Genomic DNA, 56,526 nt, shown 5'->3' on the forward strand with positions numbered 1-56,526 from the left:
CGCACGCGAACTGATGCGGGCGGATCCGGCCGCAGCCGAGGCAGCCGTGGAACGGCTGGCGGGCACATCGGCACATTTGATTCTCTCGGAAGAGGGGCAGTGGACAGCTGTCGAAGTCCGCAGTTCCTTGTCCCTTCCCGTGCTGAGTCTGCTGCCCCTGGAACTGTCCGCCGGGGCCGTAGCCTTTCCCGGGGACGGAGGCCGGCCGGATGGTGTCCAACCTGCCCGATAGGGCCCGTTGCAGGCCGGCGGAAGAACGCCGGACTGCAACGGGCCCGGGCGTCCGTACCGCGAATCTTCCGGCCCGGAACCGTCGGACCGTGAACGGTTGCGGCCGGGTCCCGAGCGTCTGGAGCATGAACAGCCGGGCGCGGAACAGCCGGCCGCGGAACAGCCCGGTCCGGAGCAGCCGGGCCCGGAGCAGCCGGGCCCGGAACCTGCGGAGTCCGAACCGCCGGGAGCCGAACGACAGAGGCGCAGGGACGGTCGCCGCGCTCGGGATTTGTCTGGTGTTGCTGGGTTCTTCCATGGTTGCCCTGGTGCTGGTCCAGGCGTCCGTCGCCGCGGTCCGGGCCGCAACCGCCGCGGACCTGGCCGCGCTCGCCGGTGCGGACGCTTTACGGGGCCTGCAGCACCCGGCGGCAGGCGGTCCTCCCGCGGGCGGGATCCCCGGCACCGGCTCGGGCGGGACTCCAGATGCCGCCCCACGTGCCGCCCCAGGAGCCGCCCCCGGTGTCAGCGCCGGAGACGACGCCTGCCGGGTGGCCACCGAAGTGGCAGCGCGCAACAACGCTTCACTGCGCGCCTGCACGGTGGACCCCGGGAGCGGCACCCTCACCGTGGAAACGGAGGTGGGGGTGCCGGCGCTGCCGATCCCGGCAGTGGCCCGGGCCCGCGCCGGACCACCGGGTTAGGACGTCAGGGCCAAAGCCTCGTCCGGGGCATGGTCCAGCAGCACATCCAGCAGCGTCACAGCTCCCTTCTTGTCCAGCGGATTATTCTTGTTTCCGCATTTCGGGGACTGCACGCAGGACGGGCAGCCGCCGTCGCACTCGCAGGCACGGATGGCGTCACGGGTGGCAGCAAGCCAGATCCGGGCAGCCTCGTACCCGCGCTCGGCGAAACCGGCACCGCCGGGATGCCCGTCATAGACGAAAATGGTCGGCTTTTCCGTATCCGCGTGCAGAGCCGTGGAAACGCCGCCGATGTCCCACCGGTCGCTGGTGGCCACCAGCGGCAGCATGCCGATGGACGCATGCTCCGCGGCGTGCAGGGAACCGGGGAAATCGGCCGGAGCCAACCCGGCCGAGATCAGGAACTTTTCATCGATGACAAACCAGACGGCCTTGGTGAACAGCTCCTTGGCCTCCAGCTCCAGCGGCTCCTCGCCGAGGATTTCGTTCGAGATCAGGGCCTTGCGCTGATAGGAGACCACCTGGGTGGTGACCTTCACCGTGCCGAAGCAGACCTGGATGCCGTTCCACTCCGAGGTCCGGTCCGTCTCCAGCACTTCCACTTGGGTGATGTCCCGGGCCTGGGTGTAGAACTCCGGGTTGGTGCGGGTGACCATGGCACGGTGGTCCGCCTCGTTGAGTTCATCCACCAGGAAGGTCTGCCCCTGATGAACGTAGATGGCCCCCGTATGGGCCTGATACTGGGCCTGCGGGGAGTCCATGGTGCCCAGCAGCGTGCCGGTTTCCGTCTCCACAATGTTGATCGGACCGCCGCCGGCGGCCCGCAGGTTGACCATGGAGGCGGCGCTTTCCGGATGCGTCCAGAACCATCCGGAAGGGCGCCGCCGCAGGTAGCCCTGCTCCACCAGCTGTCCCAGCAGTCCGCCGGCGGTGGGACCGAACAGTTCCCGCTCATCCGGGGTCAGCGGCAGCTCCGCTGCGGCGGCACAGAGATGCGGGCCCAGCACATAGGGGTTGGAGGGGTCAAAGACCGTCGCCTCCACGGACAGGTCGAAGATGGCTTCAGGATGGTGCACGAGGTAGGTGTCCAGCGGATCATCACTGGCCACAAAAGCAGCCAGGGCATCCTGCCCCGACCTTCCCGCCCGGCCGATCTGCTGGAACAGGGAGGCCCGGGTGCCCGGCCAGCCGGCCACCAGCACTGCGTCCAGTCCGGAGATGTCGATGCCCAGTTCCAGCGCCGACGTGCTGGCAATGCCCAGCAGCTCACCGCTGCGCAGCCGCCGCTCCAGCTCCCGCCGTTCCTCCGGCAGGTAGCCGGAGCGGTACGCGGCCACCCGGTCCGGCAGCGAGGGATGGACCTCGTCCAGCAGCCGCCGGGTGATGGTGGCGATGGTTTCGGCCCCGCGCCGGGACTTGATGAAGGCGATGGTGCGCACCTGCGCTGCCACGAGGTTGGCCAGCAGATCGGCGGTCTCGGCCACGACCGTGCGCCGCGACCGGGCACCGTTTTCGCCCTTCAGCTCGGTCAGCTGCGGCTCCCACAGGGCCACTGTGGTGGAGCCGTGCGGGGACCGGTCCTGGGTCACGGCGGTGACCGGAGCGCCGATCAGCCGGCTAAAGGAGTCAGCCGGCTCGGCGGAAGTGGCGGAGGCGCCGATGAACACGGGATTGGCCCCGTAATACCGGCAGATCCGCCGCAGCCGGCGCATCAGGTTGGCGACATTCGAGCCGAAAACTCCGCGGTAGCTGTGCGCTTCGTCGATGATGACGTATTTCAGTCGCCGGAAGAACCGCGCCCACCAGGCGTGGTTCGGCAGCACACCGAAGTGCAGCATGTCCGGGTTGGCGAGCACAAGATTGGCGTGGTCCCGGATCCAGCGCCGCGCGCCGGGGTCCGTGTCGCCGTCGTACGTCTCGGCGCGGACGGTCGGCAGCTGCAGTGATTTCACGGCGGCAAGCTGATCGGCGGCCAGCGCTTTGGTGGGCGCCAGATACAGGGCCACGGCGCCGGACGGCTCCAGCGTTGCCCGGTCATCGAGGGAGGTGCGGTGGATCGCGTCGAGGACGGGCAGCTGGTAGGCCAGCGATTTTCCCGAAGCCGTGCCGGTGGCAATGATCGTGTGCTGCCCGGCATGGGCGGTTTCGGCAGCTTCCATCTGGTGCGCCCACGGTTCGTGGATGCCGCGGCGCTGGTAGGCGGCAACGACGTCGGGATGCGCCCACTCGGGCCAGGGGGCGGTGACTGCACGGCGCGCAGGAATGTGATGCACATGCATCAGCTGCTCGGGCTCGGCACCGCCGCCCAGCAGCGGAATCAGGGAATCATGAAGAGCCACGTGCTCATTCTCCCACCCGGAAATCCGCGGCGGCCCATGTTCACTCCCGGGGAAACCCTCTGCCGGATGTCAGAACCGTGGTTCGAACATGACGACTGATGCCAGGGACTCCCAGCCCAGGTACCGGTAGAGTTCCTGCCCGGCCACCGAAGCGATGAGCAGCCCGCCGTCGGCGTCATCCTCCAGCGCGAGGGCGGTCAGCGCACGCATGACATAACTGCCCAGGCCGCGGCGGCGGTAGGCGGGCTCGGTCATGATCCGGTCAAACACGGCGTAGCCGTCAATTACGGCCACCCGCCCGGAGGCCACCAGCTGCCCCGCATCAAACACCGTGACTGCACCGACCTGGTTCTCATGCGTGCTTTCCACCTCGAAGGTGTCCCACGGCAGGACCGGGGCCTCGATGTCCTGGCCCGCCATATCCACCGCCATCAGGACCTCGTCGGTGGAGCGGATCTGCAGCCCGTACACCGAGGCCGCCCCGTGGATTGCGTCAGCCCGGGTCGTCACGATGGTGAACAGCCGGGTGGGGCTGTGCCGGGCGGAGGATGCCAGGGCGGCGAACTCGTCGGGGGAGGGCTCGAGGGCGAAATACTCCCAGTCGTTCGTGCGGTCATGCAGCAGGGCCGCCGGGAACCGTCCCTCATGGCGGGTCCGGTACCCTCTGGCCTGGGCCCACCCGGAGACCCACGTCTCAAGCAAATCGTCATCCAGCGCTCTCATAGATGCACACTAGCGGCCGCCCGTGGTGAACGGTACGCACGGAAGGGGAAAAGCGGCTCCCCGCCTCGGTCTACCCTTGTCTTGTGGCACTGAACCGAATTGCACTGTATTACGCTTTCACCCCCCTCTCCGATCCCGACGCCGTCAGGCTCTGGCAGCGCACCCTGTGCGAAAAGCTGGGCCTGCGCGGGCGGATCCTGATCTCCAAGGACGGTATTAACGGCACGGTGGGCGGTGAGCTCGACGCCGTCAAGGCCTACGTCAAGGCGACCCGGGAATATCCCGCGTTCAAGAAGATGGACGTCAAGTACTCCGAAGGCTCGGCGGAGGATTTCCCGCGCCTGAGCGTGAAGGTCCGCAACGAAATCGTGAGCTTCGGCGCACCGGGCGAGCTCAAGGTGGATGAAAACGGGGTGGTCGGCGGAGGCACGCATCTGCGCCCGGAGGAACTCCACCAGCTGGTTGAAGAAAAGGAAAAGGCCGGCGAGGAAGTGGTCTTTTTTGACGGACGCAACGCCTTCGAGGCCCAGATCGGTAAGTTCAAGGGCGCCGTGGTGCCGGACGTCTCCACCACCCATGACTTCATCGCCGAGCTGGAATCGGGCAAGTATGACGACCTCAAGGACAAGCCCGTAGTCACCTACTGCACCGGCGGCATCCGCTGCGAGGTGCTCTCCAGCCTGATGGTGAACCGCGGGTTCTCCGAGGTCTACCAGATGAAGGGCGGCATTGTCCGCTACGGGGAAACCTACGGGGACAAGGGCCTGTGGGAGGGATCGCTGTATGTCTTCGACAAGCGGATGCACACCGAGTTCACCGACGACGCCGTCACCATCGGCCAGTGCGTGCGCTGCCAGGCGCCCACGAGCAAGTTTGAGAACTGCTCCAACCCGTCCTGCCGGAAGCTGACCCTGTACTGCGCCGACTGCGCCTCGGACCCGGCCACGCTGCGCTGCCCGGACGGCTGCGACGCATAAGCGGGCAAAACCCGGCAGCCCAACTACTTAGATACTTCCCACCCTGCCGTTGTTAGCATCCCGGCACGGGCTGCAGGCCCGGACAAGCCCGACGACGATCCCGGCAGCCGCCGGGCCTACCGCGATCGGGCACGGCGCGAAGGCGGGGGAGCATGGAAACTGGCGAAACGGTGGCGGGAGCCGCAGCGGCAGGTGGGCCGGCCACTGAGTGGGACCGGATTGTCGATGTCCTGGTGGTGGGAACCGGCGCAGCGGCGCTGACCGCCGCCATTACGGCGGCGGACGAGGGGCTCGACGTCCTGGTGGTGGAGAGCACCGGACTCTGGGGCGGAACCACCTCCATTTCCGGCGGAGGGCTCTGGATGCCCAACAACCCGCTGAAGAAAAAGGACGGGGTGCCGGACAGCCGCGAGAAGGCGCTCACCTACATGGAAGAGGTGATTGCCGACGTCGGGCCCGTTTCCTCCCGTGAACGGAAGCTGGCGTTCCTGGAGACGGTGCCGGAGGTGGTGACGTTCCTCGGTGACCTGGGCGTGCAGTGGATGCGGTCCAAGGATTATCCGGATTACTACCCGGACCGGCCCGGCGGCATGGTGGGACGTTCCCTGGAAGTGAAGGCCTTCGACACCAAACTGCTGGGCCCCTGGTTTAAGCAGTCCCGGCCCGCAGCATCGGGCATTCCGGCACCGCTCGCCACCGACGACGTCTGGGAGCTTTCCCGGGCCTGGTCCACACCCAGCGGTTTCATCCGCGGCGCCCGCTTTGTCTTCCGCACGCTCGGCGGACTGGCCCGCGGCAAACGCCTGTACGGGCTCGGCGGGGCGCTCGCCTCCTCGCTGATGTACATCGTGCGCAACCAGCAGACCCCTGTCTGGCTGTCCGCGCCGCTTACGGACCTGATCCAGGACGACGACGGCGCGGTGCTGGGCGCGGTGGTCAGCCGGGACGGCAGGGACGTCCGTATCCGTGCCCGCAGGGGCGTGGTGCTGGGCGCGGGCGGCTTCGCCCGGAACGCCGAATGGCGGGAACAGTACCAGGGGCTGGAGAAGGAGTATTCCTCGGCCCCCGAGGGGGATCTGGGCCAGGCCATCGACATTGTGGCTTCCCGGGGTGGAGCGCTGGCACTGATGGATGACGCGTGGTGGGGACCATCGGCCGTCGGCCCTAAAGGCAACGTCACGTTTACCCTCGCGGAGCGGTCCATGCCCTTTTCCCTGGTGGTGGATGCCGCCGGCAACCGGTTCCTCAACGAGTCCGAGTCCTATGTGGACTTCGGCCACCACATGCTGGAAAACAACAAGCTGGTTCCCGGCACGCCCGCCTGGCTGGTCTTCGACGCCCGGCATGCGCGCCGGTACCTCTTTAATGCCCTGCTGCAGGGGCGTGCGGAATGGAAGAAGCAGGGCCTGCTGCTCCAGGACGAGTCGATCACCGGGCTCGCCGAAAAGATGGGCGTCCCGCCGGCGGCGCTGCAGGCCACCGTGGAACGGTTCAACGGCTTCGCCAAAACCGGCGTCGATGAGGACTTCCACCGCGGCGACACCGTCTATGACACCTATTACAGCGATCCCCGGGTGAAGCCGAACCCGAACCTGGGACCGCTGGAGAAGGGTCCGTTCTCCGCCGTCCGCCTGTATCCGGGGGACCTGGGCACCAAGGGCGGGCTGGTTACGGACGCTGATGCCCGGGTGCTCCGGGAGGACGGCAGCGTGATTCCCGGCCTCTATGCCGCGGGAAACACCACCGCGTCCGTCATGGGGCGTACCTATCCCGGAGCCGGAGCCACCATCGCTCCGGCGGTCGTGTTCGGATACCGGGCGGCCCGGCATGCGGCGGCTTACGGACCGGAGGCCGGCTCCGTGCCGGCAGCGGGATCCGCAGCGGCACCGGCGGTTGAACCGGCCGCTGCTCCTGCAGCCCCCGCTGCACCCCCTGCCGTGCCCGCGGCGGGCTGACGCTCCCGCACAGCAACTCCTCCGGAGGAACCCGGCCCGGCAGCCGGGCGACGGAACGGGAGGCGAAGCGGGCGGGTACCCGGACGGGTGCCCGCCCGGGTACCGGTGGCGCGGCCATAGACTGGGAAAGTGAGTGATTTTTCTTTCGTCCCCGACGCACCCCGAAGCCGCGATATCCGGCTCCTCCAAGCGCTTGCCGCCGATCTGGAGGACGCCGGATACACCGTGGACGGTGTGGCCGCGTTCCTCGGTGAGGATGCGTCCGCAGCCCTCCAGCGGGACCAGCTCGTCCCTGCCCTGCTGGTGTGCCGGGCGGAGGCGGAAGCGGCCGCGCCGCGCCGGGTAGCCGTTCCCGTCCAGCTCTGGCTGCTGGGTGAAACCATGGAGCGGTCCCACCTGGACGAAGCACTTCCCCGCACCGGCACCGACGGCCTTCTGGAACTGGGACTGATTGAACGCGGACCTGTTTTCGGCACCTTCCAGGCTGCGGTGGACCTGCGTCCCTACGGCACTGACGACGGCGGCACCGGTTCCGAGAAGAACCCCGCCGGGGACCTCTGGGTGGCCAGCGACCTGGGCAGCCATCAGCGTCCCGGCGTGCTGCGCCGCGACCATGTCCTGGGCATCGGCCAGGCGTCCCTGAGCCTCGCCCAGCTCACCGTCCGCACCCCGGTGGGCCGGGCCCTGGACCTGGGCACCGGCTGCGGCATCCAGACCTTCCATCTGCTCCGGCACACGGACCACGTCACGGCAACGGACATCTCCGCGCGTGCCCTCGGGTTCGCCCGGTTCAACCTGATGCTCAACGCACCCCAGCTGGACATCGACCCGGAACAGCCCCAGGAACGGTTCACGCTCCGGCTGGGAAGCCTGCTGGAGCCGGTGGCAGGGGAGGAATTTGACCTGGTGGTTTCCAACCCGCCGTTTGTCATCACCCCCCGCACCGGAACCGACGCGGAAGCCGAGCGGTTCACCTACCGCGACGGCGGGCTGGCCGGAGACGGTATCGTTGCCGCACTCGCCGCCGGACTGGAAGGGGTCCTGCGGCCGGGCGGCACCGCCCAGATGCTGGGCAACTGGGAGATCCCCGCCGGCCGGGAGGAGGACTGGTCCGAGCGTCTGGAGCAGTGGCTTCCGGACGGCACCGACGCCTGGGTCATCCAGCGGGAAACCCTCACGCCGCCCGAGTACGCCGAAATGTGGCTCCGCGATGCGGCCCAGGGCCGTGAACGGACCGAGTACGCGGAAGCCTATGCCGGTTATCTGGCGGATTTCGCGTCCCGGAACGTCGGATCGGTGGGCTTCGGGTCCATGTGGCTGCGCCGGCGCCCGACGCCCGCTGCGCGCCCGCTGCGCAGGTTCGAGGAGATCACCCACCCCGTCGAACAGCCCCTCGGCCCGCATCTGGAGGCCGCCGTCCGCCGGTTCGACTGGGTCAGCTCCCGCACCCACCTGGCGGATGAGCACCTGCGCGTCGCCGACGACGTCACGGAGGAACGCCATCAGCGTCCCGGAGCCGAGCATCCGGGGGTGATCCTGCTCCGCCAGGGCGCCGGGCTGCGGCGGACCAACCTGATGAGCACCGAACTCACCGGTTTTGTCTCGGCATGTGACGGGGAGCTCTCCGTGGGCCAGATTGTGTCCGCCCTGGCCGCACTGCTGGACCGGCCGGATTCAGGGTTTGGCGAAAACCTGATCTCGGAAGTGCGTAATCTGGTGTTGGACGGGTTCCTCATTCCGGACCGCTGGTAAGGCACCGGGCCTAACCCGGCGCGGGTCGGGGGCTGCGGTGCTTTCCAGTTACCCTAGTGCTGGGGCATCGCGCATACTGTCTGTGGATGTACCGGACCGCGGATGCTCCGCAAGCGCCCGGAACGAAGCGCCCTAATTCATTTGAACCACCCGTTACGTAGGAGAACAGTGCCAGTTAAGGCAACGGACAAGAAGACCGGCAAGAAGCTTGTAATTGTCGAGTCTCCGGCCAAGGGCAAGACCATTGCCGGGTACTTGGGCGAGGGCTTCGAGGTGACGGCGTCGATGGGTCACATCCGCGACCTTCCGCAGCCCTCCGATCTGCCCGCCGAGCTGAAGAAGACCGGCGTCGGCAAGTTCGCCGTGGACCTCGACAACGACTTTGAGCCGTATTACGTGGTCTCCGCCGACAAGAAGAAGAAGGTGGCCGAGCTCAAGGCCGCGCTGAAGGACGCCGACGAGCTCTACCTCGCAACTGACGGTGACCGCGAAGGCGAGGCCATCGCGTGGCACCTGCTGCAGGTACTCAAGCCCAAGGTTCCCGTGCACCGGCTGACCTTCCCCGAAATCACCCGCGAGGCCATCCAGCGTGCCCTGCTGGAAATGCGCGACGTCGACGTGGCCATGGTGGATGCCCAGGAAACCCGCCGCATCCTTGACCGGCTGTACGGCTACGAGATTTCCCCGGTGCTTTGGCGCAAGGTGGCCCGCGGCCTGTCCGCCGGGCGCGTGCAGTCCGTCGCCACCCGCCTGGTGGTGGAACGCGAGCGTGAGCGCATGGCGTTCCGTCCGGCGTCGTACTGGGACCTCGCCGGCACCTTCGCCACTGAGGCAGCCGAAAAGTTCAAGGCCCGCCTGGTCTCCGTCGACGGCGCGCGCGTTGCCACCGGTAAGGACTTCACCGACCGTGGCGAACTGAAGTCCAAGACTGCCGTGCATCTGGACGAAGCGTCCGCCGTATCGCTGGCGGCCGGCCTGGAATCGGCTGCGTTCACCGTCCGCTCCGTGGACACCAAGCCGTACACCCGCCGTCCGGCCGCACCGTTCACCACCTCCACCCTGCAGCAGGAAGCCGGCCGCAAGCTGCGCTTCTCCTCCCGGGTGACCATGCAGGTGGCCCAGCGGCTGTATGAGAACGGTTACATCACCTATATGCGTACGGATTCCCCGGCGCTGTCGGACCAGGCCATCAACGCGGCCCGCCGGCAGGCTTCGGAGTTGTACGGTCCCGAATACGTGCCCGAAGCCCGGCGCGTCTACAAGGGCAAGTCCAAGAACGCCCAGGAAGCGCACGAAGCCATCCGCCCCGCGGGTGACTCCTTCCGCACCCCGGCCCAGGTCGCGTCCTCGCTGCGCGGTGACGAATTCAAGCTCTACGAGCTGATCTGGAAGCGCACGGTCGCGTCCCAGATGGCCGATGCCAAGGGTTCCACCGCGTCCGTGCGCCTCGGTGCGGTCTCCGCCGACGGGCGCGACGCTGAGTTCTCGGCCTCCGGTACGGTCATCACCTTCCGCGGGTTCATGGCCGCCTACGAGGAAGGCCGCGACGCCGTCCGCGAGGACGACGACGCCGAGGGCACCGATGGTGCGCGTCTGCCCGTGCTGAAGGCCGAGGACCGGCTCAGTGCCGCCGACATCGCTGCCAACGGCCACGAGACCTCCCCGCCGCCGCGGTTCACTGAAGCGTCGCTGGTGAAGATGCTCGAAGAGCTCGGCATCGGCCGTCCCTCCACCTACGCCGCCACCATCTCCACCATCATGGACCGCGGCTACGTCACCAACCGCGGCCAGGCGCTGGTGCCGAGCTGGATCGCGTTCTCCGTGGTCCGCCTGCTGGAGGAGCACTTCACGGATTACGTGGACTATGACTTCACGGCGGAACTCGAAGAGGACCTGGACCGCATTTCCCGCGGCGAGGCCGGACGCGTGGAATGGCTGAACCAGTTCTATTACGGGGACCGGGTGGAAACCGGCCTCCACACCATCGTCAACGACCTCGGTGAAATCGACGCCAAGGCCATCAACTCCATCGAGATTGCCGACGGCATTGTGCTGCGCGTAGGCAAGTTCGGCCCCTACCTGGAACGTCCGCTGCCCGCCGACGCCCCCGAAGGGACCGAACCCGAGCGGGCAAACGTTCCCGAGGATCTGGCTCCGGATGAACTCACGGCCGAGAAGGCCGTGGAACTCATGGAGACCGCAGCCCCCGAGGAACGCGTCCTCGGCACCGATCCGGAGACGGGCCGGACCATCGTGGCCCGCAACGGCCGCTACGGCCCGTACGTGATCGAGCTGATCCCGGAACCCACCGAAGAGGACCTCGCCAACCAGCCGGTTGAGTATTACAAGAACGGCAAGCCCAAGCCCCCGAAGAAGCCGGTGAAGGTCAAGCCGCGCACCGGTTCGCTGTTCAAGTCCATGAGCGTGGAAACGGTCACCCTTGAGGAAGCGCTGAAGCTGATGAAGCTGCCGCGCGTCCTGGGCACCGACGCCGAGGGCAACGAGATCACCGTGCAGAACGGCCGGTTCGGCCCGTACCTGAAGAAGGGATCGGACTCGCGCTCCATCGGCACCGAGGAGGAAATCTTCACGATCACGCTGGAACAGGCCCTGGAGATCTACTCCCAGCCGAAGCAGCGCGGCGGCCGGCAGGCTGCGGCCCCGCTGGCGGAGTTCGGCACGGATCCTGTGTCCGAGAAGCCGATTGTGGTCAAGGACGGCCGGTTCGGCCCGTACATCACCGACGGCATCACGAACATCACGGTGCCCCGTTCCACGGCCATCGAGGAGCTGACCCGCGAGCAGGCCATCGAACTCCTCGCGGAGAAGCGCGAAAAGGGTCCCGCGAAGAAGCCCGTGAAGAAGCGTGCCGCTCCGCGGAAAGCTCCAGCGAAGAAGTAGGGGCGGTAGAGCGATAATGGAATCATGCGCCTAGGCGTCCTCGACATCGGGTCCAATACCGTCCACCTGCTGCTGGTGGACGCGCATCCCGGTGCCCGTCCCGTCCCCTTCGCCTCGCACAAGCGGCCGCTGCAGCTGGTGTCCTATTTGGACGCCGACGGCGCGATCAGCGGTGCCGGGCAGGACGAGCTCATTGGGTTCGTCAACGAGGCCTGGGACTTTGCCCGCCGGCACGGTGCCCAGGACCTGCTGGCCTTTTCCACCTCGGCTATCCGGGAGGCGGCCAACGGCACCGAGGTCCTGGCCCGGGTGCAGCGCGAAACCCCGGTGCGGCTGGAGGAACTCTCCGGCGGAGACGAAGCAGCCATGACTTTCCTGGCCGTGCGCCGCTGGTACGGCTGGGGTGCCGGTTCCATCCTGGACCTGGACATCGGCGGAGGATCCTTCGAGATGGCCCTGGGCCAGGACGAACTGCCGGAGATTGCCCGTTCGCTGCCGCTCGGCGCCGGACGGCTGACCCGGGACTGGCTTCCCGAGGATCCGCCCACGCCCAAGAGCATCAAGAAGCTCCGCAAGTACATCCGCGGCTTGGTAGGCGAGGCGGCTGAGGAGTTCGCTGCCTTCGGCCGCCCGGACCTGGTGGCAGGCACGTCCAAGACGTTCCGGTCGCTGGCCCGCATTGCCGGGGCCGCGCCGTCGGCCGCCGGACCGTTTGCGCCCCGGGTGCTCACCCTGGAGGACCTGTCCCTCTGGACCAAACGGCTGGGCGCACTGAGCGCCCGGGAACGTTCCGGACTGGACGGTGTCTCGGCGCTGCGCGCGCCGCAGATGCTGGCCGGTGCCCTCGTGGCGCAGGCCGCTATGGAAGCCTTTGACGTGCCCGTGCTGAAGATCTGCCCGTGGGCGCTGCGCGAGGGCCTGATCCTGCGCCGGTTCGACACCCTGCGTTTTGAAACCACCGGTGACCTGCCGCGCGGGCCTGTTGAGGGCGAGGAATTCCTCGTGGCCGCCGGAGCAGGACCGTCCGCCAATGGAGAGCCGAGCTGACATGCAGACACCCCTGCCGTCATCCGGACGGGCCGCCATCCCGGTGGCACTGTCCAGCGCATCCGTGTACCCGCTGTCCGTGCATGACACTTTTGCCATGGCCCACGACCTGGGCTATGACGGCGTCGAAATCATGGTCACCAACAGCCAGGTCAGCCAGGACCCGGATTCGCTGAAGGACCTGAGCGAACGGTATCAGCAGCCGATCCTTGCCATCCATGCCCCCACCCTGCTCCTGACGCAGCAGGTATGGGGTGCTGCCTGGACCAAGATCGAGTTGTCCGCCGCGATGGCTGCGGAAGTGGGGGCCTCGACAGTGGTTACGCACCCGCCGTTCCGCTGGCAGACGGGATATGCCGAAAACTTCGCCGAGGGCGTGCGGGACATCGCCGAACAGTACGGGGTCACCATTGCGGTGGAGAACATGTATCCCTGGCGGGTCCGCGGCCGGGAGGCGAAGGCCTACCTGCCGCACTGGAATCCTGTTCCGGAGCCGTACGACAACGTGACCTGGGACTTTTCACATGCGGCCATCGCCGGCATGGACTCGTTCGAGCAGATCCGCCGGCTCGGCAAGCGGCTCCGGCACGTGCACCTGACCGACGGCACGCCCAACGGCAGGGATGAGCACCTGCTTCCCGGTGAAGGCACGCAGCGGTGCGCCGAGGCGCTGTCCTACCTGGCGGATGCCGGGTTCACCGGCGTCGTGGCCGTGGAAGTCAGCACCCGGAAGGCGCGGGGTGCGGGGGAACGCGAGGACCAGTTGAAGCAGACCCTGGACTTCGCCCGCGAGCACCTGCATCAGAAGGCACTTCTGGCCCGCGGCGACGCCCAGTAGGACCGAAGCATGTGCCGGCCCGCCCGTCGGCACGCCTGCCCGGCGGTAGCCCGGCCTTCGTCCGGAGCTGCCCGTGATGCGGAGCATGAAAGAATCGACGTCATGGAAAGCGCATTGAATCCCCGACTGACATTCCTGGGCTGCGGCTCGATGAACGAGGCAATCCTGGGCGGCATCCTCGCCGGCGGCCTGGCCGCCGGGCAGGTCACCGCCACCGTCCGCAGTGCAGGGCGGGCCGAGGAGCTTCGCACCACCCACGGCATCACGGTCCTCGCCGGCAGCGAGGACCCGGACGCGAACCGGAAAGCCGTGGCCGGCGCGGACCTGGTCATCGTGGGCGTCAAGCCCGTGCAGGTCGCGGACGTCCTGCGCGAAGTTGCGGCCGACCTTCCCCGCGGCGCCGTGGTGCTCAGCGTGGCGGCTGCCGTGCCCCTGGCCCTGATGGAGTCGCTGCTGCCCCAGGACCAGCCCGTGATCCGCGCGATGCCCAACACCCCGTCCCGCCTCGGCCGCGGTGTCACCTCCATTTCCGCCGGCCGTTCCGCCGGACCGGAGGCCATGGACCTGGCCCGCCGCGTACTGTCCGCCACGGGCACGGTGGTGGAGGTTCCCGAGGAGCAGGTGGACGCAGTGTCCGCCGTCAGCGGTTCCGGCCCTGCCTACGCGTTCTACCTGGCCGAGGCCATGGCCCGTGCCGGCGCGGAGCTGGGTCTGGATCCGGACCTGTCCGCACTGCTTGCCCGTGAAACGGTGGCCGGGGCCGGTTACATGCTGGCCGAGCCCGACGCCGATGCCTCCAGCCTGCGCCGGGGCGTCACCAGCCCGAACGGCACCACCGAGGCAGCCATCCGGACCTTCGACGAGCTGAACCTTCCCGGCATCATCGAGACCGGGGCCCGTGCCGCAGCGGCCCGCGCCCAGGAAATCACCAACCAGCTCACGGCCTAGCCGGCCGACCGGCAGGACCGTGGCCGGACCGTGAAACCTTACGGCCGGGCGGCGAACCGTTCCAGCAGATCCACGTGGCCGGACACAATCAGGGTGTCCCGGCTGGAGACCTTGGTGTCAGGCTGCGCGTAGGTGAAATCCTCGCCGGGGGATTTCACGCCCACCACGGTGACGCCGTACTTGGCCCGCACATTGGACTCGCCGAGGGTGAAACCCTGCGTCTCCTTCGGCGGGTACATCTTCACGATCGCAAAACCGTCGTCGAACTCGATGAAGTCCAGCATCCGCCCGCCCACCAGGTGCGCGGCCCGGCGGCCGGCGTCGGCCTCCGGATAGATCACGTGGTTCGCGCCGATGCGGGTGAGGATCTTGCCGTGCGCAGGCGTGATGGCTTTGACCCACAGGTGCTCGATGCCCAGGTCCACCAGGTTCACGGTGATCAGCACGCTGGACTCGATCGAGGTGCCCACGCCGACGACGGCGGCGGAGAAGTCCTCCGCGCCCAGCTGCTTGAGTGCCTCGATGTTCGTCGCGTCGGCCTGGACGACGTGCGTCAGCAGGCCGGAGGCCTTCTGCACGAGTTCCGGATCGCGTTCCACGGCCAGGACTTCGCGGCCCTGCCGGACCAGCTGCTCGGCAGTGGCGGCTCCGAAGCGGCCAAGACCGATAACCAGGACCGGTGCGTTGTGGGGAGGTCTGTCAGCCAATGATCGGCCTTTCTTCGGGGTAGTGGTAAAGGGTGTTGCGGTGGCGCACGGCAAGGGCCGCGGCAAGGGTAATGGTTCCGACGCGTCCGGCGAACATCAGCATCGACAGGACGTACTTGCCCGCGGGCGGCAGCGCCTCGCTGATGCCCGTACTCAGCCCCACCGTGGCGAACGCGGAAATGACTTCGAAGACCACCGGCTCCAGGGATTCATCGGTGATGACCAGGAGTGCCGAGGTGGCCACCGCCACCAGTGTGGCACCCAGGATGGTCACCGAGATGGCCACCCGCATGGCGCCCTGGGGGATGGTGCGGCCGAAGGCTCGGACATCGGCGTCGCCGCGGGCTTCGGCCACCACGGCGAGGAACAGTACGGCGATGGTGGTGACCTTGATACCGCCGGCAGTGGAGGCCGAGCCGCCGCCCGCGAACATCAGCATGTCGGTGACGAGCAGGGTGCTGGAATCCAGATCCGTCATGGAAACCAGGTTGAAGCCGCCCGAACGGGTCATCACCGAGGCGAAGATCGAGTGGATGATTTTGTCACCCAGGGACAGATCCCCGATGGTGCGGGTGTTGAACCACTCGAACGCACCCCAGAGCACGGCACCGGAAACCAGGAGGATGGAGGACACCAGCATGGTCAGCTTGGTGTGCAGGTTCCACTTGCTGATGTGGCTGCGGGTCTGCAGCAGGACCATGATCACGGGAAAGCCGAGCGAGCCGATAAAGACGCCGACCATCAGCGGCACCAGGATCCACAGGTCCTCTTCATAGGGCACCAGGCCGTCGGAGTGGGGCGTGAAGCCGGCGTTGTTGAAGGCGGAAATGGAATAGAACACCGCGTGCCAGATGGCCTGGCCGGGGGATTCGCCCAGGATCATGAAGCGCGGTGCCATCACTACGGCAAGCGCCAGTTCAATAACGACGGCGGTGCTGAAGACAATGCGCAGCAGGTGGCCCACCTCGCCGAGCCGGCCCGTGTTCATGCCTTCCTGTGCCATCAGTTTGCCGCGGACCCCGAGCCGTTTGTTTACGGCCAGGGCCAGCAGCGAGGCCAGGGTGAGGATGCCCAGTCCGCCCACCTGGATGGCGATCAGGATCAGCACCTGCCCGAACGTGGACCAGTAGGTGGCGGTGGAGACCACTGTCAGACCGGTGACGCAGACCGCCGAAACGGCAGTGAAGAAGGCATCATGCAGCGGTGCTGCTTCTCCGCTGCTGGCGGCCGCCGGCAGGCTCAGCAGGGCGGTGAACAACAGGATGACCAGGCTGAAGACGATAAGCGCCAGCCGGGCAGGACGGCCGGTGACCATCCCGCCCACGAACCGCCGGATCCCGGCGACGATGGCAGGACCGTTGTGCTGCCCCTTTTCCAGCAGGGATTGCCGTGGGAATGCCATGGTCGTCAGTTCTTTTCCGCGGTGGTTCCGCACAGTAGTGGTACTTGTCCGGCAGATGGGTGCGGACGCCAATATCAGAGTAGCGCCCGTATCACGTAGCCTGTCTGCATGATCAGTTCCGGGCTAAGCCTTCCCATTATGCCGACGTGCATTGTCTGGGATGAATCCATGCTGGCTTACAACTTCGGTGCAGGCCACCCCATGAGTCCGGTGCGTCTGGACCTCACCGCACGGCTGGCCCGCGAACTGGGGCTTTTCGACCTCGAAGGCGTCCGGACGGCCGAACCCTATGTCGCCTCCGCTGCCGACCTGCTGACGGTCCACGGGTATGACTACATCAGCGCCGTGCAGGCGGCCGGAGCCGACCCGGCGAACAGCAATACGCTGCTGGGACTGGGGACCGAGGACACCCCGGCTTTTGCCGGCATGCACGAGGCCAGCGCCCGGCTGGTCGGCGGTTCCCTGGTCGCAGCCGACGCGATTCTGTCCGGCGAGGCGACGCACGCCGTGAACTTCGCCGGCGGCATGCATCATGCCGGCTATGCAAAAGCGTCCGGTTTCTGCGTCTACAACGACGCCGCCGCCGCCGTCGCGCGCCTTCTCGCCAACGGCGTGAACCGGGTGGTGTACATCGACGTCGACGCCCACCACGGCGACGGAACCCAGAACATTTTCTGGGACGATCCGCGCGTCATGACCATCTCGCTGCATGAAAGCGGCCTGACGCTGTTTCCGGGGACGGGATTCGCGAATGAAACCGGCGGCAAGGCAGCCGAGGGAACCGCGGTCAACATTGCCGTACCGGCGCGCACCACCGACGCCGGCTGGCTGCGTGCGTTCCACGCCGTGGTTCCCCAGCTGACGGAAGCGTTCGCTCCGGAAGTGATCGTCAGCCAGCACGGCTGCGACAGCCACAAGGATGATCCCATGACGGGCCTGCGGATCAGCGTGGAAGCCCAGCGGCAGGTCGCCCTGACCATCAGCGATCTGGCGGGCCGGTTGTGCGAGGGCCGTTGGATCGCCACCGGCGGGGGCGGCTACAACGTGGCCTCCGTGGTTCCGCGGTCCTGGGCGCTGCTGATGTCCGTGGCTACAAACGGCCGGGTCCGTCCCTCCACTCCGCTGCCCGCGGCCTGGCGCGACTATGTGCTGGAAAAGCACGGCGTCCAGTGCGGGGAAACGCTAGGCGACGGAGCCGATCTCTGGTGGCGGTCCTGGGAAGTAGGGTATGACCCCAATGACGAGATCGACCGGACCGTCATGGCCACCCGCAAGGAACTGTTTCCGATGCACGGGCTTGACCCGTGGTTCGACTAGCCGTAATGCGGGATGCTCCGGGTTCCATATCCCGCTAGGGTAAATGGCATGGTGTTTGACGATGTGTTTGCAGTAATCGCCGAAGGTACGCGGCGCGAAATCCTGGGTGCCCTGCGTACCGGCGATAAATCCGTGGGAACACTGGTGGATGAGCTCGAGGTCAGCCAGCCGACGGCCTCCAAACACCTCAAGGTGCTGCGCGAAGCGGGCCTGGTCTCCATGCGTGCCGAAGGCCAGCGCCGGTACTACTCCCTGGAGACGGCTCCGCTGGAGGAACTGGTCCTGTGGCTGCGGGCTTTTGACCTGCCGTCCCTGGCGGAAACGACGCCGCTCCTTACCTCCGTTGCAGCCGCCCCTCCGCGCGCCACGGCTGCCGCCGCTGCCGCCGGCGCACTGGTGCCCGGGGCCGCGGAGACCCGGACGCCGCTGCCCGCGGACGCCGGCGTGCCGAACCTCGGCCGTACCGTCGGCCGCGCCGCGGAACGGGCGGCAGACCTGTTCGGCCAGTTCCCCAGATTCCGCCGCCGCCGGTCCTAGGGACACGGCTTGCCGGGCCGTTGGGCCTGCCTGATATCGCTTCGCCACTGCCCGCGGGGCTAGCGTAGTCCTAAGCGGGAAGCCCTACCTCTAAGGAGCAGCTCATGGAACGTGTACTGACACGCGTGCGCGACGACGTTTTCCGCCGCAATCCCGGAGAAACGGAATTCCACCAGGCGGTGGTGGAAGTGTTCGACTCCCTCGCACCGGTGCTGCGCAAGCATCCCGAGTTCGCCGAAGCCGCGATCCTGCAGAGGATCTGTGAACCTGAGCGGCAGATCATCTTCCGGGTGCCCTGGGTGGATGACCGGGGCCAGGTGCAGATCAACCGGGGCTTCCGGGTGGAGTTCAACTCGGCCCTGGGCCCGTATAAGGGCGGACTGCGGTTCCACCCCTCGGTGTACCTCGGGATCATTAAATTCCTGGGTTTCGAGCAGATTTTCAAGAACGCGCTCACCGGCATGCCCATCGGCGGCGGCAAGGGCGGCTCCGACTTTGATCCCCGGGGCAGGTCCGATGCCGAGGTGATGCGCTTCTGCCAGTCCTTCATGACCGAGCTGTACCGGCACATCGGTGAGTACACGGACGTTCCGGCCGGCGACATCGGCGTCGGCGGCCGTGAAATCGGTTATCTTTTCGGGCAGTACAAACGCATCACGAACCGCTATGAATCCGGTGTGCTGACCGGCAAGGGCGTGAGCTGGGGCGGATCCCTGGTCCGCCCCGAGGCCACCGGCTACGGCGTGGTGATGTTTGTCGAGGAAATGCTCAAGGCCAAGGGCATGAGCCTGGACGGGCAGCGCGTCATTGTCTCCGGCTCGGGAAACGTAGCCATCAACGCCATAGATAAGGCCCAGATGCTCGGCGCCACCGTGGTGGCATGTTCGGATTCCTCGGGCTACGTCGTTGATGAGAAGGGCATCGATGTTCCGCTGCTGCGGCAGATCAAGGAAGTGGAACGGGGCAGGATCGCGGAGTATGCCGAGCGTCGCGGACCTTCCGTGAACTTCGTGCCGGACGGATCCATCTGGGACGCAGGGGCCGGCGTTGCCCTGCCCTGCGCCACCCAGAATGAACTGGACGAATCGGATGCCGCGGCACTGATCAAGTCCGGGGTCCGGGCAGTGGCCGAGGGCGCGAACATGCCGTGCACCCCGGCAGCCATTGCCGCTTTCCAAAGCGCCGGGGTGCTGTTCGGCCCCGGCAAGGCAGCCAACGCCGGCGGTGTCGCCACCTCGGCCTTGGAGATGCAGCAGAATGCGAGCCGGGACGCATGGTCCTTTGAGCATACGGAGCGCCGGCTCAGCGAAATCATGGTCAATATCCACGAGCGGTGTGCCCGGACGGCCGAGGACTACGGTGCGCCCGGCGATTACGTGGTGGGCGCCAACATCAGCGGCTTCGTGAAAGTTGCCGATGCAATGCTGGCCCAGGGCGTGATCTAGGCTTCGCTTGCGGCGGCCGGGCCCGCCGCAGCCGAAGGAACTTCCACTATGGTTACTCCTGCCACTACAGTAGGGACATACGGGGCCATCTGTGACGCACGTCGCAACCGGCCGGTGGCGCGATGTCCCTCATCCCCAGGAGCTCCCATCGGGTTGCTGCGGGAGCGGCAGCAATGAGCAAAGGAACGGGACTAAATGGCAGACGAGGGAAATTTCTCGGATGTGCGGTTTCTGACGGTATCGGAAGTTGCCGAGGTCATGCGCGTCTCCAAAATGACGGTGTACCGCCTGGTGCATTCCGGCGAACTGCCGGCGGTTCGTTTCGGCCGGTCGTACCGGGTGCCGGAATCGGCTGTCCAGCAGGTGCTTCGGGACGCCGTCGTTGACCGTCGTTCCGACTCGGCGTAGCGCTGCTGCCGGTAAATGCGCGCCGGGGAACAGCGGATGAAAGACTGTTCCCGGCGGCGGCTGCAGGCTGGCAAATTCCACAGCGTTGAAGCTGTACCCTGTTAAGGAACGTTTTAATCGTCGCCAGTAACTACCGGCAAACAGCCTCTGCAGCCACGGCAGCAGGGGATGGAGGCCGGTGACTCCTAATAAGTTTGTGAGGACTCTGTGGGTTCAGTAATCAAGAAGCGCCGCAAGCGTATGGCCAAGAAGAAGCACCGCAAGCTGCTTCGCAAGACCCGTCACCAGCGTCGCAATAAGAAGTAGATAGACCCTTCGCCGCGACGGCTGTCAGTGGTTCCGCTGCTGCTTAGGCAGCCTCGGATCCGCTGCGGCAGAGCCCGCCAGTCCTCACGGACAGGCGGGCTCCGGTTTTTAAGGAATGGCGCTGACGGTCAGCTGTTCCGGAGGATCAGCGGTCCCGGACCCAGGAGAAGCCCCGCCAGAGACCGTAACCGGCCCCTGCCACGGTGGCTGATTTCAGCCCCAGCGTCGCGGCCCTCCGGCCGGACCGGAAATCATAGACGGGCCAGTTGCGCTCACGGGCATGACGGCGAAGGCGTGTGTCGGGATTGATCGCCACCGGGTGCCCTACCAGGGTCAGCAGCGGTACGTCGTTGTAGGAATCGCTGTACGCCCAGCAGTTCTGCAGGTCCAGTCCTTCCTTTTCCGCCAGGGCCTGGACGCCCGCGGCCTTGGCCGGTCCGTGGAGGAATTCGCCGACCAGGCGTCCGGTGTACCTGCCGTCGGCGACTTCGCTGACGGTGCCGAGGGCTCCGGTGAGCCCGAGCCGGCTGGCAATGACGGACGCAACTTCAATCGGTGTTCCGGTCACCAGCCAGACGGGCCGGCCGGACTCCATATGCTGCCGGGTCAGTGCCCGGGTGCCGGGCCAGATCTTGGACTCGATCATCTCGTCGTAGACTTCTTCGCCGAGTGTGCGTACATCTTCCGAGGAGAGCCCCGTGGCGAAGGCCAGCGCAGCGTCCCGGACAGCATGCACGTCTTTGAGGTTTTCCCCCTGAAACGTGAATCGCAGCTGCTTGGCCGCGAACCCGGCTACTTCACGAATGGTGAAGACTTTCCGCTGGTACATTTTCCGGCCCACGTGAAACAGGCTCGCGCCGCGCATCAGCGTATTGTCGACGTCGAAAAAGGCGGCTTCGCCGGGTTTGCCCGCAGCATGCGTAGTTCCGGAGGCTCGGACTGCAGTGGCTCGGGGCATAGTCCGAGTCTACGCAAAACCCGGCCCGGGCGCGGAAATGGGACGTGATGGGGCTACTTTGGACATATGAGCGAATCCACGGTCCCCCATGTAGTCCTCCTGACCAGACCGGGCTGCCACCTGTGCGAAGATGCCCGGCTCGTGCTTCAGCGCGTGGGGAAGGATCTTGGTGTGCAGTGGCAGGAGCGCAATGCCGATGAAGACCCGGAACTGGCCGCACGCTTCGGGGAAGAGATCCCGGTGCTGTTCATCGACGGAGTCCAGCGGGACTTCTGGAAAATCGACGAAGTACGGCTGCGGCGTCTGCTGGGGGCGTAATGGCATCCGAGGATGCCCGGTCGAGGCGCACGGCGCTGGAACGGGATACAGGGAACGGCAGCAAGTCCGCCGGAGCACCTCCGGCAGGTGCGGCTGCCCAGCGGCACATACCCCCGGCCTCGCTGGACCGCCTGCCGGTGTACCTGCGGGTGCTGACTGCCATGCTGGGCGACGGGATTGAGCGCGTGTCCTCGGATGAGCTGGCCGAAGCCGCCGGGGTGAATTCTCCCAAGCTGCGCAAGGACCTGTCCTACCTCGGGTCATACGGGACCAGGGGCGTGGGATATGACGTCGCGTACCTCAGTGGACAGATTTCCGCTGCGCTGGGGCTCACGCTGACTTGGCGGGTGGCCATAGTCGGCGCGGGCAACCTGGGCCGGGCGCTGGCCGGCTACCCCGGTTTCGGATCCCGGGGCTTCGAAGTAGTGGCACTCCTGGATGCCGACCCGATGGTGATCGGCCAGGAGGTGGGCTGGCTGAGGATCAGTCCGGTGGACTCACTCGAGGCTGTTCTGGCGAAGACCCGGGCAAACATGGCGGTGCTCGCGGTGCCTGCCGAGGTGGCCCAGGATCTCTGCGACCGCCTCGTGGAATCGGGGATAACCAGTATCCTCAATTTCGCTCCCGTGGTGCTTCAGGCACCGGATGACGTCCAGATCCGCAAGGTGGACATGGCAACTGAACTGCAGATCCTGGCCTACCATGCACAGCGGTCCCAGGCCTTGCGGATAGCCGAGCGTGCCCGGCTGGCGCGCTAAGGCCGATCCATCCGGAGCAACTCCGCCTGGATCTGTTCCGCGGGGATCCGCTCTGTGTCCAGTGACTCGTCCGGGACCGGCTCGGGCTCCAGGGTCCGCCGCCGGAACCAGGGAGCTGCCCCCTTTGTGAACGTGAGGCCAGATCCGACAGCGGCAAGGCCAGCTGCCGCCGCCTGGACACCCAGCCCGGCATTGACCGCGAAGAAGAGCGCCGTGACCGCCAGCATCGCCGAGACAATCCGCGCCCAGCGGCGCTTGTCCCGGAGTGCCACCGCCATGAGGCACGCAATCCCGAAGATGACCAGGGCGTAGGCGATATCCACGGCGGCAAGGGTCCTGGTGTAGAGAGTGCCGGTGATCCCGAAGCGTTCGAAGAAGGTCAGCACAGGCGGCAGCGATTCGGGAACGGCCATGCGGGAAACGGTTGAGATGGTGTTCCCCAGATTGAGCAGGCCGGCTCCTGCAACAAGGGAACACGCGGCAGCGATGATGGGGGCGGGATTGCCGGTATGCGAGGGCAGCCGGGATTGCACCGCCCGGGCACCCGACGCGGTGATGCGAAGCCCAGCGCGGGTTGTCATGGCAACGATGTGCGCAATTTTGCGCACCGCGGCCCCCACGAAGTGCGCCGTGCTGCGGGCCGCTTTGGAGAGCGCACGCGAGACCGTGCGCGCCGCCGTGGACACCGCGCCTGCTACGGCGCGGGTGCCGACGGCGGTGGCATGCGTGGTGGCTACTGCCGAAACCGAAACGGCGTGGGCCGTGCTTCGGGCGCCCACGGCGGTGGCGTGCGTGGTGACTCGGGCCGAGGTCTTTGCCGCATGGGTTACGGCGCGGGCGGCTACGGTGGCGGCGTGTGCGACGGCGTGGGCCGTTACGGTGGCGGCGTGTGCGACGGCGCGGGCCGTGCTTCGGGCACCCACGGCGGTGGCGTGTGCGACGGCGCGGGCAGCAACGGAGACTGTGTGCGCGACAGCCAGGACAAAGACCGAAACAGCACGTGCCCCGGCCCTGATCCAGTTCCCGACCGTGCGGGACACGGCGTGTGCCCCGTTGCGTACCTGTGTGGCTCCGGTGCGGGCTGCGGTTGAGGTGGTGCGGGCTCCGGCCTGGACTCCGAGGGAGACGGCGTGTGCCCCGTTGCGTACTTGTGTGGCTCCGGTGCGGGCGGCGGTTGAGGTGGTGCGGGCTCCGGCCTGGACTCCTAGGGAGACGGCGTGTGCCCCGTTGCGTACTTGTGTGGCTCCGGTGCGGGCGGCGGTCGAGGTGGTGCGGGCTCCGGCTTGGACTCCCAGGGAGACGGCGTGTGCCCCGGACCGGGCATGTTGGGACGTGCGGTGTGCAAGAGCCTTTATCCAGGCGGCGGTTCCCAGCACCCCGGCACGGACCCAGCCGAAGGTGCCGCGTGCCCCGGCGCCGAGCCAGCCGAAGGCACCGCGCACTCCGGCACTCAGCCAGCCGATGGCACCAAGCAACCCTGCCCTAAGCCAGAGGTAAGCGGCATGGCGGCCGTCGGATCCGGCACCGGATGGGGGTGCGAGGGGTCCGGCACCGGCCTCGGGCGCGCCGTCTCCTGCAATGCTCCCGGATATTGCCGGGGGATAGTCGGGCGGTTCCGGAATCACCATGCCGCCGGGCACGGCATGCCCCGAATAATGCTGCTGGTAACGCAGCGGAAGATGTGGTTTTTGGTGTGGCGGGTTTGGAAGCAGTGCGGCCATGGTCCTCCCCTTCACGGCGGAACGGCATCCTACGGCGCGGGCTGCGGAAGCAATCCATCGCCGGAAGAAAACACAACGCTACGCGGGGGCAACCAGCCTGTGACCCCTTCCCTGCAGAACCCGCCCCGAGAGGGCCGAACTCCCGGCCGAAACCTGCCGGAGGCCCTGGAAAGGGAGTCAGTACGGGTACAGCGGAGCCCTGCGGAAGTACGGGGCCGACGGCTTCAGGTACAGCATCACGATGCCCGCAATTCCCAACAGACTGGACACCAGTGAGATTAGGGTTACCGGGGAAGTGAAGTAGGAGCCGAGCATGGTGAAGATGCCAACCAGTGCGAAGGCCGCAAACACGGTGCCAAGGATGCGTGCCCAGTTCTTTCCACGCCGGACGAAGAGGGCGATCAGGAGGTAGATTCCAAAGCCGATCAGGGCTATGACAATGCCGAAGGAAACGAGGAAGGTGGTCACGTTTCCGTCATCCAGCCCGGCATCGCTGAACGCCTGTTTTTCCTGGGGAGTCAGCACGGAGGGAAGGGCGAACGAGGTGATGATGTTGTAGATAAAGCTCAAGACGCCTGCTGCGATGATCAACCAGGAACCGGTGATGACCTCGCGCGGTGGAGATGCTTTGGCAGGGACTGCCGGGGGCGCCGGATACCCGTAGCCGGAGGGCTGGCCGGCTCCCGGAGGCTGGTCGGAGGCCTGTCCATAGCCGTAGGGGCGTGGAGCGTATTGGCCGTACTGCGGCTCCGGCCTGGTATCCGGACCAACACCTCCGCCCGGAGCGCCGGCGCCGCCTGGTGCCGGGGGACCGCCGGGGTACGGGGGATTATTCGGGTAGTTGGGGTCGCGGCCCGGCTCGGGAGTGTTCTCTGGAGTGCTCATGTCCGCCTGCCTGCTGGAGGGTGTCTTGAAGCAGCTGGACGGGTGTGCCGGCGGCGGGAAAGAGCCGGGGCGCCCCCGCAGCCAAGTACCCAGCGTAGCCCTGCGGGCCCTGCATGGTCAGGGGCTCCGGAAAAGCCGGGCGCAAAAAAACGGCCCCGGACCGATGGGTCCGGGGCCGCCCTGTGGGGGGGAATGGGGAAGTTGCTAGGCCGCTACGAAGGCAGCATCAACGGAGATGGTGACCTTGTCGCCCACCAGGACGCCGCCGGTCTCCAGTGCAGCGTTCCACGTCAGCCCGAAGTCCTTGCGGCTGATCACGGTGCTGGCGGAGAAACCGGAGCGGGTGGCGCCGAACGGGTCCACGGCCACGCCGTTGAACTCGGTGTCCATGACTACCGGGCGGGTGATGCCCTTGATGGTCAGGTCGCCCGTGACCGTGTACGTGGAGCCCGAGGCTTCAATACCGGTGGCCGTGAAGGTCAGCTCCGGGAACTGCTCGGCGTCGAAGAAATCCGGACCCTTGACGTGGGCGTCACGGTTGGCATCGTTGGAGTTGAAGGAATCGGCGGCGATGACGACGGCGACGGCGGTTTCCTCCAGCGTCTCGCCGACAGTCAGCGTCGCTTCGACCTTGTCGAAGTTGCCGCGCACCTTGCTGATGCCGGCGTGACGGACGGTGAAGCCAACTTCGCTGTGTGAGGCATCGAAATTCCAGGTTCCGGTGGTGAGGCCGCTGGGGATCATGGAGAGCTCCTTCTGGTAACTGTGCCGGCAGGAGGTCCCCTGCGGCATTTTCATGCATTTGCATTTAGTGTTGCACGGTTTGGTTAAAGGTTCAAGTGAAATTCACGGGGAATGCCCGAAAATTTAGCAGCTGGCTCCAACTCTGCGAAACTGGGACACATGTCCCGCTCATCCATACACCTCGTGCGCCACGGTGAAGTCTTTAATCCTGACAAGGTTCTGTACGGCCGCCTCCCGGAGTTCCACCTCTCGGATCTGGGACGCCAAATGGCGGACCGGGTTGCGGAATATTTCACCGAGCAGCGCAGCCAGGGCGCCAATCTGGTCCACCTGGTCGCGTCCCCGCTGACCCGTGCCCAGGAAACGGCGGCTCCGCTGGCAGCCGCTCTCAACCTCGACATCGTCACGGATGAGCGGATCCTTGAAGCGGAGAACCGATTCGAAGGTATGTCCCGCATCCAGAGCAAGCTGCGCAATCCGCGTTACTGGCCGCTCCTGCGCAATCCCATGCGCCCGTCCTGGGGGGAGCCGTACGCCAAGCAGGTGGCCCGCATGATGTCCGCCGTCGATGACGCACGGCTGCGCGCCGTGGAACTTGGCGGAGACAACGCGGAAGCCGTTCTGGTCAGCCATCAGCTGCCCATCTGGGTCACCCGGCTGGCAGCGGAGGGCAGGAAGCTTTGGCATGACCCCCGCCAGCGCGAGTGTACGCTGACCTCGGTCACCACCCTGCAGTTCGACGGCGCCGTGCTGACCGGCGTTCGCTACGCCGAGCCGAGCGCGGACCTTCTTCCCGGTGCAGCGAATGTCCCGGGAGCATAATAGAATTACTACGCGTTGTAGAAGTGGCTTCTCCGTGCCGCGATGAAAGCTGGAAATCCTTGAAGAACCGCCCACGCCCTGCTGAACCGGATGCCTTAGGCCGCCGCTCCTTCCTTCGGCTCGGTGCCGGACTGGCCCTGGCCGTCCCCTTTGCCGCAACCGCTGCCGGATGCTCCACCGATGATCCCCTGGCCGAACAGGCGAACGCGGGGGACAACAAGAACTACATCGCCGGAGACGGCTCGGTGACGGAATACGATCCCGCAGAGCGCGGCGAGGCCGTCCAGTTCACGGCAACCCTGTTCGACGGTACCGAGGTGAGCTCGGCCGACTGGGCCGGCGACGTCGTCGTGCTGAACTTCTGGTACGCGGCGTGTGCGCCGTGCCGGAAGGAAGCACCGGACCTGGTGGAGCTGCATGACAACTTTGCCGGTGAGGGCGCACGCTTCTACGGCGTCAACATCCGCGACGAGAAGGCGACCGCCGAAGCGTTTGAGCGGAACTTCAACATTCCGTACCCCAGCTTCCAGGACAAGGACGGCGGTGTGCTGCTGGCCATGACCAGTTTCGTGCCGCCGCAGGCAGTGCCCACCACCCTGGTGCTGGACCGGAACGGCCGCGTGGCCGCCCGGATCCTCGGACTGGCTGACAAGGGCACCCTGAAGGCGCTCATCACCGACGCGCTGGCAGCGTAGGAACGGTGTCCTTCCTCCCCGCCCTGGCACCGGTGGCCGAGTCCACTGCCAATAGCTTTGCCGACACGGTATTGAACGGATCCGTGCTGCTGGCCATCCCGGTGGCGGCCCTCGCCGGACTGGTCTCCTTCCTTTCCCCCTGTGTGCTGCCCCTGGTTCCGGGATACCTCGGCTATGTCACCGGACTGACCGGTGTTGACCTGCAGAAACAACGGCGCGGCAGGATGTTCGCGGGTATCGGTCTGTTCGTCCTCGGATTCTCCGTGGTCTTTGTTGCCCTGGGTGCCGGCATCGGACAGCTCGGCGCCTGGCTGAAAGGCTCCGAACAGGCGTGGATTTCGCAGGCACTGGGTCTGGTGGTCATCCTGCTCGGCATTGTGTTCATGGGCGGAATGAGCTGGTTCCAGCGTGACCGCAAGATTGAAGCCAAACCACCGGCCGGTCTCTGGGGCGCCCCGGTGCTGGGCATCACCTTCGGCCTTGGCTGGGCGCCGTGCATCGGCCCGACGCTGTCCGCTGTGCAGTTGCTCTCCTTTTCCGGCAGCGACGCAAGCGCAGCAAAAGGCGCCCTCCTGACCTTCGTGTACTGCCTCGGGCTGGGGCTGCCGTTCCTGCTTATCGCCATCGGCTTCCGCCGGGGAATGGGCGCACTGGGCATTTTCCGCCGCCACCGGCTGGCGCTGCAGCGCTTCGGAGGCGGCATGCTGATCGCCCTCGGCCTGCTGATGGTCAGCGGCGTGTGGAACCTGTGGATCAACCAGCTCCAAGGTTGGTTGGGTAACGTGTCCCTGCCGATCTGATGAAAAACCCAACGAACCAGGAACAGACGAACCATGAGAACACCGTGACCCCGGGACAGGATGACGTGACAGACAAGGCAACAACGCCACGCCCCTCGAAGCCCCGCCCCTCCAAGGGACGCCGGGACGACGCTGCGCTGCCCGCTCTGGGGCTGCTGGGTACGCTGCGCTGGGCCTGGACCCAGCTGACCAGCATGAAGACGGCACTGTTCCTGCTCCTGCTGCTGGCCGTTGCCGCGGTGCCGGGTTCACTGTTCCCGCAGCGGCCGGCCGATCCCTCGGTGGTGACGCAGTACCTCAAGGACAATCCCGAAACCGGGCCCTGGCTGGACCGCTTCCAGCTCTTCGACGTGTATTCCTCCGTCTGGTTCTCGGCCATCTACCTGCTGCTGTTTATTTCCCTGATCGGCTGCGTCATCCCGCGGGCCAAGGCACACTTCAAAGCCATGCGCTCCAAGCCTCCGCGCACACCGAGCCGGCTTTCCCGGATGCCCGAATACGGCACACTGGCGGTTCCTGCGGAGGCATCGCTGAGCCCGGCGGACGCCGTGCGGGATGCCGCGAAGATCCTGCGCCGCCGCGGTTACCGCGTGGATGTCAGGGACGTGGACGGCGACCGGCCGTCCGTCGGCGCCGAACGGGGGTTTGCCAAGGAACTCGGCAACCTGGTCTTCCACACCAGCCTTATCGGCGTCCTGGCCTGCGTGGCACTGGGCGGGTTGTTCGGTTACAGCGGGCAGAAGATCGTGGTGGAGGGCGAGTCCTTCGTCAACACCCTGGTCAGCTACGACACCTTCACCCCCGGCTCCAACTTCAGCGAAAGCCAGCTCTCCCCGTACTCCCTCACGCTGGACGAGTTCGAGATCGAATTCGACCGCGAATCCGAGACCCACTACGGCCAGCCCCTGGACTTCACCGCCAATATGACGGTGAAGGAAGGTCCGGACGCCGAGGCCGAGAAACAGGTCCTGAAGGTCAACTCGCCCCTGACCCTGGGCGGCACCCGCGTCTATCTGGTCGGCAACGGCTACGCCCCGGTAGTGACCGTGCGCGACGGCGACGGCAACGTGGCCCTGGAAGGGCCGGTCGTGGCGGTGCCCACCGACGCCATGTACACCTCCCTCGCCGTGATCAAGGCGCCGGATGCCAAGCCCGATCAGTTGGGCTTTGTTGGATTCTTCCTGCCGACCGCCATGATCGACGACGCCGGGGTCAGCTACTCCGGTGATCCCGATCCCTTCAACCCCCAGTTGAACCTCAACTCCTTCTACGGCGACCTGGGGCTGGACGAAGGCGTGCCCTCCAACGTTTACGTGCTGGAGACCGAGGACCTGACGCCGCTGAACAGCCGCGACCTCGACGCCGGGGGCATTGTCCTGGGCGCCAACCAGACCTATGAACTGCCCGACGGCAAGGGATCCATCACCTTTGACGGCCTGAAGCGGTATGCCGCCCTGGACATCCACTACGACCCGGCGAAAACCGGTGTCCTCGTGTTCGCGGTGCTCGCCCTCTCCGGCCTCGCGGCGTCGCTGTTCCTGGCACGCCGGAGGGTCTGGGTCCGGGCGGGCCAGCACCCGGACGGCCGGGTCATGATTGAATATGGGCTCCTGGCCCGGGGCGAAGACCCCCGGCTCACTACTGAAGCCGCAGCACTGCGCGGGCTGTTTGCCGCGAAGTGGTTGGCACCCCAGGACCCGCAGCGACACAATGTTGGGCGGGTCACCGTACCTGCAAACGCATCGGCGGACAGCAGCGCCGCAGTAGAACCACCTAAGGACCGGTAATGCCTTCCATCGATTACACCCTCGCCAGTTACAGCGAGCTCTTTATGCTGCTGGCGGCATTTGCCTACACGATTGCCTTCCTGGCCTTTGCGTGGGACCTCGCCAAGAGCAGCAAGACCATCCAAGCGGTGGAAAACCGGCTGGAGCAAAAGACCGCCGTGCGTGAAACCGTCCCGGCCGGGGCCGCCAACGGCTCGGCCCGGGACTGGGACGCCGACGGGAGCCGGGAAGCGCAGACCGCGGACGGAGCCATGGGTTACACCGGTCCCCGCCGCAACGCCGCCCGGGTGGGCGTGGCGCTGACGGTGCTGGCCGCTGCCATCCACGCCGCCGGCGTCATCACCCGCGGCATGGCCGCGCACCGGGTGCCGTGGGGCAACATGTATGAGTTCTGCACCACCGGAGCCCTCGTGGTTGCCGTGGTGTTCCTGCTGGTGCTGACCCGCAGGGACCTGCGCTTCCTCGGCACCGTGGTGCTGGGCCTGGTGCTGGTGATGATGATGGCAGCGACCATCGGATTCCCGACGCCGGTGGCCCACCTCGTTCCCGCCCTCCAGAGCTACTGGCTGATCATCCACGTCTCCGTCGCAGTGATTGCCTCGGCGCTGTTCACACTGACGTTCGCCATGTCGGTCCTGCAGCTGCTCCAGGCGGACCGGGAAAGCCGGATCCGCTCGGGCCGCGGGGAACGGCTGCCGTTCATGCGCATTGTTCCTTCTGCGCAGAGCCTGGAAAACCTGTCCTACCGCATCAATGCGGTGGCCTTCGTGCTGTGGACCTTCACCCTCATGGCAGGTTCCATTTGGGCCGAACAGGCATGGGGCCGGTACTGGGGCTGGGACACCAAGGAAGTCTGGACCTTCGTCATCTGGGTGGTCTACGCCGGTTACCTGCACGCCCGCGCCACCCGCGGCTGGACCGGAACGCGTTCCGCCTGGCTTTCGATCGTCGGCTTCCTCTGCGTGGTCTTCAACTTCACGATCGTGAACATGTTCTTCTCCGGCCTGCACAGCTACGCGGGCGTCTAGCCGGCTGGGAGCCCGCCCGCCCGCGGTCAGCGGAAACCGAAAAGACCCGTTCCGGAATCTCCGGAACGGGTCTTTTCATGTGCTGGCCAGGTCATGCGCTGGTGGGGCTGCGGAACGCGGGTTCGGCGGGAGCGGAGACGCCGCCGGGGATCAGGTTCCCGGCCCGGCAGTGCTAAGCGCCGGGCTTGTCGTCGTCGTTCTGGGTGCCGCGGCTTTCCTTCGCCCGCAGCTCGGCCTCACGTGCCCGCAGTTCGGCTTCCTTCTGTTCCTGGCGGCGCCGGATCTCCAGGTTGCGCAGGAACTCGGGATCGTCGTCCGGTGCGGAGGGCCGCCGCGGCTCACGCGGGCCGGAACCTCCGGAGGACCCACCGGAAGGCCTGCCGAACAGGAACCAGAGGAGCGCGCCCAGGACCGGAATCAGGATGATGGTGAACAGCCAGGACACCTTGGAGATGCTGCGCACCTCGTTGGCTCGGGACATGATGCAGTCAATGACGGCGTAAATGATCACGGCAGCGACGATGATGACGCCGAACAAGACAAGACGGGGCATACGGACATTGTAGTGGAGGCCGTCGTCGGCGGCGCCCAGGGAAGCGAAGGAACGGTCAGGGCGCCGAGCGCCTAGAATGAAGGCGTGGCTTTCTGGAAATTTACTGCACTCCGCCTGGGTTTGGTGGCCGTCTTCTTCGTGCTCTGCATGCTGCTGCAGCTGGGAGTCCTGCTCTCGGCGCTGGCCGCCGCAGTTCTGGCGTGGTGCGTGACCTATCTCTTTGCCCGGGATATGCGGGACGAAGCCGCCCGCACCGTCCAGCGCCGCTTCACCGAGGAACGCGCGCCGAAGCGCGGCCGCGGCGAACTGGATGACTCCAGGGCCGAGGACACCCTGGTGGCCGAAAACCCGGACGTCCGGATCGACAATGACCGCCGCCGCGAGGCTTAGCCTGCCCGTGGAACCTAGGCCAGCAGGCGCGTCAGCACCAATCCGGCGGCGTACAGCACGCTGAAACCGAGGTTGATCAGGCCGGTGTGTTTCAGGACCGGGATCAGTGCGGGGCCGTTCTTGCCGGTGAGCATCAGGCCGCAGGGCAGGATGCACGCCGGAATCAGCAGCAGCACCAGCAGGATCCACGGGTAGCTGCCCGCAATGAAGAGCGGCAGCAGCACCGCCAGCGCCAGCATCATCACGTAGCTGATCCGCGCGGGGCCATCGCCCAGGCGTACCGCCAGCGTGCGCTTGCCGGACTCGCGGTCCGTGGGGATGTCCCGGACATTGTTGGCCATGAGCAGGGCCATGGCGATCAGCCCGGTACCCACCGCGCCCAGCACAGATGCCGTGTTGATTTCCAGCGCCTGCGTGTAGGTGGTGCCCAGGGTGGCGACCAGGCCGAAGAAGATGAACACGAACACCTCGCCGAGGCCGCGGTAACCGTAGGGGTTCTTGCCGCCGGTGTACCCCCACGCGGCTGCAACGCAGCCCACGCCCACCAGGATCAGGAACGGTGTGCCGGCCAGGACAACGAGGGCCACGCCGGCGAGCATGGCCGCACCGAAGCAGCCGAATGCCGCGTACTTGACCTGTTTCGGGGAGGCCAGGCGGGCACCGGTGAGCCGCAGCGGACCCACCCGGTTGTCGTCCGTGCCGCGGATACCGTCCGAGTAGTCATTGGCGTAGTTCACGCCTATCTGCAGCAGCACGGCAATCAGGGCGGCAAGGACGGCCCGGACGGGGCGGAAGTCCCCGAGGTCGTAGGCGGCGGCGGATCCGATGATCACCGGCGCGATTGCCGCGGGCAGCGTCCTGGGGCGGGCGCCTTGTAACCATTGGGCGGCTGTAGCCACGGTGTTGTTCCTTAGTTTTTGAGGTGAGGCGGGTGGGGTGAGGCGGGTCAGTGCCGCGCGGCGGCAAGCAGCCGCAGCAGGGTCATCCGGTCCGCCTTGCCGTTGGGCAGCAGGGGCAGGGCTTCAAGCAGCAGGACCACTTTCGGAACCGCGGCGGCTCCAAGGCGGGAGCGGACGGCGTCGCGGACCAGTTCCGGATCCACGCTGCCCACGACGGCGGCGCCCACGCGGGAGCCCCACTCGGCGTCGTCCAGGCCCAGGACAAACGCCTGCTCTACGCCGCCGACCGTCTCCACGGCCTCGGCGACGGCCTGCGCGGAGATCTTGATCCCGCCGCTGACAATGACGTCGTCCAGCCGGCCCGATACGGTGACCCGGCCGGCGTCGTCCACTGTGCCGGTGTCATCCGTGCGGAACCAGCGGCGTCCGGAGTTGAACCGGAAACGGTCCTCGGTCAGGTCCGGCCGGCCCATGTACCCGTCCGATAGGACGTCACCGGCAATCCAGAGGCGCCCCTCCCACCGGATGACGTCGACGCCGGGCAGCGGTACGCCGTCGTAAACGCACCCTCCGCATGTTTCGCTCATTCCGTAGGTGGTCACAATGTTCAGCCCGTAGCCTCGGGCCTTTTCCAGCAGGGGAGCACCGGCCGGTGCTCCGCCGAGCAGGATGGCGTTGAACCGGCGCAGCACGCGCAGGGTTTCCGGCGCCGGATCCTGCAGCAGGCGGTGGAGCTGCGTGGGTACCAGCGAAGTGAAGCGGTTGCGGTCCGTCATATCCTCCGCGGCGCGGGTGAATCCCTCGGCGCTGAACGGCACGGACAGGTCCATGAAGACCGGCTGCGTCCCGGCATACAGGGAGCGGACCAGGACCTGGATGCCGGCAATGTAATTGACCGGCAGGGCGGCCAGCCACTGGCCGTCCGCCTTCAGGGCCATGGCGGTGGCCATCGAGGATGCGGCCAGCGCGTCCGTGCTGAGCATGGTCTGCTTCGGGGTGCCGGTTGAACCGGAGGTGCTGACGACCAGGGCAATGTCGTCATTGGGCAGTTCACCGGTGAAGGTCTGGGCCGGATCAGTGTGCGGTGCCACCGCGGGGCCTTCCCCGGCCAGCGCGTCGGCCAGCGGGGAGAGCAGCATGCCGGCGTCGAAGCCGGGGGTAATCAGGACTGGGAGCAGTTCCACAGCGGGTCCTAGAAGTAGTAGGGGAACGAGGACCAGTCCGGATCGCGTTTGGCAAGGAACGCTTCCTTGCCCTCCACCGCCTCGTCCGTCATATAGGCCAGCCGCGTCGCTTCGCCGGCGAAGACCTGCTGCCCGGCCAGGCCGTCGTCGGGCAGGTTGAAGGCGAACTTGAGCATCCGGATGGCCTGCGGCGACTGCCGGGCAATGTCCGCTGCGTATTCCAGGGCGACCTTTTCCAGGTCTTCATGGTCCACGGCTTCGTTGACCGCGCCCATGGCAACCATGTCCTCGGCGGAGTACTCCCGGGCCAGGAAGAAGATTTCGCGGGCCTTTTTCTGGCCGATCTGCCGGGCCAGCAGCGCCGAACCGTAGCCGGCGTCGAAGCTGCCCACGGTGGCGTCGGTCTGCTTGAATTTACCGTGCTGGCGCGAGGCGATGGTCAGGTCGGAAACCACGTGCAGGCTGTGCCCGCCGCCGGCGGCCCAGCCGTTGACGACGGCGATGACCACCTTGGGCATGGTGCGCATCAGCCGCTGGACTTCCAGGATGTGCAGCCGGCCGGCGCGTGCCGGATCAATGGTTTCCTTCGTTTCTCCCTCGGCGTACCGGTAGCCGTCGCGTCCGCGGATCCGCTGGTCGCCGCCGGAGCAGAAGGAATGGCCGCCGTCCTTGGGGGAGGGGCCGTTGCCGGTGAGCAGAACGGTGGCGACGTCGGGAGACATCCGGGCATGGTCCATGGCGCGGTAGAGCTCGTCCACGGTGCCCGGCCGGAAGGCATTGCGCACCTCGGGCCGGTTGAAGGCGATCCGCACCGTGGGCAGATCGCGCAGGACGGCACCGCCGGCGTCGCGCTCCACCTGCCGGTGGTAGGTCATGTCCTGCAGGTCCTCGAACCCGGAGACAAGACGCCACTGCTGCGGGTCGAAGATATCGGACACCTGTGCTGGAAGTTCTGTGCTCACAAACCGAGTTTATCGCCCGGCGCGGTTCCTGCCGGACAGCAGCTCCCCCCGGACGCCAATCCGAACGGACCGGAACCTTTCGGCGCGGAAAACGGGCCGCCCCCTGTCTCTGCTCGATGCTGCGTCGCACGCTTGTATCTATGGCAGACTCCGTCGCAGGGATTGACGGTCCCGCATCAGTTGCAATGCTCAAGCTTGGCCGGTTCTTCACCCGATGGGATGAGACCGATGACGGCCGGGCGGTTTTCCGCGAAGGGGGACGGGAAGGCGATGCCTTCTACCGGAACCGCTGGAGCCACGACAAGGTGGTGCGGTCCACCCACGGGGTGAACTGCACCGGCTCCTGCTCGTGGAAGGTGTACGTCAAGGACGGCATCATCACGTGGGAAGCGCAGGAGACCGACTATCCCAGCGTGGGCCCGGACCGGCCCGAATACGAGCCCCGCGGCTGTCCGCGCGGCGCGGCCTTCTCCTGGTACACCTATTCGCCCACCCGGGTCCGGTTCCCGTACATCCGCGGAGTGCTGCTGGAAATGTACCGGGAGGCGAGGCTCCGCACCGGGGATCCGGTGCTGGCCTGGGAAGAGATAGTGAATGACCCGCAGCGGCGCCGCACCTACCAGCAGGCCCGCGGCAAGGGCGGGCTGGTGCGGTCCAGCTGGTCCGAGGCCCTGGAGATGACCGCCGCTGCGCACATCGCCACCGTCAAGAACTACGGCCCCGACCGCTGCACCGGGTTCTCACCCATCCCCGCGATGTCCATGGTGTCCCACGCTGCCGGTGCCCGGTTCATCAACCTCATCGGCGGGGTAATGAACAGTTTCTACGACTGGTACGCGGACCTCCCGGTGGCCAGCCCCCAGGTCTTCGGCGACCAGACCGATGTTCCCGAATCCGGCGACTGGTGGGACGCGACCTATCTGATGATGTGGGGATCGAATATCCCGGTCACCCGCACCCCGGATGCGCACTGGATGGTGGAGGGACGCTACCGCGGCACCAAGGTGGTTTCCGTCAGCCCCGATTATGCGGACAACACCAAGTTCGCCGATGAGTGGCTGCCCGCCGCCGCGGGGTCCGACGCCGCGCTGGCCATGGCCATGGGGCACGTGATCCTGAAGGAGAACTTCGTGGACCGGCGGGTGCCGTTCTTCGAAAACTACGTGCTGCAGTACACGGATCTGCCGTTTCTGGTCACGTTGGAACAACGCGGCGACGGAGCGGTGGTGCCGGGCAAGTTCCTCACTGCCGCGGATCTGGGCCGCCGCGAAGCCCGCGCCTCCGACGCGAACTTCAAGACGGTGCTGCTGGACCGCGACGCCGGCACCCCGGTGGTGCCCAACGGTTCCGTGGGCTTCCGCTACAACGAGGAAGACGCCGGCAAATGGAACCTGGATCTCCAGGGCGTGGTGCCGGCACTGTCCATCGCCGACGCAGCCTCCGTAACGCAGGGCACCAGCCGGGTGGACCTGCCCGCGTTTACGGATGCCTCCGGCGTCGGATCGGTGGTGACCCGGGGGGTTCCGGTGACCACGGTTGCCGGCCGGATGGTCACTACGGTGTTCGACCTGATGCTCGCCCAGTACGGGGTGGGCCGTGCCGGACTCCCGGGGGAGTGGGCGGCCGGGTTTGACGACGCCGAGACTCCGTACACTCCGGCCTGGCAGGCGTCCATCACCAACGTGGGTGCGGAAGCCGTGATCCGCACCGCCCGGGATTTTGCCGCCAACGCGGAGAAGTCCAACGGCCGGTCCATGATCATCCTGGGCGCCGGCATCTGCCAGTGGTACCACGGCGATGTGACGTACCGGGCGATCCTGGCGATGCTGATGCTCTGCGGCTGCCAGGGCCGCAACGGCGGCGGCTGGGCGCACTATGTGGGGCAGGAGAAGTGCCGGCCCATCACCGGGTGGGCCGCCATGGCTTCCGCGGGGGACTGGAACCGGCCGCCCCGGTTCATGATCGGCACGGCGTTCTGGTACATGCATACGGACCAGTTCCGTTCGGACGGCTATTCCTCGGATGCCATGCAGTCCCCGCTGGCCACCGGGCACCTGCGCGGCATGCACACCGCCGACGTCATTGCCAAGTCCACCCGGATGGGCTGGATGCCGTTCTTTCCGCAGTTCGACGCCCGCAACTCGCTGGACGTAGCCGACGACGCCGCTGCCGCCGTCGCGCGCGGCGAAGCGGACACCGAGGCGGCCTGGGTCGCGAGTCAGCTGAAGGAGGAGAAACTGCGCTTTGCCGTGGAGGATGTGGACGCCCCGGAAAACTGGCCGCGGACCCTGATCCTGTGGCGCTCGAACCTCCTGGGCTCCTCGGCCAAGGGGGAGGAGTACTTCCAGAAGCACCTGCTCGGCACCCTGAACAACGTGATGGGCAAGGACCATGCCGAAGCCCGGCCCAAGGACGTGGTGTGGCGCCAGGACGCACCGCAGGGAAAGCTGGACCTGCTGGTCTCCGCGGACTTCCGGATGACCAGTTCCACACTGCTGTCCGACGTCGTGTTCCCTGCGGCCACCTGGTATGAGAAGTACGACCTGTCCTCCACCGATATGCACCCGTATGTCCACGCCTTTACACCGGCCATCGCCCCGCCGTGGGAAGCGAAAACGGACTATGACCTGTTCCGGCTGCTGTCCGAGGAGTTTTCCCGGCAGGCGGTGAAGCATCTGGGCGTGCGGAAGGACATGGTGGCCACCGCGCTGACACACGACACTCCCGGTGAGATCGCCCAGCCGGGCGGACATGCACCGGATTGGAAGGGCACGGATATCCCTGCAGTGCCGGGCAAGAACCTGCCCTCACTCGCGGTGGTGGAACGGGACTACACCGCCATCGGGGAGAAATTCACCGCCGTCGGGCCGCTCGCGGACAAACTCGGCTTCACCACCAAGAACGTCAAATACGATGTTTCCCGGCCGCTGGCCCAACTGGCCCGCAAGCACGGAGTCTTCGACAGCGGAGCGGCGGCGGGCCGTCCCGCGGTGGACACGGACGCCCGGATGGCCGAAGCCATCCTGCTGCTCTCCGGCACCACTAACGGGGAACTGGCCGTCCAGGGCTTCAAGACCCTGGAGAAACGGACGGGGATCCCGCTGGCCGACCTGGCGGAAGGGGCGGAGGACCGGCAGATCACCTTCCGCGACACCCAGGACCGGCCAACGCCGGTCATCACATCGCCGGAATGGTCCGGGTCTGAAACCGGCGGCCGGCGGTATGCGCCGTTCACCATCAATATTGAACGGCTCAAACCCTTCCACACCCTCACCGGACGGATGCACTTCTTCCTGGACCACGACTGGATCCTGGACATGGGCGAGGCCCTGCCCATCTACCGGCCGCCGCTGGACATGCGCCGCCTGTTCGGCGAACCGCAGCTGGGTACCCGCGGCGAGCTCTCCGTCGCCGTGCGGTACCTGACCCCGCACAACAAGTGGTCCATCCACTCCGAGTACCAGGACAACCTGCTGATGCTCTCGCTTTCCCGCGGCGGCACCTCGGTGTGGATGAGCGAGCAGGACGCTTCCCTCATCGAGGTCTCCGACAATGACTGGGTGGAATGCGTGAACACCAACGGTGTCCTGGTGGGCCGGGCCATCGTGAGCAGCCGGATGCCGGCCGGTGTCCTGTACGTCTACCACGCACAGGAACGCATCATCGACGTCCCCAAGTCTGAGGCCACCGGCCGGCGCGGCGGCATCCACAACTCGGTGACCCGGATCCTGGTCAAACCCACCCACATGATCGGCGGCTACGCGCAGCTGTCCTGGGCCTTCAACTATCTGGGCCCCACGGGCAACCAGCGCGACATTGTTTCCACAGTCCGAAAGCGTTCCCAGGAGGTGGCGTACTGATGCGAATCATGGCGCAGACGGCAATGGTGATGGCACTGGATAAGTGCATCGGCTGCCATACCTGTTCAGTGACCTGCAAACAGGCCTGGACCAACCGGGCCGGCACGGAATACGTGTGGTTCAACAACGTGGAAACCCGGCCCGGCCAGGGCTATCCGCGCCGGTACGAGGACCAGGAGAAGTGGAAGGGCGGCTGGGAGCTGAACGGCCGCGGGAAGCTGAAGCTCAAAGCCGGCGGCAGGCTTGCCAAACTGTTCGGCATTTTCGCCAGCCCGGTGCAGCCGGAACTGAACGACTACTACGAACCGTGGACCTATGACTACGAGAACCTGATCAACGCCCCGGCCGGCAAGGATTTTCCCGTGGCCCGGCCCAAATCCCTGATCACCGGGGAAAACATGAACATCACCTGGTCAGCCAACTGGGATGACGACCTGGGCGGCTCCAGGCGCACCGACCAGCAGGACCCGGTGCTTCAGAAGCTGCGCAGCGAAGCGGAGGTGAAGGTCAAGGCGGACTTCGACAACACCTTTATGTTCTACCTCCCGCGGATCTGCGAGCACTGCCTCAACCCCTCCTGCATGGCCTCCTGCCCAAGCGGTGCCATCTACAAGCGCGAAGAGGACGGCATTGTGCTCGTGGACCAGGACCGCTGCCGCGGCTGGCGGCAGTGCGTCACCGGCTGCCCGTACAAAAAGATGTACTTCAACCACCGCTCCGGCAAGGCCGAAAAGTGCACCTTCTGCTATCCGCGCATCGAGGTCGGCATCCCCACCGTCTGCGCGGAAACCTGTGTGGGCCGGCTGCGGTATATCGGGATCTTCCTGTACGACGCCGATCGGGTCACCGAAGCTGCCTCCACCCCCAACGTGCAGGACCTCTACGAGGCACAGCTGGACCTCATGATGGACCCCAATGATCCGGACGTCATTGCCGGGGCACGGGCCGAAGGGATCCCGGAGGACTGGCTGGACGCAGCCCGGCGCTCGCCGGTCTACGCCATGGCCAAGGTCTTCCGTGTGGCGCTGCCGCTGCATCCGGAATACCGGACCATGCCCATGGTCTGGTACGTGCCGCCGCTGTCCCCGATTGTGGACGTGCTCAATGAACAGGGGCACGACGGCGAGAGCGCGGACAACCTCTTCGGCGCCATCGAGGCGCTGCGGATTCCGGTGGAATACCTGGCCGAACTGTTTACAGCCGGGGACACGGACCTGGTCACCGGGGTGCTGCGCAAGCTCGCCGCCATGCGTGCCTACATGCGGGACATCACCCTCGGCGACGCGCCGGATGAGAAGATCGCCGCCGACGTCGGCATGACCGGCGAGCAGATTGTGGCCATGTACCGGCTGATGGCCGTGGCGAAATACGAGGAACGGTACGTGATCCCCAGCGCCCATCTGGAGGACGCCCACAACCTGGAGGAGATCGGCTGCTCCCTGGATGTGGAAGGCGGCCCGGGCATGGGCCAGACCGGCGTCTTTGGTGAAGCCTCCGGCCGGCCCACCCCTGTGGCGGTGGAGAACTTCGAGGCGCTGCAGGCCCGTCAGCGCGGCGAGGACCCCACCGGCAACGGCAACCTGGGCGGGCGGGTGAACCTGCTCAACTGGGACGGGCGCGGTTCACCCCGGGGCCTGTTCCCTGCGAACAACAACCGCGGGGCGGCGGACGCGGACGCCTCCGCGGGCAAGGGCGCGGTGTACGACCAGGCCGAAGGGAACGGGCCGGCGTCGGACGCGGGCGGGCAGGAGGGCCACGAGCCGCCCTCCTCCGGGCCGGGGGTCCGCTCGTGAGCCTGCTGGAGAAGCTACTGGGCAAACCGGGGAAAGGCACGCTGGCTCCCGAACCCTACGCCGACGCCCGTCCGGCGCGCAGCCGCGTCATCCGGCAGGCCGCTGCGCTGCTGCTGGAGTATCCGAACCAGCAGCTGCTCGATGCCCTGCCGGCGCTGCGGGCCGCGCTGGCCGAGGCCGGTGCCGACGGCGCCGAACTGGACCCGCTGTTCACCTGGCTCACGGCCGTACCCCTGAGCGAGGTGCAGGCCAGCTACGTGCAGGAATTCGACCTCTCCAAGCGGCACAGCCTGCACCTGACCTACTGGACGGACGGCGATACCCGCCGCCGCGGCGAGGCGCTTGCCGCTTTCAAGGAGGTCTACCGCTCGCATCGGGTGCTTCCTGAAGGGACCGAACTGCCGGACTACCTGCCGCTGGTGCTCGAGTTCGCGGCCAAGGTCTCCCCGGAAGACGGCTACGAGCTGCTGCAGCGCTACCGGCCCTCGGTGGAGCTGCTGCGCCTGGCCCTGCGCGATGACGGCCTGCCCTACGAAGGCGTGCTGACCCTGCTTTGCACCACCTTGCCCGGCGTCTCCCCGGAGGACGCGGCTGCGGTAATGCGCACGGCGGGCTACGGGCCGCCCACCGAGACCGTGGGCCTGGAACCCTACAGTTCACGGCTGCTGCCGGTAAGTGAAAGGAACGGCCCATGAGTGGTGTGCCGACGCGGACGGATGTAGCCGGGGAGCCGGCGGTGCCGCTGGACGTCCCGCCGCCGGGAAACGTCCAGGTGGGTGTGGATGACGTGATGCTCTGGGCCGTGGTGCCCTATCTGGTGCTCGCCATCCTCATTCTCGGCTCCATCTGGCGCTACCGGTATGACAAGTTCGGCTGGACCACCCGGTCCTCCCAGCTGTACGAATCCCGGCTGCTGCGCATTGCCTCGCCGCTGTTCCACTTCGGCATCCTCGCGGTGATTGTGGGGCACTTCGTGGGACTGGTTATTCCCAAAGCCTGGATGGATGCCATCGGACTGAACGAGGACACCTATCATTTCTTCGCCCTGAGCGTCGGGATCCTGGCCGGCCTGGCCACCCTCGTGGGAATCGTGCTGCTGATCTACCGGCGCCGCACCACGGGTCCGGTGTTTATGGCCACCACCCGCAATGACAAACTCATGTACGTCTTCCTGCTGGCCGCGATCCTCACCGGGCTGGCCACCACCGTCTTCTCCGTCTTCGACACCAACATCGTGAATTACCGGGACACGGTGGCACCGTGGTTCCGCTCCATCTTCATTTTCTCCCCGGACATCCTGGGCATGACTGCTGCCTCCATGTCCTTCAAGATCCACACCCTGTTCGGTCTGGCGCTGTTTGCCCTCTGGCCCTTCACCCGGCTCGTGCACGCCTTCACTGCCCCGCTGCAGTACCTGTTCCGGCCCTACATTGTTTACCGCTCGAGGGGCAAGCATCCGGCTCCGGGAACGCCGCGGCGGGGCTGGGACCCGGTGGGAACCCCCGACCGGGGCCGGCCCGGCGTGCCGCGGAAATGATTCCCTGACGGTACTTTCTAAGAAGCGAGGACACCATGCCGGCAAACCCGGTTACCCCGGCACCAACACCTGACCTGTTGTCAGGCCAGCTGCGGAACCTGATCGTGGCCACCATCGCCTCCACAGTCGGCTTTTGGGCCTGGACCGTCATCGGCCCGCTGTCCAGCCGGTATGCGGCAGACATGGACCTGGGGGCCGGGCAGACCTCGGTTCTGGTGGCCATGCCCATCCTCGTGGGCTCGGTGGCCCGTATCCCGGTGGGTGCCCTGACCGACCGGTACGGCGGCAGGATCATGTTTACCGTGATCCTGGGCGTCACCGCGCCGCTGGTCCTGCTCACCGGAATTGTGGGCCGGCTGGGCAACTTCCCGTTCCTGGTGGTTATCGCCTTCTTTCTGGGCATCGCCGGTACGGTGTTCGCCATCGGTATCCCGTTCTGTTCGGCCTGGTATGACCGCAGCCGCAAGGGATTCGCCACGGGCGTCTTCGGGGCAGGGATGGTTGGTACCGCCGTCTCGGCCTTTTTCACTCCGCGCCTGGTGAACGCCGTCGGCTACATGGGGGCACACATCACCATCGCCGTCGTCGTTGCTGCCATGGCTGTGGTGAGCTGGCTGGTGCTGCGCGAATCGCCTGCCTGGTCCAGGCCCACCGAACCGGTGCTGCCCAAGATCACCCACGCCTTTACCCTGCGCGTCACCTGGCAGCTGTGTTTCCTGTACGGCGTGGTGTTCGGTGCGTTTGTGGCGTTCTCCAACTACCTGCCCACCTATCTGGGCAACGTGTACGACTACGATGCCACCGCCGCCGGAACCCGGACAGCCGGGTTTGCGGTGGCTGCGGTCATTGCCCGCCCCATCGGAGGCACCCTGGCGGACAAAGTGGGCCCCAAGCTGGTCACCCTGCTCTCCTTCGCCGGGACGGTGGTGCTGGCCGTGATCGTGGCGCTGCGGCCTGAGGAGGAACGGGTCTACGGCACGGCATTCATCCTGATGGCGTTGTTCCTGGGGTTGGGTACCGGCGGCGTTTTCGCCTGGGTGGGACGCGCGGCACCGGCACAGGATGTCGGCACGATCGGCGGGATCATCGCCGCAGCCGGCGGCCTGGGAGGGTATTTTCCGCCCCTAGTCATGGGGGCAACCTATGATCCGGCCAACCGCAGCTACTTTGTGGGCCTGATGCTGCTTGCCGTGTTCGCCGCCATTGCCCTGCTCCTGACGTTCACCGTGCGCAACGGCGGGCGCGTCGATTCCCGAACAGGCGCTGCCTGAACCGGCGTTACTGCTGCGCATCCTCCTGGAGGGTGACTAGGAGCCAGTACGGACTGTTGCCGGTGGTGCTGACCCGGATGGCGGAATCTACGGTGGAGTCCCCGGCCGGCGGGCTGAGGTAGGTCGAGGTAGCCGGATTGCCGCAGATCAGGTCCGTCCACAGCAGACCGGCGTCGCTTTCGATGATGACGCGCTCACCTGCCGGACACGACGCAGTGACCAAGACCCGCTGTCCCGGCGCGAGGGCAGTTCCCAGCGGATAACTTTTGGTGCCGGATCCCTGTTCGGAAAGAAGCACCGTTTCGGTACCCGCCGGACTGCGGTGGTTGGTCAGCGGATCCAGCAGGGCATGTGGATCCGCTGTGCCGGCCTGCCCGCTTCCCTGCCCGCCGGACGTCGCTTCGGATCCGCCGGCGGAGGACGGCGACGCAGCTGGGGAGCCGGAAGCGCTGTCGGAAGCCGCACTGCCCGATGCCTGCGGATCGGGATCCGGGGCGGGCTGCGCGCAGGACGCAACGGCCAGACCGCAGGCCACGGTGGCCAGGCCTGCGGCGGAAATCGGGCCCCGGGCTTTCGGGCCGCCCGGGAAAGGCCGTGCGGTACGGTGCGGATAGGACGGCTTTTCCTTAGTAATCCTCATAAGGCACCCTAGGCACAGTTGTCCCATGGGTTTCAAGGCCTGCGGAGAACTTGTGGGGACACCGGGCCTCCCTTGGCGTCCAGCCAGCGACGAGTAGAGTCGGGGCATGGGTGCAACTGAACTGATTCTGGTCCGCCATGGCGAATCCGCCGGCAATGTGGCAGCTACCCGCGCCGGCCGTGAAGGCGCTGAACGGATTGAGCTTCCGTGGCGGGATCCGGATGTTCCGCTGAGCGAAGACGGTGAGGCACAGGCCGCAGCCCTGGGCCGCTGGTTAGCGGGGCTTCCCGCCGAGGAACTTCCCGACTCCGTCTGGTGCTCGCCCTACCTGCGGGCCCGGCAGACTGCGGAACTGGCGGGGCTGGCCGATATCGCCGGCGGCATGCGGACCGACGAGCGGCTGCGGGACCGGGAACTGGGCATCCTGGACCTGCTGACCTCCGCCGGCGTTGCGGCACGCTATCCCGAGGAAGCCGAACGCCGGTCCTGGCTGGGTAAGTTCGCGTACCGGCCTCCCGGCGGCGAGTCATGGGCCGACGTCGCACTGCGGCTGCGCTCCGTGTTCCGGGACCTCGACGACGAAGAAGACGGCAAGCGGGTAGCCGTGGTCTGCCACGATGCCGTGATTCTGCTGATCCGCTACGTCTGCGAACGGATGACCGAGCAGGAACTGCTGGACACCGCAGCCGCCAACAGCGTGCGCAACGGCTCCGTGACCCGACTGGTCCGTCCGGACGGCACCGGACCCTGGAAACTCCACACCTTTAACAGCGTGCTCCACCTGCAGGACGGCGGAGCACCCGTGACCGAACATGCAGGAGAAACTGATGACATCCACCCCCGCTGAGCTCGTGACCCCCGCATTGCTGCGCGGCTGGCGGCTTTCCACCGAAGCCTCCGGCAAGAAGGACCGCGGTACGGTCATGGTCATCGGCGGAGCCCGCCGCACACCGGGTGCCGTGATGCTGACCGGGCTTGCCGGGCTGCGCGTCGGCGCAGGCCGCCTGACCATGGCCGTGGCCGATTCGGCGGCCATCGCCGTCGCCGTCGCCATTCCCGAATCCGGGGTGGTGGGGCTGCCGGAGGAGGACGGCGGAATTGACGGCGGTGCGGCCGGCCCGCTGCTCGAAGCCGACCTTTCGACGGCGGCCGCAGTGGTGATCGGCCCGGGGCTCGACGACGCCGGGCAGGCTGCAGCGCTGCTGCAGTCGGTGGTGCCGCTGCTCGGGGACAAGACCCAGGTGGTGCTGGACGCGTTTGCCCTTGGTGTGCTGCCAGGACTGCCGGAGGTATACGACGCTCTCGCGGGGCGGCTGGTCCTGACTCCCAACGGCGCCGAAATCCTGCGTCTCCTTGAGGACGCGGACGCAGACGAAGACTCGCTGGATATACCGAAGGCCTCCGCGGAGGTGGCACGGAAATATCAGGCTGTGGTCACCCCGCACAACGTTATTTCGGCTCCGGACGGGAGGAGCTGGGAGGTGCCCGCCGGGAATTCCGGTCTGGGCACTTCCGGGTCGGGGGATGTTCTCGCCGGTGCGGTAGGCGGGTTCCTGGCCCGTGGGGCGACGCCGGAACAGGCCGCCTGCTGGGGCACCTACCTGCACGCCGTGAGCGGGGACCGGCTCTCCGCCTCTCGGGGTCCGCTGAGCTTCCTGGCGAGGGAACTGCTCGAAGCGATGCCGCCGGTGATCGCGGAACTGAACTAGCGGGCACTGCATCCCGGCGGAACGGCCCATATCCTGAGGTAATGACAGCGAACGAGTACCGGACCGGTCCGTCGGGGCGCCCCGCGGCTCACATCCCGTGGCTTTCCTACCGTTTCACCCGGCGTGATGCCGTGGCGGCCGGTTTCTACGTGGTGTTCCTGCTGGTGCTGAGCTTCGTTCCGGGGTTGGTTATGCCCGTCCTGGTGATGCTGGTTCCGGATCCGGTGACGGCTGCCTACGTACTGAACCTGGGGTTCTACGGGGTAGCCGGCCTGCTGGCATTCCTGGCGGCCCGCCCGTACATGGTGCGGGAAACCAAGATCTTGGCCACCAGACCGGTGCTGTCCCTGTCCCTGATTCCGGCCGGCGTGATCGCCATGCTCATTGTCACCATGATCGGGGCGTTGCTGACCGGGCAGGTGGAAACGGCCGTCAACCAGGAGGCGGTGGAGGGATTCGTGGGGTCCGTTTCACCCTGGTTGATCGTGCCGCTGCTGGTGGTGCTGGCCCCTTTCGTGGAGGAGTACATTTTCCGGCACCTGCTGATTGGCAAACTCAGCCGCTACTGGAATATCTGGGGCTGCTGCATCCTGTCGGTCCTGTTGTTCGCCTCCATCCACATCGTGGGCAAGGAATCCCTGTCCCTGCCGGTGCTGATGCCCTACCTGGCGATGGGTGCCACTCTCGTGGGCATCTACGTCTGGGCCGGCAACAACTTCATGCTGTCCTACGGCGTGCACGCCGCGAAGAACCTGTTGGGCGTCATCCTGCTCTACGCCGTGCCGCCGGGGCTGCTGCAGCAGTAGGCTCCGCGGTTCCGGCCGCTGCCCGGCGTCGTCAACCGATGCAGAATTCGTTCCCCTCGGGGTCAGCCATGGTGTACCAGGATTGCGGCCCCTGGCTGGCTTCATAGAGGAAGGTGGCGCCCCGCTGTTCCAACCTGGTGCGTGCTTCCTCCTTGGCCATGTCACCCAGAGTCACGTCGAGGTGGATTCGGTCCTTCACCGTTTTGGGTTCGGGCACCGGCTGGAACAGGATGCGCAGCCGGTCCTTTTGTCCCACCTGGTCCGGCGGGCAGATGGCAGCTCCGTCCCGCCAGACCCGGACGCCTTGGTGTTCCACTACGTCCGTCGGTGAGGCAATCCCCTGGTCCAGGGCGGATTGGAGGACCTCATGATCGGAGGGTTCCCTGGCCCATTTGAGGGTTTCGGCCCACCAGTCCGCTTGGTTAAGGGCATTGTTGCAATCCACGCAGATTTGAACGTTGTATGGCATGGCGCCCAGCGTAGGTTCGCGGCCGCTCCGGGATCACGGGTATTTGAACGCCTCGAGACTGCTCAGGTCAGCGTGCCTGCCCTGCCCCGGTATTCATAGGAATCCCGGAGCCGGGCAAAACGCTAGGAATCGGCCTTTTCGATCCGCTCAGTTTCCGGGGCCCGAACCAGGGAGCCGTTGCATGGAACCACCCGCTCCGGCCGGGCCAAGTAGAAAAAAGAACTCCGGGCATCGGAATCGAACCCGCCCGGCACCATCAGCGTGGAATAGCGCTGGCACCACTGCGGGGTGTCGACGGCGGCCTCGAGCGCAGTGGCGACGGCCCGAACATTGTGGAACCACATCAGGTGCTGGGTGCCTTCGGACACCAGGTAGATGAGGTCCAGCTGCGGATCGGCCGTGACTTCGACGTCCGACCACTGCTCCCAGCCCTCGAGACGGCGGCCATGGATCCAATGGATGTTGTGCCCGGGGGCGAAGCCGCTGCAGTTGCTGAGACCGGATTTGCTGACACTGGAGATGCTCACAGTGGGTTCCTTTGCAGGTTGTCCTTGCCTGCGACGAATGACGCAGGCCGCTTCGTCATCCGAACCACCCGCCGAACAATGGGGTTGGTGTGGGGCCAGTCGGAGCTTTTATGCCCGGCAAACCGGACGGAGGCCACATCTCGTGAAGCTGAAAACTACTCTAGCGGAGGCCACTGACATTTCGACAGAGGTGTCCTTTTCCGTCTTCGGCGACGGCACCCAGACCTTGCCCAGCCACTGGGCACAGTCACCAGTTCAGCAGGTAGTTCAGCCTACGGGTCGTGGAAATACCTCGTGGCGGGGTCAACGGACGAGAGGAAATCGCGAATCGCGGCCACGTGCTGTTCAGGGACGGGTTCACAGTTGCCAGGGTGTTGTCGAGTAATCCGTCCCGCCGCATCGTACCCCCCCCGTCAGGTGTCTGCGGCCTGCACGGCGGATTATCCGGTCAACTATGGTCCACATGGGGGGAGTCGCAGCCGATCGGCGCGCAGCTGAGACAGTGGGCCCGGGGCCGGAGGGAACAGCGGAAGAGTCATCCCATTGCCCGAGGAGCCTGGGCAGACCGCGGCAGGGGTGCAATGTGCACCTTGACGCCCGCCGCTTCAATCCGGGCTATTTCCTCCCTGTCCGCCGATTCGTCCGTCACGAGCTCATTGATTTCGCCGATATCGGCGACCTTGGCAAGTGTGAGCTTGCCGATTTTCGAACCGTCGGCGACGACGATGACGCACTGTGCATGCGTGACCATCGCATAGTTGGTGCGGGCCTCGGTTTCGTCATGGGTGGTGGCACCGGCCGCTGCGCTGATGCCGTCGGTGCCGAGGATGGCAACACCCACATTGATGGCTCCGAAGGTGTTCTCGGCCAGCGACCCGACCAGCTCAAACGAGCTTGAACGTACGATGCCGCCGGTCATGATCACCCTCACGTTCTGGCGTGACGCGATCTCGGTGGCGGTGGTCAGGGAATTGGTCACGATCGTCAGGTCGCTCCGGTTGGTCAGGATACGGGCGACCTCAGCCGTGGTTGATCCGCCGCTGATGCCGATGGCCAGCGGCCCCTCAGGCAGCAGCCGGGCGACCTGCCGTGCAATGGCCATCTTGGCATCGCGGAACTGGTTATTCCTCAGCCGCACGGGAAGTTCCGCCGCCGCCGTGAACGCCTTCGCTCCGCCATGTGTGCGGGTGAGCAGCCCCTGGACCTCCAAATCGCCCAGGTCCCGGCGGACCGTGGCGGCGGAGATGCCGAGCTCCTCCTCGAATTCGCGCAGTGAGACCGATTCCCGCTCGTTGAGCAGGGTCAGGATGCGCACCATGCGGTCAGCGCGTTTGGTGGATGTCGCCCGCGGTCGGGAAGAGGAAAAGGGTGAGCCGGTGGTAAAGGTCATAATGGCTCCTCAAAAGGTCCATGGAAAGGGCCGGAAGAGACCGCGCAACAATATTGATCACTTAATCTCTAAAACGATCAATTCCTTGCACGATTCGTGCACAAACTTCATGATACATGCATGACCCGAATTACTTTTATCGGAGCCGGAAGCGTGGTTTTTACCCGCCAGCTGCTCGCCGACCTCTACCGTTATCCTGACCTCCGCGGCCTCGACATTGTTCTGCATGACATTGACCGCGACCGGCTCGCTGTCGCCGAGGGCATTGCCCGGCAGCTCAACGAGCGGTTCGGTGCCGGTTCGGCCATCCGCGCCACTACGGATCGGCGCGAGGCGCTGACGGGCACGGATTTCGCCATCAACATGATCCAGGTGGGCGGAATCGAGGCTACGCAGAAGGACCTCCTGATCCCGGCGCGGTACGGCCTAAGGCAAACCATCGGAGACACAACCGGCATCGGCGGGGTGTTCCGCGGCCTTCGGACCTTCCCGGTGCTTAGCGGCATCCTCGAAGATATCCGCCAGGTGAGCCCGGACGCCGTGTTCTTGAACTACACCAACCCGATGGCCATGAACATCACATGGGCGCAGACCGTCGCCCCCGACATCCGCAGCTTTGGGTTGTGCCACAGCGTCTATTGGACTGCCCACGACCTCGCCGATCTGGTGGGAGTACCGCTCGAGGAGACCACCTACCGTGCTGCCGGTCTGAACCACCAGGCATGGCTGCTTGACTGGAAGCACGACGGGGAGGATCTCTACCCCCGGCTGCGCGAGCGCATTGCTGCCGATCCCGAGCTGCAGCGGCGGGTTCGGGTTGAAATGTTCCGGCGGCTGGGTGCCTACCCGACCGAAACGAGCGAGCATTCCTCGGAATACCTGCCGTGGTTCCTGCGCAGTGATGAGCAGATCCGGAAGTACCGGCTCCAGCCCCTCGAGTACCTGGGCATCAGTGAAGCAAACGTGGCGGAATTCAAGTCGGTACAGGCAGCGTTGCTGGAGGGCCGCGAAGTCGAGATCGAAGACGGTGCCTCGGAGTACGCTCCGCAAATTATCCATTCGATTGTGACCGGCACCCCGCGCGAAGTGCACGTCAATGTTGCCAACGACGGCCTGCTTGACCAGTACCCCGCGGGACTGGCTGTCGAGGTGCCCGCCAGAGTTGATGCGTCAGGTGTGCACCCCGTCCCGATGAAGTCCGTTCCCCTTCACCTGGCCGCATTGAACCGACCCTATGCCTCCGTGGTACAGCTGACCGTGGAGGCCGCCGCCACCGGCAACCCGGATCTGGTGCGCCAGGCCGTGCTGATGGACCCGAACGCGTCTTCAACGCTGACGCCGGCCGAAATCTGGGCACTCTGCAATGAAATGGTCCAGGCGCACGGGGACCTCTTGCCTGAGGCACTTCGCATCCAGCTGCCGGCAGATGAACTGTGACCCTGGTGGGCCGACACCCTTGTCCAGTGTGCCGTCCACCGGCGCGGTGCCGTTCCGGCCTTCAACGTAATTGCCCTTGAGCATGCCGTTGCGGAGGCTGGCCGCCCCCGTCCCTGCGCCGCTTGTCCTGCATGGTCCCTCCGGGGTGGCCGGCGCAGTGATCGAGGAAGCTATTGCGGCAGCCATGCGCAAGATCAACGTGGCTACCGCCCTCAACACCAGTTACACGATGGAGGGGCGGGCCTTCCTCGCGGAACACGGCACCGCTATGGATCCCGGCGAGTTTTGTCGAACCCGCCCGCGCGGCTATGAGTGACATGGTCGCCAAAATGCCGGCGACCATGTTTTCCTGATGGTCGCATTTCCGTGGCCGGGGCGGTGGGCATTACGCCCCCGGCCCGGCCACGCCTTCCGTGCGGTGCTGCCTATGTGTTAAGGCCGAGCACGCGGCGGGCGTTGCCCCGGTAGAGAGGCTCAAGCAGGCGTGCCTGGAGGGCCAGGGCCGAGACGTTCCAGCGACCCTGTCCCGGTATCAGGGAATCCGGATCATATTCGAAGGACTCATCGTCGCTTTCGAGGAACCGGTAGTGCAGTGCGTACTGCTCCGCCGTTGCAGGATAAATGTCGGTGCCGAACAGCACCCTGTCGGGGTGTTTTTCGATCAGCCGCTTTACCCGCCGTGGCTGCCTTCCGAGTTCGGCCATCCGTCCGGCAATGTCGATCGTGAAATTCGGATGCTGCGCCAGCATCCGGTCCACCCGGTCGAGGTCTTCGGCAGCACAGCCGGCATGCGCTCCGATAAAGGTTGTGCCGGGAGCGCTTTCAAGCAGTGCCGAGAGGGCATCCACCAGCCGGTCGAAAGAGGGATGTACCGACCGGTCGCCGAACCACCATTCCGGCGCCTGCCCCAGCTCGTCGAGGCGTTCATTGTGCCGGTCAAGCGGTTCAAAGAATGCGATGGGGTCGGCAACATGGATGAGCACGGGCAGACCCAGCTGCCCGGCCTCCGCCAGCACCTCGGCTACGCGGGCGTCGTCGGGCAGGATCAACGTTCCGTCGGAGTCTCGAATAGTGAGGCCGAGGGATTTCCAGACCTTGAGGCCGACGGCTCCCTGTCCCGCGCTCCGGGCAAGGGAGCGTTTCAACCGGGCGACACCGTCCGGTTCGGCCAGCTGTTCCCAGTCAAGCTGACAGAAGGTATGGATCCGGCCCGGGAAGGCCCGGTCATAGCGCCCGAGGTTGGCATCGAGCTCGGCTCCCCACATTCCGTCGAGGTTCACCACCGCTTCCACCCCGGACTCGTCGAGTAGATCGATGAACCGGTGCACGTCGTCGATCAGCCAGGGAGCCGTTCCTGTCCTCCAGTTGCCGCCGGACAGCCATCTGCCCAGATGGTTGTGGATGTCGATTGCCGGATAGCGCGGTTGCGGGACCGGCGTCGTCCGGACGCGCAGCTGTGGGCGCGGTGCCCACTCTGCCAGTGGCAGCGTGGCGGCATTGAGGCGTTTATCGGGGGAAACGGCATGCCCTCCGGGCCTGGGCAAAGACATGAATTAATTCTCCTGGAACAATTGAGCATTAATAGTGAGCGCTTTATTCGTTTTTATTGTCATTCGTGCATTTTTGAATGACTATTGCACACACGTCCAGCACTTAGCGAGTGTCCACCTTTCAGGAAGACGAATATGAGTCTCACGAGCGAAGAGATAGCCAGCCAGCCCGCTGTCTGGGCCGAGGCGGCCAAAACCCAGGAGGCCGGGGCCTTCTTTGGGCGTCCCGGGGAAAGTGTCCTTTTTCTTGGCTGTGGAACGTCGGCGTTCGTAGCCGAATCCATCGCCGTGCTCCGCGAGGAAGCCGGGCAGGGGATTACCGATGCCGCTTATGCTTCGGAATGGACGCCCGGCCGCCGTTATGACCGTATTGTCGCCATCACCCGTTCCGGTACGACCAGTGAAGTCCTCCAGGCGCTCCGCGTTGCTGCCTCTTCGGATGCAGGTGCTGCGGGCGCGAGCCTTGTAGCTATCTCGGCTGTAGCCGGCGAAGCGGTGGACGCGCTGGTGGAAGAGACCCTGGTACTTGATTTCGCAGACGAGCACTCCGTCGTGCAGACGCGGTTCCCCACCACGGTGCTGACGATGGCACGGGTAGCCTACGGACTCACGTCTTCGGCCGCAGTCGATGCCTCCGACGTACTCCGGAAACCGCTGCCCGTGGACGTCACCGACTTCGAGCACTTCGTCTACCTTGGGGCGGGCTGGACGCGCGGACTTGCGCAGGAGGCCGCCCTGAAGATCCGCGAGGCTGCGCAGGCCTGGTCCGAGTCTTATCCACTGCTCGATTACCGGCACGGGCCCATCGCCGTTGCCGGCCCGCGAAGCCTGGTCTTTGTTTTCGGAGCCGTTGGAGAGGACCTGGTCGCCGATATCGAGGCGACCGGCGCGACTGTCCAGACCAGCGGCCTCGATCCGCTGGCGCAACTGGTCCAGGCTCAGCGGATTGCCGTGGAGTTGGCGGAGAGCCGCGGCCTGAACCCCGATACCCCGCGCCATCTCACCCGTTCAGTCATCCTGGCCTGAACGGTTCCCGCCACAAAAACAGCCCTGCCCCTTACCGATACCGTTCACAGCACAGAGGAATGGAGCACCATGTTCAGCACACCGGGTACCCGATCACGACGAACCCGTGGAATTCTTGCCACGGCCGCCGCTACCGCAGCACTTCTCGCCCTCAGCGCCTGCGGGTCCTCCTCGGGAGTCGAGACTCTCGACGAATCAGCGGACGTCACCATCACCATGTGGACGGGGCAGGAGGACTCAGCGCAGAAGTACCTCGAAGCCCTCGCCGACGAGTTCGAGCAGGAGCATCCGAACGTCAAGATTGACCTGTCACCCGGTGCATCTTCTACCGAGGACCTGCTGCAGAAACTTTCCGCGGGTTTTGCGGGTAACAACTATCCCGACATCTCCTATGCCTTCGGTTCCTGGGCCGGCCAGCTCGAGGCGTCCAACCGTACCCTCGACATCACCGACCAGGTTGCCGATCCTGCCGTGAAGTGGGATGAGTTCTCACCCGCTGCCCGTGATACTGCCCGGCCCAGCGGCAACAAGACCATCGGTTTCCCAGCCGTGGTGGACAACATTTCCCTCCTGTACAACAAGAAACTGTTCGACGCTGCCGGCGTCGCCTACCCCACTGACGAATGGACCTGGGACGATTTCCGTGCCGCAGCCAAGCAGGTGTCAGACCCGGGCCAGAACATTTACGGCTACGCGTATTCGGTCTCGGGCAGCGAGGAAACAACCTGGCAGTTCTGGCCAAAGTTCTGGCAGAACGGCGGGGAAATCCTCAACGGGGACCAGACAGAAGCAACCTTCAACTCGAAGGCCGGGGTGGACGCCCTGGCCATGCTGCAGGGCATGGCCATTGATGACAAGAGCGTCTACCTCGACCAGACGGACACCAAGTTCGGCCAGTTGTTCGCCAGCGACCGGATCGGCATGATTACCTCGGGTCCGTGGCAGCTCTATGACCTGGGTGTGGCCGGCACCGAATACGGTGTAACGCAGCTTCCCGGCACGGACGGAGACCACAAGACCGTTTCCGGCGCCGACATTTGGGCCCTGTTCGACCACAAGGACGCCAACAAGGCGCACTGGGCGTTCGAATTCACGAACTGGCTGACCCAGGCGGAACAGGATGAGCAGTGGAACGTTGCCTACGGCAACCTGCCGCTGCGCGCCAGCGAAATCGATTCGCCGGCCTTCCAGGAACAGGCGGCCAAACTACCCGGGCTGACTGTCATGGCCGCCAATGCGGTAAACGCCGAAATCGCCCGTCCCACTCTTCCCGGTTATGTAGGTCTTTCGGAGGCGGTCGGGCAGGCTATCTCCGAAGTCCTGCAGGGCAAGGGCGAACCCGACGCGGCGCTGGATGCAGCGGTGGAAAAGGCGAATAAAGCGCTGGCGGAGGACTAATGAGTGTTCCGAAAGCGGTGTTCAGCGGTCGCCCGGCGACGTTCGCGGCGTCGTCGGCCGTCGGCGGCAGCGCTCCGGCGAAAACAGCCGGGCCCCCGCCCGCCGGAGGCCCGGCGGGCGGGGGTCCAAGGCGCCGGCGCCGTCGTCTCCTGCAGTCGCTGGAGGGATGGGGATTTGTCGGCCCCGCGCTGGTGATTGTCCTCGGGCTGAGCATTTTCCCTGCCGTCTGGGCGTTCTTCCTCTCACTGCAGAAGTGGGACGGGTTCAGCGACCCCAAGTTCCTCGGCGCCGGGAACTACCGGGAGATGCTCGCCGACGGTGAGCTTGGCGGCGCCGTCCTGCACACCGTTGTGTATACGGTCCTGTTTGTGCCCTCCTCAGTGCTTCTCGGTCTTTTCCTGGCCGTTGCCCTCAACCGGCGCATTCGGTTCATCGGGCTCTACCGCACGGCGATCTTTGTTCCCTTCGTCGCGTCCGCTGCCGCGACCGGCATCCTGACCACTTACCTCTTCAGCCCGCAGTTCGGCCTCTTTAACAACATCCTGCGCGTACTGAACATGCCGCAGCAGGGATGGCTCGAAGACCCGGGGCAGGCGATGATTGTCATCACCATCATGTCCCTCTGGGGCCAGGCTGCCTTTACTACGGTGATCTACCTTGCCGCCTTGCAGGATGTGCCCGGTGATCTCCTCGAAGCCGCGCGGATCGACGGCGCTTCGTCTTGGCAGACCTTCTGGCGGGTGGTCTTTCCGCAGCTGGCGCCGGTCACGGTCTTCGTTGCCATCTGGCAGACCATCCAGGCCATCCAGCTCTTCGACTTGGTGTACACAACTACGCGTGGCGGCCCCCTGAACGCCACCGAAACAATCGTCTATTTCCTGTGGCAGGCAGCGTTCAAGAACCTGCAGTTCGGCTACGGATCAGCTGTCGCCTACGGTCTTTTCGGCGCCACCCTGCTCATCACCATCGGTGTGGTCCTGTATTCGCGCCGGACCAAGATGGAGGCCTTCTAATGAGTGCACCCCGCGCACTTCCCGTTTCCACTCCGGCGGCCGGCAGCGACGGGTCCGTACCGGCCCCAACCGCGAAGCCGGGCCGCGGGCGTAAACGCAGGCTTCCGTTCAGCGCCGCGCACCTGCTGCTGCTGCCTGTGTCACTGCTGTTTGTGCTTCCGTTCGTGCAGATGTTCCTTACCTCGGTCACGCCGGAGGCGGAAATCAACCGGTTCCCTCCCGCGTTCATTCCGTCGCACATCACATTCGCTGGGTTTGAGAAGCTGTTTGCCGAATCCGACATCCTTCGCTGGACGGGCAATACGGTCCTGGTCTCGGCCGTGGCCATCATCTCCAACATTGTGCTCTGCTCGCTCGCCGGCTACGGGTTCGCCCGGCTGAAGTTTGCGGGCCGCGATATCGGTTTCCTGGCCATCCTTGCCACCATTATGATTCCAACCCAGCTGCTCATGATTCCCACGTACATCATGTTCTCCAAACTGGGCCTGATCGATACGCTCGGTGCAGCTATGGTGCCGTGGCTCGCGAGCACTTTCGGGATCTTCCTGATGCGTCAGTTCTTCCTTTCCCTTCCGGCGGAGCTGGAGGAAGCGGCGATGATCGACGGCGCCACCCGCTGGCAGGTGTTCTTCCGGATCATCATGCCGTTGGCCAAGCCGGCAATCGCCACCCTGGCCATCTTCACCCTGCTGGGATCGTGGAATGACCTCGTGTGGCCGCTGATCGCCATTAACAACGCCGACGCGTTTACGCTGCAGCTGGGGCTGAGCAATTTCCAGGGCACCCGCCGGACCGAATGGTCCCTGCTGATGGCAGGCAACGTGGTGGCTACCTTGCCGCTGATCCTCTTTTTCCTGTTCGCGCAGAAACAGTTCATCGCCACCATGACGTTCTCCGGTTTGAAAGGCTGACGCTCTCCCCTACATTCGGAGGCCTCGGGCATGGCCGCGGCAAATGCGGGCGTGCCCACATCAGCTGCATCTCACGCAGTAGGTGAGGGGACAAAGCGAAGGGGCCTGGAGGAGGCGGCTTTAATATTCCCTGCGAGCTCTGCGAGCGGGGAATTTCGTTGCCGCCGGA

Annotated in this window: 53 protein-coding genes and 1 riboswitch (1 of these 54 only partly in view); of the genes, 36 read left to right on the forward strand and 17 right to left on the reverse strand. The window is 66.0% G+C overall.

Features of this window, described 5'->3' with window-relative positions; translation table 11 throughout:
- On the forward strand, positions 1-232 hold the 3' portion of the coding sequence (locus GD627_RS03575; RefSeq protein ID WP_152271368.1) for a TadE family type IV pilus minor pilin. Its footprint begins 188 nt before the window's first position; 232 of the gene's 420 nt are visible here — the last part of the coding sequence; its start codon lies beyond the left edge, outside the window; it ends in the stop codon at positions 230-232.
- Positions 233-509: 277 nt separating this feature from the next.
- The gene (locus GD627_RS03580; protein ID WP_152271369.1) at positions 510-914 is read left to right on the forward strand and encodes a hypothetical protein; all 405 of its coding nucleotides are present in this window, start codon (positions 510-512) and stop codon (positions 912-914) included.
- Here GD627_RS03580 and GD627_RS03585 read toward each other — a convergent pair.
- Positions 911-3,253 (reverse strand): DEAD/DEAH box helicase, encoded by a 2,343-nt coding sequence (locus tag GD627_RS03585; RefSeq protein WP_152271370.1) that lies wholly within the window; start codon positions 3,251-3,253, stop codon positions 911-913. The genes GD627_RS03580 and GD627_RS03585 overlap by 4 nt on opposite strands.
- 69 nt (positions 3,254-3,322) lie before the next feature.
- Positions 3,323-3,976 carry a GNAT family N-acetyltransferase gene (locus tag GD627_RS03590; protein WP_152271371.1) on the reverse strand — a complete coding sequence of 218 codons (654 nt, stop codon included), beginning with the start codon at positions 3,974-3,976 and terminating at the stop codon, positions 3,323-3,325.
- A gap of 83 nt (positions 3,977-4,059) precedes the next feature.
- Between GD627_RS03590 and trhO the strand changes: the two genes are divergently transcribed.
- From trhO to proC, 7 genes are all read left to right on the forward strand, one after another.
- On the forward strand, positions 4,060-4,953 hold the full coding sequence (gene trhO / locus GD627_RS03595; protein WP_152271372.1) for an oxygen-dependent tRNA uridine(34) hydroxylase TrhO: 894 nt from the start codon (positions 4,060-4,062) through the stop codon (positions 4,951-4,953).
- A gap of 152 nt (positions 4,954-5,105) precedes the next feature.
- Entirely contained in the window at positions 5,106-6,908 is a 1,803-nt protein-coding gene (locus tag GD627_RS03600) for an FAD-binding protein (RefSeq protein ID WP_152271373.1), read from the forward strand.
- 129 nt (positions 6,909-7,037) lie between these two features.
- On the forward strand, positions 7,038-8,660 hold the full coding sequence (locus GD627_RS03605) for a DUF7059 domain-containing protein (protein WP_152271374.1): 1,623 nt from the start codon (positions 7,038-7,040) through the stop codon (positions 8,658-8,660).
- Positions 8,661-8,828: 168 nt separating this feature from the next.
- A complete protein-coding gene (gene topA / locus GD627_RS03610) occupies positions 8,829-11,561 on the forward strand; it encodes a type I DNA topoisomerase (protein WP_152271375.1) in 2,733 nt (910 codons plus the stop codon).
- A gap of 24 nt (positions 11,562-11,585) precedes the next feature.
- Positions 11,586-12,608 carry a Ppx/GppA family phosphatase gene (locus GD627_RS03615; protein ID WP_152271376.1) on the forward strand — a complete coding sequence of 341 codons (1,023 nt, stop codon included), beginning with the start codon at positions 11,586-11,588 and terminating at the stop codon, positions 12,606-12,608.
- A complete protein-coding gene (locus GD627_RS03620; RefSeq protein WP_246165295.1) occupies positions 12,592-13,446 on the forward strand; it encodes a sugar phosphate isomerase/epimerase family protein in 855 nt (284 codons plus the stop codon). The genes GD627_RS03615 and GD627_RS03620 overlap by 17 nt, the downstream gene beginning before the upstream one ends.
- Before the next feature lie 114 nt (positions 13,447-13,560).
- Complete coding sequence (gene proC / locus GD627_RS03625; RefSeq protein WP_152271756.1) at positions 13,561-14,394, forward strand: pyrroline-5-carboxylate reductase; 834 nt, start codon at positions 13,561-13,563, stop codon at positions 14,392-14,394.
- 38 nt (positions 14,395-14,432) lie between these two features.
- On the opposite strand, the gene GD627_RS03630 is transcribed toward proC, so the two are convergent.
- A complete protein-coding gene (locus tag GD627_RS03630; RefSeq protein WP_146360749.1) occupies positions 14,433-15,101 on the reverse strand; it encodes a potassium channel family protein in 669 nt (222 codons plus the stop codon).
- Positions 15,094-16,416, reverse strand: a complete 1,323-nt coding sequence (locus GD627_RS03635) for a TrkH family potassium uptake protein (RefSeq protein ID WP_246165350.1) — start codon at positions 16,414-16,416, stop codon at positions 15,094-15,096. The genes GD627_RS03630 and GD627_RS03635 overlap by 8 nt, the downstream gene beginning before the upstream one ends.
- 195 nt (positions 16,417-16,611) lie before the next feature.
- Between GD627_RS03635 and GD627_RS03640 the strand changes: the two genes are divergently transcribed.
- The 5 genes from GD627_RS03640 (at position 16,612) to GD627_RS03660 (ending at position 20,516) form a co-directional block, all read left to right on the forward strand.
- On the forward strand, positions 16,612-17,820 hold the full coding sequence (locus tag GD627_RS03640) for an acetoin utilization protein AcuC (protein WP_246165297.1): 1,209 nt from the start codon (positions 16,612-16,614) through the stop codon (positions 17,818-17,820).
- Between the two features lie 48 nt (positions 17,821-17,868).
- On the forward strand, positions 17,869-18,357 hold the full coding sequence (locus GD627_RS03645; protein WP_146360753.1) for an ArsR/SmtB family transcription factor: 489 nt from the start codon (positions 17,869-17,871) through the stop codon (positions 18,355-18,357).
- 104 nt (positions 18,358-18,461) lie between these two features.
- Positions 18,462-19,802, forward strand: a complete 1,341-nt coding sequence (gdhA, locus tag GD627_RS03650; protein ID WP_152271379.1) for an NADP-specific glutamate dehydrogenase — start codon at positions 18,462-18,464, stop codon at positions 19,800-19,802.
- Positions 19,803-19,997: 195 nt separating this feature from the next.
- Entirely contained in the window at positions 19,998-20,210 is a 213-nt protein-coding gene (locus GD627_RS03655) for a helix-turn-helix domain-containing protein (RefSeq protein WP_146360757.1), read from the forward strand.
- A gap of 207 nt (positions 20,211-20,417) precedes the next feature.
- Complete coding sequence (locus GD627_RS03660) at positions 20,418-20,516, forward strand: 30S ribosomal protein bS22 (RefSeq protein ID WP_003792170.1); 99 nt, start codon at positions 20,418-20,420, stop codon at positions 20,514-20,516.
- A 145-nt stretch (positions 20,517-20,661) separates the two neighbouring features.
- On the opposite strand, the gene GD627_RS03665 is transcribed toward GD627_RS03660, so the two are convergent.
- Positions 20,662-21,474: an HAD family hydrolase gene (locus tag GD627_RS03665; protein WP_152271380.1), complete on the reverse strand. Its 813-nt coding sequence runs from the start codon at positions 21,472-21,474 to the stop codon at positions 20,662-20,664.
- Positions 21,475-21,540: 66 nt separating this feature from the next.
- Here GD627_RS03665 and GD627_RS03670 point away from each other — a divergent pair, with 66 nt between their 5' ends.
- Both GD627_RS03670 and GD627_RS03675 read left to right on the forward strand, forming a co-directional pair.
- A complete protein-coding gene (locus GD627_RS03670) occupies positions 21,541-21,792 on the forward strand; it encodes a glutaredoxin family protein (protein WP_146360761.1) in 252 nt (83 codons plus the stop codon).
- The gene (locus GD627_RS03675) at positions 21,792-22,550 is read left to right on the forward strand and encodes a redox-sensing transcriptional repressor Rex (RefSeq protein WP_152271381.1); all 759 of its coding nucleotides are present in this window, start codon (positions 21,792-21,794) and stop codon (positions 22,548-22,550) included. The genes GD627_RS03670 and GD627_RS03675 overlap by 1 nt, the downstream gene beginning before the upstream one ends.
- Here the strand turns inward: GD627_RS03675 and GD627_RS03680 are convergent.
- The 3 genes from GD627_RS03680 to GD627_RS03690 form a co-directional block, all read right to left on the reverse strand.
- The gene (locus tag GD627_RS03680) at positions 22,547-24,271 is read right to left on the reverse strand and encodes a hypothetical protein (RefSeq protein WP_152271382.1); all 1,725 of its coding nucleotides are present in this window, start codon (positions 24,269-24,271) and stop codon (positions 22,547-22,549) included. The genes GD627_RS03675 and GD627_RS03680 overlap by 4 nt on opposite strands.
- A 177-nt stretch (positions 24,272-24,448) precedes the next feature.
- Positions 24,449-25,156, reverse strand: a complete 708-nt coding sequence (locus GD627_RS03685; protein ID WP_152271383.1) for a hypothetical protein — start codon at positions 25,154-25,156, stop codon at positions 24,449-24,451.
- A 204-nt stretch (positions 25,157-25,360) separates the two neighbouring features.
- Entirely contained in the window at positions 25,361-25,900 is a 540-nt protein-coding gene (locus GD627_RS03690; RefSeq protein WP_152271384.1) for a YceI family protein, read from the reverse strand.
- A 159-nt stretch (positions 25,901-26,059) separates the two neighbouring features.
- Here GD627_RS03690 and GD627_RS03695 point away from each other — a divergent pair, with 159 nt between their 5' ends.
- Genes GD627_RS03695 through ccsB form a run of 5 tightly spaced genes read left to right on the forward strand, consistent with a single transcriptional unit; the run spans position 26,060 to position 31,032 of the window.
- A complete protein-coding gene (locus GD627_RS03695) occupies positions 26,060-26,722 on the forward strand; it encodes a histidine phosphatase family protein (RefSeq protein ID WP_152271385.1) in 663 nt (220 codons plus the stop codon).
- A gap of 59 nt (positions 26,723-26,781) precedes the next feature.
- Positions 26,782-27,417, forward strand: coding sequence for a TlpA family protein disulfide reductase (locus GD627_RS03700; protein WP_194265950.1), 636 nt, complete (start codon positions 26,782-26,784; stop codon positions 27,415-27,417).
- Positions 27,418-27,422: 5 nt separating this feature from the next.
- Positions 27,423-28,217, forward strand: coding sequence for a cytochrome c biogenesis CcdA family protein (locus tag GD627_RS03705; RefSeq protein ID WP_246165299.1), 795 nt, complete (start codon positions 27,423-27,425; stop codon positions 28,215-28,217).
- Positions 28,217-30,004: a cytochrome c biogenesis protein ResB gene (gene resB, locus GD627_RS03710; protein WP_152271386.1), complete on the forward strand. Its 1,788-nt coding sequence runs from the start codon at positions 28,217-28,219 to the stop codon at positions 30,002-30,004. Before GD627_RS03705 ends, resB begins: the two co-directional genes overlap by 1 nt.
- Positions 30,004-31,032, forward strand: a complete 1,029-nt coding sequence (gene ccsB, locus GD627_RS03715) for a c-type cytochrome biogenesis protein CcsB (RefSeq protein WP_146360773.1) — start codon at positions 30,004-30,006, stop codon at positions 31,030-31,032. The genes resB and ccsB overlap by 1 nt, the downstream gene beginning before the upstream one ends.
- A gap of 172 nt (positions 31,033-31,204) precedes the next feature.
- On the opposite strand, the gene GD627_RS03720 is transcribed toward ccsB, so the two are convergent.
- The gene (locus GD627_RS03720) at positions 31,205-31,585 is read right to left on the reverse strand and encodes a PLD nuclease N-terminal domain-containing protein (protein ID WP_146360775.1); all 381 of its coding nucleotides are present in this window, start codon (positions 31,583-31,585) and stop codon (positions 31,205-31,207) included.
- A gap of 84 nt (positions 31,586-31,669) precedes the next feature.
- On the opposite strand from GD627_RS03720, the gene GD627_RS03725 reads away from it, so the two are divergent.
- Positions 31,670-31,975 (forward strand): DUF4229 domain-containing protein, encoded by a 306-nt coding sequence (locus GD627_RS03725; protein ID WP_146360777.1) that lies wholly within the window; start codon positions 31,670-31,672, stop codon positions 31,973-31,975.
- A gap of 14 nt (positions 31,976-31,989) precedes the next feature.
- On the opposite strand, the gene GD627_RS03730 is transcribed toward GD627_RS03725, so the two are convergent.
- From GD627_RS03730 to GD627_RS03740, 3 genes are read right to left on the reverse strand one after another with little or no spacing between them, the layout of a single operon-like run.
- Complete coding sequence (locus GD627_RS03730) at positions 31,990-32,874, reverse strand: 1,4-dihydroxy-2-naphthoate polyprenyltransferase (RefSeq protein WP_152271387.1); 885 nt, start codon at positions 32,872-32,874, stop codon at positions 31,990-31,992.
- A 47-nt stretch (positions 32,875-32,921) separates the two neighbouring features.
- Positions 32,922-34,058 carry an AMP-binding protein gene (locus tag GD627_RS03735; protein WP_146360781.1) on the reverse strand — a complete coding sequence of 379 codons (1,137 nt, stop codon included), beginning with the start codon at positions 34,056-34,058 and terminating at the stop codon, positions 32,922-32,924.
- A gap of 8 nt (positions 34,059-34,066) precedes the next feature.
- Positions 34,067-35,020 (reverse strand): 1,4-dihydroxy-2-naphthoyl-CoA synthase, encoded by a 954-nt coding sequence (locus GD627_RS03740; RefSeq protein ID WP_152271388.1) that lies wholly within the window; start codon positions 35,018-35,020, stop codon positions 34,067-34,069.
- Positions 35,021-35,160: 140 nt separating this feature from the next.
- On the opposite strand from GD627_RS03740, the gene GD627_RS03745 reads away from it, so the two are divergent.
- The 5 genes from GD627_RS03745 to GD627_RS03765 are packed head-to-tail and all read left to right on the forward strand — an operon-like array spanning position 35,161 to position 43,481.
- Positions 35,161-38,880: a nitrate reductase subunit alpha gene (locus tag GD627_RS03745; protein ID WP_152271389.1), complete on the forward strand. Its 3,720-nt coding sequence runs from the start codon at positions 35,161-35,163 to the stop codon at positions 38,878-38,880.
- A complete protein-coding gene (gene narH, locus GD627_RS03750; RefSeq protein ID WP_152271390.1) occupies positions 38,880-40,673 on the forward strand; it encodes a nitrate reductase subunit beta in 1,794 nt (597 codons plus the stop codon). Before GD627_RS03745 ends, narH begins: the two co-directional genes overlap by 1 nt.
- Entirely contained in the window at positions 40,670-41,368 is a 699-nt protein-coding gene (gene narJ / locus GD627_RS03755) for a nitrate reductase molybdenum cofactor assembly chaperone (protein WP_152271391.1), read from the forward strand. The genes narH and narJ overlap by 4 nt, the downstream gene beginning before the upstream one ends.
- The gene (gene narI, locus GD627_RS03760) at positions 41,365-42,210 is read left to right on the forward strand and encodes a respiratory nitrate reductase subunit gamma (protein WP_152271392.1); all 846 of its coding nucleotides are present in this window, start codon (positions 41,365-41,367) and stop codon (positions 42,208-42,210) included. Before narJ ends, narI begins: the two co-directional genes overlap by 4 nt.
- Positions 42,211-42,245: 35 nt before the next feature.
- The gene (locus GD627_RS03765; RefSeq protein ID WP_152271393.1) at positions 42,246-43,481 is read left to right on the forward strand and encodes an MFS transporter; all 1,236 of its coding nucleotides are present in this window, start codon (positions 42,246-42,248) and stop codon (positions 43,479-43,481) included.
- Positions 43,482-43,488: 7 nt separating this feature from the next.
- On the opposite strand, the gene GD627_RS03770 is transcribed toward GD627_RS03765, so the two are convergent.
- On the reverse strand, positions 43,489-44,121 hold the full coding sequence (locus GD627_RS03770) for a hypothetical protein (protein WP_152271394.1): 633 nt from the start codon (positions 44,119-44,121) through the stop codon (positions 43,489-43,491).
- Between the two features lie 106 nt (positions 44,122-44,227).
- On the opposite strand from GD627_RS03770, the gene GD627_RS03775 reads away from it, so the two are divergent.
- The 3 genes from GD627_RS03775 to GD627_RS03785 are packed head-to-tail and all read left to right on the forward strand — an operon-like array spanning position 44,228 to position 46,636.
- Complete coding sequence (locus GD627_RS03775) at positions 44,228-44,968, forward strand: histidine phosphatase family protein (RefSeq protein WP_152271395.1); 741 nt, start codon at positions 44,228-44,230, stop codon at positions 44,966-44,968.
- Complete coding sequence (locus GD627_RS03780) at positions 44,949-45,830, forward strand: NAD(P)H-hydrate dehydratase (RefSeq protein WP_246165302.1); 882 nt, start codon at positions 44,949-44,951, stop codon at positions 45,828-45,830. The genes GD627_RS03775 and GD627_RS03780 overlap by 20 nt, the downstream gene beginning before the upstream one ends.
- A gap of 41 nt (positions 45,831-45,871) precedes the next feature.
- The gene (locus GD627_RS03785) at positions 45,872-46,636 is read left to right on the forward strand and encodes a CPBP family intramembrane glutamic endopeptidase (RefSeq protein ID WP_152271397.1); all 765 of its coding nucleotides are present in this window, start codon (positions 45,872-45,874) and stop codon (positions 46,634-46,636) included.
- A 31-nt stretch (positions 46,637-46,667) separates the two neighbouring features.
- Here GD627_RS03785 and GD627_RS03790 read toward each other — a convergent pair whose 3' ends face one another.
- From GD627_RS03790 to GD627_RS03800, 3 genes are all read right to left on the reverse strand, one after another.
- Positions 46,668-47,105, reverse strand: a complete 438-nt coding sequence (locus tag GD627_RS03790; protein ID WP_152271398.1) for a VOC family protein — start codon at positions 47,103-47,105, stop codon at positions 46,668-46,670.
- Positions 47,106-47,227: 122 nt separating this feature from the next.
- On the reverse strand, positions 47,228-47,632 hold the full coding sequence (locus tag GD627_RS03795; protein ID WP_146360807.1) for a hypothetical protein: 405 nt from the start codon (positions 47,630-47,632) through the stop codon (positions 47,228-47,230).
- A gap of 15 nt (positions 47,633-47,647) precedes the next feature.
- Positions 47,648-47,780, reverse strand: a riboswitch (SAM riboswitch).
- Positions 47,781-48,167: 387 nt separating this feature from the next.
- The gene (locus GD627_RS03800) at positions 48,168-49,022 is read right to left on the reverse strand and encodes a DeoR/GlpR family DNA-binding transcription regulator (RefSeq protein ID WP_152271399.1); all 855 of its coding nucleotides are present in this window, start codon (positions 49,020-49,022) and stop codon (positions 48,168-48,170) included.
- A gap of 120 nt (positions 49,023-49,142) precedes the next feature.
- Here GD627_RS03800 and melA point away from each other — a divergent pair, with 120 nt between their 5' ends.
- Together melA and GD627_RS03810 are read left to right on the forward strand one after the other, a co-directional pair.
- Complete coding sequence (gene melA / locus GD627_RS03805; RefSeq protein WP_152271400.1) at positions 49,143-50,459, forward strand: alpha-glucosidase/alpha-galactosidase; 1,317 nt, start codon at positions 49,143-49,145, stop codon at positions 50,457-50,459.
- Positions 50,460-50,541: 82 nt separating this feature from the next.
- On the forward strand, positions 50,542-50,775 hold the full coding sequence (locus GD627_RS03810; protein WP_210250472.1) for a class II fructose-bisphosphate aldolase: 234 nt from the start codon (positions 50,542-50,544) through the stop codon (positions 50,773-50,775).
- A gap of 109 nt (positions 50,776-50,884) precedes the next feature.
- On the opposite strand, the gene GD627_RS03815 is transcribed toward GD627_RS03810, so the two are convergent.
- Positions 50,885-52,009: an amidohydrolase family protein gene (locus tag GD627_RS03815; protein ID WP_152271402.1), complete on the reverse strand. Its 1,125-nt coding sequence runs from the start codon at positions 52,007-52,009 to the stop codon at positions 50,885-50,887.
- Positions 52,010-52,144: 135 nt separating this feature from the next.
- Between GD627_RS03815 and GD627_RS03820 the strand changes: the two genes are divergently transcribed.
- The 4 genes from GD627_RS03820 to GD627_RS03835 all read left to right on the forward strand — a co-directional run bounded on the left by GD627_RS03820 (position 52,145) and on the right by GD627_RS03835 (position 56,357).
- Entirely contained in the window at positions 52,145-53,035 is an 891-nt protein-coding gene (locus tag GD627_RS03820; protein WP_152271403.1) for an SIS domain-containing protein, read from the forward strand.
- A 69-nt stretch (positions 53,036-53,104) separates the two neighbouring features.
- Positions 53,105-54,433 carry an ABC transporter substrate-binding protein gene (locus tag GD627_RS03825; protein WP_152271404.1) on the forward strand — a complete coding sequence of 443 codons (1,329 nt, stop codon included), beginning with the start codon at positions 53,105-53,107 and terminating at the stop codon, positions 54,431-54,433.
- On the forward strand, positions 54,433-55,446 hold the full coding sequence (locus GD627_RS03830; protein ID WP_152271405.1) for a carbohydrate ABC transporter permease: 1,014 nt from the start codon (positions 54,433-54,435) through the stop codon (positions 55,444-55,446). The genes GD627_RS03825 and GD627_RS03830 overlap by 1 nt, the downstream gene beginning before the upstream one ends.
- Positions 55,446-56,357, forward strand: a complete 912-nt coding sequence (locus GD627_RS03835; protein WP_152271406.1) for a carbohydrate ABC transporter permease — start codon at positions 55,446-55,448, stop codon at positions 56,355-56,357. The genes GD627_RS03830 and GD627_RS03835 overlap by 1 nt, the downstream gene beginning before the upstream one ends.
- Positions 56,358-56,526 lie beyond the last annotated feature (169 nt).

The organism is Arthrobacter yangruifuii (assembly GCF_009192775.1).
Classification (GTDB): Bacteria; Actinomycetota; Actinomycetes; order Actinomycetales; family Micrococcaceae; genus Arthrobacter_B; species Arthrobacter_B yangruifuii.

Bases quoted from the DNA above. Each gene is read 5' to 3' on its own strand.
- GD627_RS03590 (WP_152271371.1), bottom strand. From the start codon at position 3,976: ATGAGAGCGCTGGATGACGATTTGCTTGAGACGTGGGTCTCCGGGTGG.
- GD627_RS03600 (WP_152271373.1), top strand. From the start codon at position 5,106: ATGGAAACTGGCGAAACGGTGGCGGGAGCCGCAGCGGCAGGTGGGCCG.
- GD627_RS03615 (WP_152271376.1), top strand. From the start codon at position 11,586: ATGCGCCTAGGCGTCCTCGACATCGGGTCCAATACCGTCCACCTGCTG.
- GD627_RS03620 (WP_246165295.1), top strand. From the start codon at position 12,592: ATGGAGAGCCGAGCTGACATGCAGACACCCCTGCCGTCATCCGGACGG.
- GD627_RS03635 (WP_246165350.1), bottom strand. From the start codon at position 16,416: ATGGTCACCGGCCGTCCTGCCCGGCTGGCGCTTATCGTCTTCAGCCTG.
- GD627_RS03640 (WP_246165297.1), top strand. From the start codon at position 16,612: ATGATCAGTTCCGGGCTAAGCCTTCCCATTATGCCGACGTGCATTGTC.
- GD627_RS03645 (WP_146360753.1), top strand. From the start codon at position 17,869: ATGGTGTTTGACGATGTGTTTGCAGTAATCGCCGAAGGTACGCGGCGC.
- gdhA (WP_152271379.1), top strand. From the start codon at position 18,462: ATGGAACGTGTACTGACACGCGTGCGCGACGACGTTTTCCGCCGCAAT.
- GD627_RS03655 (WP_146360757.1), top strand. From the start codon at position 19,998: ATGGCAGACGAGGGAAATTTCTCGGATGTGCGGTTTCTGACGGTATCG.
- GD627_RS03665 (WP_152271380.1), bottom strand. From the start codon at position 21,474: ATGCCCCGAGCCACTGCAGTCCGAGCCTCCGGAACTACGCATGCTGCG.
- GD627_RS03670 (WP_146360761.1), top strand. From the start codon at position 21,541: ATGAGCGAATCCACGGTCCCCCATGTAGTCCTCCTGACCAGACCGGGC.
- GD627_RS03675 (WP_152271381.1), top strand. From the start codon at position 21,792: ATGGCATCCGAGGATGCCCGGTCGAGGCGCACGGCGCTGGAACGGGAT.
- GD627_RS03680 (WP_152271382.1), bottom strand. From the start codon at position 24,271: ATGGCCGCACTGCTTCCAAACCCGCCACACCAAAAACCACATCTTCCG.
- GD627_RS03685 (WP_152271383.1), bottom strand. From the start codon at position 25,156: ATGAGCACTCCAGAGAACACTCCCGAGCCGGGCCGCGACCCCAACTAC.
- GD627_RS03690 (WP_152271384.1), bottom strand. From the start codon at position 25,900: ATGATCCCCAGCGGCCTCACCACCGGAACCTGGAATTTCGATGCCTCA.
- GD627_RS03695 (WP_152271385.1), top strand. From the start codon at position 26,060: ATGTCCCGCTCATCCATACACCTCGTGCGCCACGGTGAAGTCTTTAAT.
- resB (WP_152271386.1), top strand. From the start codon at position 28,217: ATGAAAAACCCAACGAACCAGGAACAGACGAACCATGAGAACACCGTG.
- ccsB (WP_146360773.1), top strand. From the start codon at position 30,004: ATGCCTTCCATCGATTACACCCTCGCCAGTTACAGCGAGCTCTTTATG.
- GD627_RS03720 (WP_146360775.1), bottom strand. From the start codon at position 31,585: ATGCCCCGTCTTGTCTTGTTCGGCGTCATCATCGTCGCTGCCGTGATC.
- GD627_RS03745 (WP_152271389.1), top strand. From the start codon at position 35,161: ATGGCAGACTCCGTCGCAGGGATTGACGGTCCCGCATCAGTTGCAATG.
- narH (WP_152271390.1), top strand. From the start codon at position 38,880: ATGCGAATCATGGCGCAGACGGCAATGGTGATGGCACTGGATAAGTGC.
- narI (WP_152271392.1), top strand. From the start codon at position 41,365: ATGAGTGGTGTGCCGACGCGGACGGATGTAGCCGGGGAGCCGGCGGTG.
- GD627_RS03765 (WP_152271393.1), top strand. From the start codon at position 42,246: ATGCCGGCAAACCCGGTTACCCCGGCACCAACACCTGACCTGTTGTCA.
- GD627_RS03770 (WP_152271394.1), bottom strand. From the start codon at position 44,121: ATGAGGATTACTAAGGAAAAGCCGTCCTATCCGCACCGTACCGCACGG.
- GD627_RS03775 (WP_152271395.1), top strand. From the start codon at position 44,228: ATGGGTGCAACTGAACTGATTCTGGTCCGCCATGGCGAATCCGCCGGC.
- GD627_RS03780 (WP_246165302.1), top strand. From the start codon at position 44,949: ATGACATCCACCCCCGCTGAGCTCGTGACCCCCGCATTGCTGCGCGGC.
- GD627_RS03785 (WP_152271397.1), top strand. From the start codon at position 45,872: ATGACAGCGAACGAGTACCGGACCGGTCCGTCGGGGCGCCCCGCGGCT.
- GD627_RS03790 (WP_152271398.1), bottom strand. From the start codon at position 47,105: ATGCCATACAACGTTCAAATCTGCGTGGATTGCAACAATGCCCTTAAC.
- GD627_RS03800 (WP_152271399.1), bottom strand. From the start codon at position 49,022: ATGACCTTTACCACCGGCTCACCCTTTTCCTCTTCCCGACCGCGGGCG.
- melA (WP_152271400.1), top strand. From the start codon at position 49,143: ATGACCCGAATTACTTTTATCGGAGCCGGAAGCGTGGTTTTTACCCGC.
- GD627_RS03810 (WP_210250472.1), top strand. From the start codon at position 50,542: ATGCCGTTGCGGAGGCTGGCCGCCCCCGTCCCTGCGCCGCTTGTCCTG.
- GD627_RS03815 (WP_152271402.1), bottom strand. From the start codon at position 52,009: ATGTCTTTGCCCAGGCCCGGAGGGCATGCCGTTTCCCCCGATAAACGC.
- GD627_RS03820 (WP_152271403.1), top strand. From the start codon at position 52,145: ATGAGTCTCACGAGCGAAGAGATAGCCAGCCAGCCCGCTGTCTGGGCC.
- GD627_RS03825 (WP_152271404.1), top strand. From the start codon at position 53,105: ATGTTCAGCACACCGGGTACCCGATCACGACGAACCCGTGGAATTCTT.
- GD627_RS03830 (WP_152271405.1), top strand. From the start codon at position 54,433: ATGAGTGTTCCGAAAGCGGTGTTCAGCGGTCGCCCGGCGACGTTCGCG.
- GD627_RS03835 (WP_152271406.1), top strand. From the start codon at position 55,446: ATGAGTGCACCCCGCGCACTTCCCGTTTCCACTCCGGCGGCCGGCAGC.